General features: G+C 40.2%; 74 protein-coding genes and 2 pseudogenes (2 of these 76 only partly in view). 69 read left to right on the top strand and 7 right to left on the bottom strand.

The features are described 5' to 3' along the window. Positions 1–92: the start of a heparan-alpha-glucosaminide N-acetyltransferase gene (locus Q0E08_RS04010; protein WP_294777246.1), read on the bottom strand. The gene continues 688 nt to the left of window position 1, outside the view; the window shows 92 of its 780 coding nt (coding positions 1–92); it begins with the start codon at positions 90–92; its stop codon lies beyond the left edge, outside the window. A 112-nt stretch (positions 93–204) separates the two neighbouring features. On the opposite strand from Q0E08_RS04010, the gene Q0E08_RS04005 reads away from it, so the two are divergent. The 6 genes from Q0E08_RS04005 (at position 205) to ytvI (ending at position 5,852) form a co-directional block, all read left to right on the top strand. Then, positions 205–1,581 (top strand): glycoside hydrolase family 28 protein, encoded by a 1,377-nt coding sequence (locus Q0E08_RS04005; protein ID WP_294777244.1) that lies wholly within the window; start codon positions 205–207, stop codon positions 1,579–1,581. Positions 1,582–1,597: 16 nt separating this feature from the next. Beyond that, entirely contained in the window at positions 1,598–2,005 is a 408-nt protein-coding gene (locus Q0E08_RS04000; RefSeq protein WP_294777242.1) for a protein-export chaperone SecB, read from the top strand. Next, positions 2,005–2,190, top strand: coding sequence for a DUF6472 family protein (locus Q0E08_RS03995; protein WP_294777240.1), 186 nt, complete (start codon positions 2,005–2,007; stop codon positions 2,188–2,190). Before Q0E08_RS04000 ends, Q0E08_RS03995 begins: the two co-directional genes overlap by 1 nt. A 185-nt stretch (positions 2,191–2,375) precedes the next feature. Next, positions 2,376–2,594 (top strand): cation transporter, encoded by a 219-nt coding sequence (locus Q0E08_RS03990; RefSeq protein ID WP_294777238.1) that lies wholly within the window; start codon positions 2,376–2,378, stop codon positions 2,592–2,594. Positions 2,595–2,615: 21 nt separating this feature from the next. After that, on the top strand, positions 2,616–4,511 hold the full coding sequence (locus Q0E08_RS03985) for a heavy metal translocating P-type ATPase (RefSeq protein ID WP_294777236.1): 1,896 nt from the start codon (positions 2,616–2,618) through the stop codon (positions 4,509–4,511). 117 nt (positions 4,512–4,628) lie between these two features. Then, positions 4,629–5,852, top strand: a complete 1,224-nt coding sequence (gene ytvI / locus Q0E08_RS03980; protein WP_294777234.1) for a sporulation integral membrane protein YtvI — start codon at positions 4,629–4,631, stop codon at positions 5,850–5,852. Positions 5,853–5,914: 62 nt separating this feature from the next. Here ytvI and Q0E08_RS03975 read toward each other — a convergent pair whose 3' ends face one another. Genes Q0E08_RS03975 through Q0E08_RS03965 form a run of 3 tightly spaced genes read right to left on the bottom strand, consistent with a single transcriptional unit; the run spans position 5,915 to position 8,022 of the window. Next, positions 5,915–6,883 carry a TlpA disulfide reductase family protein gene (locus Q0E08_RS03975; protein ID WP_294777232.1) on the bottom strand — a complete coding sequence of 323 codons (969 nt, stop codon included), beginning with the start codon at positions 6,881–6,883 and terminating at the stop codon, positions 5,915–5,917. Between the two features lie 13 nt (positions 6,884–6,896). Continuing rightward, entirely contained in the window at positions 6,897–7,865 is a 969-nt protein-coding gene (locus tag Q0E08_RS03970; protein ID WP_294777230.1) for a 4Fe-4S binding protein, read from the bottom strand. After that, positions 7,858–8,022, bottom strand: coding sequence for a CD1871A family CXXC motif-containing protein (locus Q0E08_RS03965; protein ID WP_294777228.1), 165 nt, complete (start codon positions 8,020–8,022; stop codon positions 7,858–7,860). The genes Q0E08_RS03970 and Q0E08_RS03965 overlap by 8 nt, the downstream gene beginning before the upstream one ends. A 124-nt stretch (positions 8,023–8,146) precedes the next feature. Here Q0E08_RS03965 and Q0E08_RS03960 point away from each other — a divergent pair, with 124 nt between their 5' ends. The 8 genes from Q0E08_RS03960 (at position 8,147) to Q0E08_RS03925 (ending at position 15,377) form a co-directional block, all read left to right on the top strand. Next, complete coding sequence (locus Q0E08_RS03960) at positions 8,147–8,821, top strand: response regulator transcription factor (protein ID WP_294777226.1); 675 nt, start codon at positions 8,147–8,149, stop codon at positions 8,819–8,821. Then, positions 8,818–9,966, top strand: a complete 1,149-nt coding sequence (locus Q0E08_RS03955; RefSeq protein ID WP_294777224.1) for a cell wall metabolism sensor histidine kinase WalK — start codon at positions 8,818–8,820, stop codon at positions 9,964–9,966. Before Q0E08_RS03960 ends, Q0E08_RS03955 begins: the two co-directional genes overlap by 4 nt. A 170-nt stretch (positions 9,967–10,136) precedes the next feature. Then, entirely contained in the window at positions 10,137–10,565 is a 429-nt protein-coding gene (locus Q0E08_RS03950; protein WP_177664914.1) for an ACT domain-containing protein, read from the top strand. An 11-nt stretch (positions 10,566–10,576) separates the two neighbouring features. Beyond that, the gene (locus tag Q0E08_RS03945) at positions 10,577–11,794 is read left to right on the top strand and encodes a homoserine dehydrogenase (RefSeq protein ID WP_294777222.1); all 1,218 of its coding nucleotides are present in this window, start codon (positions 10,577–10,579) and stop codon (positions 11,792–11,794) included. A 55-nt stretch (positions 11,795–11,849) separates the two neighbouring features. Beyond that, positions 11,850–13,058: an aspartate kinase gene (locus Q0E08_RS03940; protein WP_294777220.1), complete on the top strand. Its 1,209-nt coding sequence runs from the start codon at positions 11,850–11,852 to the stop codon at positions 13,056–13,058. A gap of 502 nt (positions 13,059–13,560) precedes the next feature. After that, a complete protein-coding gene (locus Q0E08_RS03935) occupies positions 13,561–14,274 on the top strand; it encodes a LiaF transmembrane domain-containing protein (RefSeq protein WP_294777218.1) in 714 nt (237 codons plus the stop codon). Beyond that, positions 14,271–15,110 carry a DUF4097 family beta strand repeat-containing protein gene (locus Q0E08_RS03930; RefSeq protein WP_294777216.1) on the top strand — a complete coding sequence of 280 codons (840 nt, stop codon included), beginning with the start codon at positions 14,271–14,273 and terminating at the stop codon, positions 15,108–15,110. Before Q0E08_RS03935 ends, Q0E08_RS03930 begins: the two co-directional genes overlap by 4 nt. 15 nt (positions 15,111–15,125) lie before the next feature. Beyond that, a complete protein-coding gene (locus Q0E08_RS03925) occupies positions 15,126–15,377 on the top strand; it encodes a PspC domain-containing protein (protein WP_366775037.1) in 252 nt (83 codons plus the stop codon). 69 nt (positions 15,378–15,446) lie between these two features. Here Q0E08_RS03925 and Q0E08_RS03920 read toward each other — a convergent pair whose 3' ends face one another. The 3 genes from Q0E08_RS03920 to Q0E08_RS03910 all read right to left on the bottom strand — a co-directional run bounded on the left by Q0E08_RS03920 (position 15,447) and on the right by Q0E08_RS03910 (position 17,114). Next, complete coding sequence (locus Q0E08_RS03920) at positions 15,447–15,857, bottom strand: hypothetical protein (RefSeq protein ID WP_294777214.1); 411 nt, start codon at positions 15,855–15,857, stop codon at positions 15,447–15,449. Positions 15,858–15,979: 122 nt separating this feature from the next. Continuing rightward, a complete protein-coding gene (locus Q0E08_RS03915; protein ID WP_294777212.1) occupies positions 15,980–16,213 on the bottom strand; it encodes a hypothetical protein in 234 nt (77 codons plus the stop codon). After that, positions 16,206–17,114, bottom strand: a complete 909-nt coding sequence (locus Q0E08_RS03910) for a DUF4417 domain-containing protein (protein WP_294777210.1) — start codon at positions 17,112–17,114, stop codon at positions 16,206–16,208. The genes Q0E08_RS03915 and Q0E08_RS03910 overlap by 8 nt, the downstream gene beginning before the upstream one ends. Positions 17,115–17,410: 296 nt before the next feature. Here Q0E08_RS03910 and greA point away from each other — a divergent pair, with 296 nt between their 5' ends. The 55 genes and pseudogenes from greA to tsaD form a co-directional block, all read left to right on the top strand. Next, on the top strand, positions 17,411–17,878 hold the full coding sequence (gene greA, locus Q0E08_RS03905) for a transcription elongation factor GreA (RefSeq protein ID WP_294777208.1): 468 nt from the start codon (positions 17,411–17,413) through the stop codon (positions 17,876–17,878). 372 nt (positions 17,879–18,250) lie between these two features. Continuing rightward, positions 18,251–19,735 (top strand): lysine--tRNA ligase, encoded by a 1,485-nt coding sequence (gene lysS / locus Q0E08_RS03900; RefSeq protein ID WP_366775040.1) that lies wholly within the window; start codon positions 18,251–18,253, stop codon positions 19,733–19,735. A 61-nt stretch (positions 19,736–19,796) separates the two neighbouring features. Further along, the gene (locus Q0E08_RS03895; RefSeq protein WP_294777206.1) at positions 19,797–20,015 is read left to right on the top strand and encodes a hypothetical protein; all 219 of its coding nucleotides are present in this window, start codon (positions 19,797–19,799) and stop codon (positions 20,013–20,015) included. Between the two features lie 62 nt (positions 20,016–20,077). After that, positions 20,078–20,866 carry a hypothetical protein gene (locus Q0E08_RS03890; protein WP_294777204.1) on the top strand — a complete coding sequence of 263 codons (789 nt, stop codon included), beginning with the start codon at positions 20,078–20,080 and terminating at the stop codon, positions 20,864–20,866. 288 nt (positions 20,867–21,154) lie between these two features. After that, entirely contained in the window at positions 21,155–21,916 is a 762-nt protein-coding gene (locus tag Q0E08_RS03885) for a hypothetical protein (protein WP_294777202.1), read from the top strand. Positions 21,917–21,990: 74 nt separating this feature from the next. Further along, positions 21,991–22,107 (top strand): annotated as a pseudogene (locus Q0E08_RS03880) (competence protein TfoX); the annotation flags it as partial. A gap of 237 nt (positions 22,108–22,344) precedes the next feature. Further along, positions 22,345–23,109 (top strand): zinc ribbon domain-containing protein, encoded by a 765-nt coding sequence (locus Q0E08_RS03875; RefSeq protein WP_294777200.1) that lies wholly within the window; start codon positions 22,345–22,347, stop codon positions 23,107–23,109. A 216-nt stretch (positions 23,110–23,325) separates the two neighbouring features. Next, positions 23,326–23,646 (top strand): TfoX/Sxy family protein, encoded by a 321-nt coding sequence (locus Q0E08_RS03870; protein WP_294777198.1) that lies wholly within the window; start codon positions 23,326–23,328, stop codon positions 23,644–23,646. 77 nt (positions 23,647–23,723) lie between these two features. Continuing rightward, positions 23,724–24,149, top strand: a complete 426-nt coding sequence (locus Q0E08_RS03865; protein WP_294777196.1) for an N-acetyltransferase — start codon at positions 23,724–23,726, stop codon at positions 24,147–24,149. 35 nt (positions 24,150–24,184) lie between these two features. After that, positions 24,185–24,550 carry a fluoride efflux transporter CrcB gene (crcB, locus tag Q0E08_RS03860; RefSeq protein WP_294777194.1) on the top strand — a complete coding sequence of 122 codons (366 nt, stop codon included), beginning with the start codon at positions 24,185–24,187 and terminating at the stop codon, positions 24,548–24,550. 75 nt (positions 24,551–24,625) lie between these two features. Beyond that, positions 24,626–25,300 carry a nicotinamide riboside transporter PnuC gene (pnuC, locus tag Q0E08_RS03855; protein ID WP_294777192.1) on the top strand — a complete coding sequence of 225 codons (675 nt, stop codon included), beginning with the start codon at positions 24,626–24,628 and terminating at the stop codon, positions 25,298–25,300. 63 nt (positions 25,301–25,363) lie between these two features. After that, positions 25,364–25,981: pseudogene (locus Q0E08_RS03850) on the top strand (NUDIX hydrolase N-terminal domain-containing protein). A gap of 19 nt (positions 25,982–26,000) precedes the next feature. After that, on the top strand, positions 26,001–26,984 hold the full coding sequence (locus Q0E08_RS03845; protein WP_294777190.1) for a Gfo/Idh/MocA family protein: 984 nt from the start codon (positions 26,001–26,003) through the stop codon (positions 26,982–26,984). Further along, complete coding sequence (locus Q0E08_RS03840; protein WP_294777188.1) at positions 26,981–27,736, top strand: EFR1 family ferrodoxin; 756 nt, start codon at positions 26,981–26,983, stop codon at positions 27,734–27,736. The genes Q0E08_RS03845 and Q0E08_RS03840 overlap by 4 nt, the downstream gene beginning before the upstream one ends. Positions 27,737–27,897: 161 nt before the next feature. After that, entirely contained in the window at positions 27,898–28,197 is a 300-nt protein-coding gene (locus Q0E08_RS03835) for a hypothetical protein (protein WP_294777186.1), read from the top strand. Between the two features lie 63 nt (positions 28,198–28,260). Further along, positions 28,261–29,604: a hypothetical protein gene (locus Q0E08_RS03830; RefSeq protein ID WP_294777184.1), complete on the top strand. Its 1,344-nt coding sequence runs from the start codon at positions 28,261–28,263 to the stop codon at positions 29,602–29,604. Positions 29,605–29,957: 353 nt separating this feature from the next. Then, complete coding sequence (ilvD, locus tag Q0E08_RS03825) at positions 29,958–31,622, top strand: dihydroxy-acid dehydratase (RefSeq protein WP_177664936.1); 1,665 nt, start codon at positions 29,958–29,960, stop codon at positions 31,620–31,622. 20 nt (positions 31,623–31,642) lie between these two features. Beyond that, positions 31,643–32,296, top strand: a complete 654-nt coding sequence (locus Q0E08_RS03820; protein WP_294777181.1) for a sortase domain-bontaining protein — start codon at positions 31,643–31,645, stop codon at positions 32,294–32,296. Position 32,297: 1 nt separating this feature from the next. Further along, complete coding sequence (locus Q0E08_RS03815; protein WP_294777179.1) at positions 32,298–33,158, top strand: hypothetical protein; 861 nt, start codon at positions 32,298–32,300, stop codon at positions 33,156–33,158. 68 nt (positions 33,159–33,226) lie between these two features. Then, positions 33,227–34,069, top strand: coding sequence for an ABC transporter ATP-binding protein (locus Q0E08_RS03810; RefSeq protein WP_366775033.1), 843 nt, complete (start codon positions 33,227–33,229; stop codon positions 34,067–34,069). A 756-nt stretch (positions 34,070–34,825) separates the two neighbouring features. Beyond that, a complete protein-coding gene (rpsJ, locus tag Q0E08_RS03805; RefSeq protein ID WP_078768230.1) occupies positions 34,826–35,143 on the top strand; it encodes a 30S ribosomal protein S10 in 318 nt (105 codons plus the stop codon). Positions 35,144–35,209: 66 nt separating this feature from the next. Continuing rightward, positions 35,210–35,842, top strand: coding sequence for a 50S ribosomal protein L3 (gene rplC / locus Q0E08_RS03800; RefSeq protein WP_294777177.1), 633 nt, complete (start codon positions 35,210–35,212; stop codon positions 35,840–35,842). Between the two features lie 17 nt (positions 35,843–35,859). Next, complete coding sequence (gene rplD, locus Q0E08_RS03795; RefSeq protein ID WP_294777175.1) at positions 35,860–36,483, top strand: 50S ribosomal protein L4; 624 nt, start codon at positions 35,860–35,862, stop codon at positions 36,481–36,483. Then, a complete protein-coding gene (rplW, locus tag Q0E08_RS03790) occupies positions 36,483–36,779 on the top strand; it encodes a 50S ribosomal protein L23 (RefSeq protein WP_078768227.1) in 297 nt (98 codons plus the stop codon). The genes rplD and rplW overlap by 1 nt, the downstream gene beginning before the upstream one ends. 112 nt (positions 36,780–36,891) lie before the next feature. Then, the gene (gene rplB / locus Q0E08_RS03785; protein ID WP_294777171.1) at positions 36,892–37,725 is read left to right on the top strand and encodes a 50S ribosomal protein L2; all 834 of its coding nucleotides are present in this window, start codon (positions 36,892–36,894) and stop codon (positions 37,723–37,725) included. Between the two features lie 19 nt (positions 37,726–37,744). Continuing rightward, positions 37,745–38,017 carry a 30S ribosomal protein S19 gene (gene rpsS / locus Q0E08_RS03780; protein ID WP_290904463.1) on the top strand — a complete coding sequence of 91 codons (273 nt, stop codon included), beginning with the start codon at positions 37,745–37,747 and terminating at the stop codon, positions 38,015–38,017. 17 nt (positions 38,018–38,034) lie between these two features. Beyond that, positions 38,035–38,373, top strand: a complete 339-nt coding sequence (gene rplV / locus Q0E08_RS03775; RefSeq protein WP_178667029.1) for a 50S ribosomal protein L22 — start codon at positions 38,035–38,037, stop codon at positions 38,371–38,373. 17 nt (positions 38,374–38,390) lie between these two features. Further along, positions 38,391–39,080, top strand: a complete 690-nt coding sequence (gene rpsC / locus Q0E08_RS03770) for a 30S ribosomal protein S3 (protein WP_294777167.1) — start codon at positions 38,391–38,393, stop codon at positions 39,078–39,080. After that, positions 39,080–39,502 (top strand): 50S ribosomal protein L16, encoded by a 423-nt coding sequence (gene rplP / locus Q0E08_RS03765; protein ID WP_178666973.1) that lies wholly within the window; start codon positions 39,080–39,082, stop codon positions 39,500–39,502. Before rpsC ends, rplP begins: the two co-directional genes overlap by 1 nt. Further along, positions 39,502–39,705 (top strand): 50S ribosomal protein L29, encoded by a 204-nt coding sequence (rpmC, locus tag Q0E08_RS03760; RefSeq protein WP_078768221.1) that lies wholly within the window; start codon positions 39,502–39,504, stop codon positions 39,703–39,705. The genes rplP and rpmC overlap by 1 nt, the downstream gene beginning before the upstream one ends. Before the next feature lie 18 nt (positions 39,706–39,723). Beyond that, entirely contained in the window at positions 39,724–39,978 is a 255-nt protein-coding gene (rpsQ, locus tag Q0E08_RS03755) for a 30S ribosomal protein S17 (RefSeq protein ID WP_294777157.1), read from the top strand. Positions 39,979–40,090: 112 nt separating this feature from the next. Then, positions 40,091–40,459 carry a 50S ribosomal protein L14 gene (rplN, locus tag Q0E08_RS03750; RefSeq protein WP_078768219.1) on the top strand — a complete coding sequence of 123 codons (369 nt, stop codon included), beginning with the start codon at positions 40,091–40,093 and terminating at the stop codon, positions 40,457–40,459. A 14-nt stretch (positions 40,460–40,473) separates the two neighbouring features. Next, positions 40,474–40,779 (top strand): 50S ribosomal protein L24, encoded by a 306-nt coding sequence (rplX, locus tag Q0E08_RS03745; RefSeq protein ID WP_294777153.1) that lies wholly within the window; start codon positions 40,474–40,476, stop codon positions 40,777–40,779. Between the two features lie 19 nt (positions 40,780–40,798). Next, a complete protein-coding gene (rplE, locus tag Q0E08_RS03740) occupies positions 40,799–41,341 on the top strand; it encodes a 50S ribosomal protein L5 (protein WP_294777150.1) in 543 nt (180 codons plus the stop codon). Positions 41,342–41,353: 12 nt separating this feature from the next. After that, positions 41,354–41,539 (top strand): type Z 30S ribosomal protein S14, encoded by a 186-nt coding sequence (locus tag Q0E08_RS03735; RefSeq protein WP_078768217.1) that lies wholly within the window; start codon positions 41,354–41,356, stop codon positions 41,537–41,539. Positions 41,540–41,575: 36 nt separating this feature from the next. Then, a complete protein-coding gene (rpsH, locus tag Q0E08_RS03730; RefSeq protein WP_078768216.1) occupies positions 41,576–41,974 on the top strand; it encodes a 30S ribosomal protein S8 in 399 nt (132 codons plus the stop codon). 15 nt (positions 41,975–41,989) lie between these two features. Further along, a complete protein-coding gene (rplF, locus tag Q0E08_RS03725) occupies positions 41,990–42,532 on the top strand; it encodes a 50S ribosomal protein L6 (RefSeq protein WP_294777146.1) in 543 nt (180 codons plus the stop codon). A gap of 18 nt (positions 42,533–42,550) precedes the next feature. Then, positions 42,551–42,910: a 50S ribosomal protein L18 gene (gene rplR / locus Q0E08_RS03720; protein WP_078768214.1), complete on the top strand. Its 360-nt coding sequence runs from the start codon at positions 42,551–42,553 to the stop codon at positions 42,908–42,910. A 19-nt stretch (positions 42,911–42,929) separates the two neighbouring features. Next, positions 42,930–43,433 (top strand): 30S ribosomal protein S5, encoded by a 504-nt coding sequence (gene rpsE / locus Q0E08_RS03715; protein ID WP_078768213.1) that lies wholly within the window; start codon positions 42,930–42,932, stop codon positions 43,431–43,433. 15 nt (positions 43,434–43,448) lie between these two features. Continuing rightward, positions 43,449–43,619 carry a 50S ribosomal protein L30 gene (rpmD, locus tag Q0E08_RS03710; RefSeq protein ID WP_078768212.1) on the top strand — a complete coding sequence of 57 codons (171 nt, stop codon included), beginning with the start codon at positions 43,449–43,451 and terminating at the stop codon, positions 43,617–43,619. 14 nt (positions 43,620–43,633) lie between these two features. Next, positions 43,634–44,077 carry a 50S ribosomal protein L15 gene (gene rplO / locus Q0E08_RS03705; RefSeq protein ID WP_294777140.1) on the top strand — a complete coding sequence of 148 codons (444 nt, stop codon included), beginning with the start codon at positions 43,634–43,636 and terminating at the stop codon, positions 44,075–44,077. Then, complete coding sequence (secY, locus tag Q0E08_RS03700; RefSeq protein ID WP_294777137.1) at positions 44,078–45,430, top strand: preprotein translocase subunit SecY; 1,353 nt, start codon at positions 44,078–44,080, stop codon at positions 45,428–45,430. A gap of 17 nt (positions 45,431–45,447) precedes the next feature. Continuing rightward, positions 45,448–46,080 carry an adenylate kinase gene (locus Q0E08_RS03695; RefSeq protein WP_294777134.1) on the top strand — a complete coding sequence of 211 codons (633 nt, stop codon included), beginning with the start codon at positions 45,448–45,450 and terminating at the stop codon, positions 46,078–46,080. Position 46,081: 1 nt separating this feature from the next. Beyond that, complete coding sequence (gene map, locus Q0E08_RS03690) at positions 46,082–46,831, top strand: type I methionyl aminopeptidase (RefSeq protein ID WP_177664966.1); 750 nt, start codon at positions 46,082–46,084, stop codon at positions 46,829–46,831. Between the two features lie 92 nt (positions 46,832–46,923). Then, a complete protein-coding gene (gene infA, locus Q0E08_RS03685) occupies positions 46,924–47,142 on the top strand; it encodes a translation initiation factor IF-1 (protein WP_078768207.1) in 219 nt (72 codons plus the stop codon). Between the two features lie 19 nt (positions 47,143–47,161). Next, positions 47,162–47,275 carry a 50S ribosomal protein L36 gene (gene rpmJ, locus Q0E08_RS03680; protein ID WP_021951166.1) on the top strand — a complete coding sequence of 38 codons (114 nt, stop codon included), beginning with the start codon at positions 47,162–47,164 and terminating at the stop codon, positions 47,273–47,275. A gap of 32 nt (positions 47,276–47,307) precedes the next feature. Then, on the top strand, positions 47,308–47,676 hold the full coding sequence (gene rpsM / locus Q0E08_RS03675) for a 30S ribosomal protein S13 (RefSeq protein ID WP_177664968.1): 369 nt from the start codon (positions 47,308–47,310) through the stop codon (positions 47,674–47,676). A 19-nt stretch (positions 47,677–47,695) separates the two neighbouring features. Further along, positions 47,696–48,091 (top strand): 30S ribosomal protein S11, encoded by a 396-nt coding sequence (gene rpsK / locus Q0E08_RS03670; protein WP_078768205.1) that lies wholly within the window; start codon positions 47,696–47,698, stop codon positions 48,089–48,091. 20 nt (positions 48,092–48,111) lie between these two features. After that, on the top strand, positions 48,112–48,738 hold the full coding sequence (gene rpsD / locus Q0E08_RS03665) for a 30S ribosomal protein S4 (RefSeq protein WP_294777125.1): 627 nt from the start codon (positions 48,112–48,114) through the stop codon (positions 48,736–48,738). 64 nt (positions 48,739–48,802) lie between these two features. Beyond that, positions 48,803–49,759 (top strand): DNA-directed RNA polymerase subunit alpha, encoded by a 957-nt coding sequence (locus tag Q0E08_RS03660; protein WP_294777124.1) that lies wholly within the window; start codon positions 48,803–48,805, stop codon positions 49,757–49,759. 14 nt (positions 49,760–49,773) lie between these two features. After that, complete coding sequence (rplQ, locus tag Q0E08_RS03655) at positions 49,774–50,115, top strand: 50S ribosomal protein L17 (RefSeq protein WP_177664973.1); 342 nt, start codon at positions 49,774–49,776, stop codon at positions 50,113–50,115. Positions 50,116–50,221: 106 nt separating this feature from the next. Then, on the top strand, positions 50,222–52,813 hold the full coding sequence (polA, locus tag Q0E08_RS03650; RefSeq protein WP_294777121.1) for a DNA polymerase I: 2,592 nt from the start codon (positions 50,222–50,224) through the stop codon (positions 52,811–52,813). A gap of 52 nt (positions 52,814–52,865) precedes the next feature. Then, a complete protein-coding gene (rimI, locus tag Q0E08_RS03645) occupies positions 52,866–53,294 on the top strand; it encodes a ribosomal protein S18-alanine N-acetyltransferase (RefSeq protein ID WP_294777118.1) in 429 nt (142 codons plus the stop codon). Between the two features lie 2 nt (positions 53,295–53,296). Beyond that, positions 53,297–54,037: a nuclease-related domain-containing protein gene (locus tag Q0E08_RS03640; RefSeq protein WP_294777115.1), complete on the top strand. Its 741-nt coding sequence runs from the start codon at positions 53,297–53,299 to the stop codon at positions 54,035–54,037. 10 nt (positions 54,038–54,047) lie between these two features. Then, a protein-coding gene (tsaD, locus tag Q0E08_RS03635) for a tRNA (adenosine(37)-N6)-threonylcarbamoyltransferase complex transferase subunit TsaD (protein WP_294777113.1) crosses the window boundary here: on the top strand, positions 54,048–54,514 show its beginning. It continues 547 nt past the right edge of the window; the window shows 467 of its 1,014 coding nt (coding positions 1–467); it begins with the start codon at positions 54,048–54,050; its stop codon lies beyond the right edge, outside the window.

Raw genomic sequence — 54,514 nt, 5'->3', positions numbered from 1 at the left:
ACATCCAAAAAGAAGTGATGCACTATCATTGCCAAAATCGCAAATCCACGCAGTTCGTCAAGGATTTCTATTCTTTTTTTGTTTGTTTTCATAATTTTCTCCATAGAATTATTAAGTATATAATATATCATTTAAAAAATATTGTAAATATAAATTTTATATGTTATTATAAGTTAGATATTAAAAAACGAGGTACTTCTTTTTATGAAGATTTATAATGTTATGCAATACGGTGCCAAGGGTGACGGTACAACAAACGATGCCTTTGCCATTCAGCACGCCATTGATGATTGCACAAAAAACGGCGGCGGTCAGGTTGTTTTGCCGTCGGGCAAAGTGTTTTACAGCGACTCAATCAAGCTCAAGGCAAATGTTGACTTGCATATCCAAAAGGGTGCAAGGCTGAAGGCTACAAGCAATATTGACGGATATATCCGTCCCAACAAATTGATTAACGACCCTAAAACCGCACTTATCGGCAATCCGGTAACGGGTAAGCCGAGCTTTGTGTTTATTTATGCTTATGAGGCGGATAATTGTACAATAAGCGGTGAGGGCACTGTTGACGCAAACGGTCACGCTTTTGTTCAACGCAAGGATAAGTACTATGTAACGGGTGATTTTTACCCTCGTCCTACCGTTATTTATGTTGAAAAAAGCAATCATATTACATTTAAGGAGTTTACGGTTGTCGATGCTCCGTTTTGGACTCTTCATCCTGCCGGATGCGATGATGTGCTTATTGACAGAATTCGTATTCTCAACGATTTGGATGTTGCAAATTCCGACGGTATCGATCCCGACCATTGCAGTAATGTAAGAATTTTGGGCTGTCATGTAACCTGTGCGGATGACTGTATTTGCCTCAAGGCAAGCAAGGGCAATGCCGAATACGGTCCGTGTGAAAATATTATTATTGACGGCTGTACTTTGGTTTCAACCTCTGCCGCAATCAAAATCGGTACTGAGGGTGTCGGCGATTTTAAAAATGTAATTGTGTCAAATTGCATTATCTCCAAATCAAACAGAGGTCTTTCAATTCAAATCCGTGACGGCGGCTGCGTTGAAAATGTTACATATTCAAATATAATTATCGAAACACGCAGATTTTGCCCGGATTGGTGGGGAACAGCTGAACCTGTTGTTATCACCACATTTAACCGCGACGAAAATACAAAGAGCGGCACAATCAAAAATATTCGCTTTTTCAATGTTACCGCAAAGGGTGAAAACGGTGTTCTCATCCACGGCAATGCAGAAAACATCATTGAAGATATTACATTTGAAAATTGCAAAATCACTCTTACAAAAACATCAAAATGGGACTGCGGACTTTATGATTTGCGTCCTTGCCTTGATTGGGGCGTTGAAAAGTACGACAATTCCGCATTTTTTATCAGATATGCCAAAAATGTGCTTATCGAGAAAACGCAAACTGCGTGGGGTAATCTTTGCGACAGTTACAAGCACGCAATAGATGCCGAAAATGTAGAAAATCTTGAACTTGTAAGATTCAGCGGCAAGGCTGTTTCTCCGCTTGTTGAAGATGTTAAACTCAGTAATGTAAAATCAGTAAAATAACAGGAGGTAAAATGTTATGATAAATATGAGAGGATACAAGGTTAATTCGCTTGAATTCACCAATAATGTAGAAAACGGTACACAACTTAAACTTCAAAATCAGGTTAAATATAATGTTAATTATATGGATGCGGAAAAAAGATGCGTGGGTATGCTTCACTTCAGAGTAGAGGATGCCGACAATCAGCCTTTTGAAATCGAACTTGAATTGGTTGCAGAATTTTCTTTTGAAGATGAGGACCAAAAGCCTGATATTCATGTAGGTTCTTTTGACCAAATTTTCCCGTTTGTTCGTCAAATAATCAACACAACAACATCAATGTCGGGTATGCCGGGCCTTGTTATTCCTACAATGAAGCTCAACAGAGATTCTGTTGAAGTAGGCAAGCCGCCTAAAAAAGATGATGAAGGAATGCTTAACTGATGGCTGATTTGTGTGATACTTGCTGGTACAATGTTTATGATGAAGAAGCCGATATAAATATGTGCGACCTTCAGCTTGACCAAGACGAATACGGTGAGCTTCTTATTCGTGAGCGTCAGGGTAAGCCGTGTAAATATTACCGTAAGGATGTCGGAGAATACGGCATTGTAAGAAAACAGAATTAAAAAATTATCCTCTTTGTTTGCAATTTGAACAGAGAGGATTTTCATTTAAAGATATAATTTTTGGATTTTGTTTTTATTTTTATATTTTCTATTGACATTGACATATAATATGGTATAATACAGTTGAACATATGAATAGTTGTTCATATGTTGAACAATTAAATATAAAAAATGAGGGTATAACAATGAAAAAGACATACAAGATTGATGTGGATTGTGCAAACTGTGCCAACAAAATGGAGGATGCCGCAAATAAAGTGGACGGTGTTGCGGCTGCAACCGTAAATTTTATGATGCTTAAAATGATTGTTGATTTTGAAGAAGGTGCAGATGAAAAGAAAACCATGAAGCAGGTGCTTAAGGCTTGCAGAAAGGTTGAAGATGATTGCGATATTTTCTTCTGAATTTAGTTGGGAAGTGGTTTTATGAGCAGAAAACAAAAAAAGATGCTTGTTCGTATTATTGTGACGGCTGTACTGTTTGCAGGTTTGTTTGTGTTCGAAAAATTTGTTCCGATTACAAGCAGAATTCTGCGTCTTGCCGTTTATATGGTGCCGTATTTTGTGATTTCCTATGACATTCTTAAAAAGGCATTTAAGGGCATAATTAAGGGTCAGGTGTTTGATGAAAACTTCCTTATGGCTGTTGCATCCGTCGGTGCCGTTGCCATAGCGGTGTATGGAAACGGCTCGTATAACGAGGCTGTTGCCGTTATGCTTTTTTATCAAATCGGCGAGTTGTTCCAAAGCTATGCCGTAGGCAAAAGCAGACGAAGTATATCCGAACTTATGGATATTCGTCCGGATTATGCAAATATCGAGGTTGACGGCAAAATAGAACAGGTTGACCCTGATGAAGTTGAGGTTGGCTCAATAATTGTTGTGTCGGCAGGCGAAAAGGTGCCTATTGACGGCGTAATCGTTGAAGGTTCAACAACGCTTGATACAGCGGCACTTACAGGCGAAAGCGTGCCGAGAAGTGTAAAAGAAAGCGATGAGGTCATCAGCGGTTGTATCAACCTTACGGGTACTGTCAGAATTCGCACAACAAAGCCGTTCGGTGAGTCAACGGTGTCAAAAATTCTTGACCTTGTTGAAAATTCGTCATCAAAAAAATCAAAAAGCGAGCAGTTTATTTCAAAGTTCGCAAGAATCTATACTCCGGCGGTTTGCGGCGGTGCACTTGCACTTGCGATTTTGCCTCCTGTTGTCAGCCTGATTATCGGCAAGGATGCTATGTGGCTCACATGGATTTACCGTGCTCTTACATTTCTTGTTATCAGCTGCCCTTGTGCACTTGTTATTTCTATTCCGCTTTCATTCTTTGCGGGTATCGGCGGTGCTTCAAAGGAGGGCGTGCTTGTAAAAGGCTCAAACTATCTTGAAACTCTTTCAAAAACAAAAATAGTTGTGTTTGACAAAACGGGCACAATGACAAAGGGCAATTTTGAAGTGACGGAAATTGCTCCGGTCGGTGTTGAAAACAACGAACTTCTCAGACTTGCGGCATATGCCGAAAGTTATTCATCTCACCCTATCAGCAAATCGATAAAATCGGCTTACGGTAAAGAAATCGACAACGCAAAAATTTCTGATGTAAACGAAATCAGCGGTAACGGTGTTCTTGCGGTTGCAGACGGCAAAAAGATTGCAGTGGGCAACAGCAAGCTTATGGATAAATTAGGTGTGGAATATACCGCTTGCTCAAAGGTCGGCACGGTTGTTTATGTTGCGGTTGACGGCAAATATTGCGGATATATCCTTATTTCCGATGCACTCAAGCCGACATCTGTTGCGGCTGTAAAGGCTATGAAGAATTGCGGGGTCAGAAAAACCGTTATGCTCACAGGCGACTCAAAAAAAGTTGCCGATGCAGTAGCAAAAGAACTCGGTGCAGACGAGGTATACAGCGAACTTCTTCCGGCTGATAAGGTTAGTCAGGTTGAGCGACTTCTTACAGATAAAGGCGAAAAGGAAAAACTTGCCTTTGTAGGTGACGGCATTAATGATGCTCCGGTTCTTTCAAGAGCCGATATAGGTATCGCTATGGGTGCACTCGGTTCCGATGCCGCTATTGAGGCTGCCGATATTGTTCTTATGGACGATGACCCGATGAAGATTTCAAAGGCAATCAAAATTTCGTCAAAGTGCCTCAGAATTGTAAACGAAAACATTTATTTTGCACTTGGTGTTAAGGCGTTGTGCCTTATCTTCGGTGCAGTCGGAATTGCCAATATGTGGGTGGCTATTTTCGCCGATGTAGGTGTTATGGTGATTGCTGTACTCAATGCAATTCGAGCACTTTCAGTCAAAAAACTTTGATACTTTTTTAAGGATGCGTTTGGTTATAAACACATCCTTAATTTTTTTAAAAAAGTCTTGAATGAAACGGATTTTGGGGTTATGATATAAATATACTGTTTGAAAGGAATTTTAACTATGAACAGCCATGTTGAACAAAGACGGGCGTTTTTGATTGATTTTGCATATGTTGCACTTATTTTGGCACTTATATATGTTTTTTTCAAGTTTTTGTTTTGGATAACCGCACCGTTTTTGCTGTCGTTTTTCTTTGCGGTTTTGCTTCAAAAACCGCTTCGTTATCTTGATAAAAAAACAAACAAAAAGGCGCATGCCTTTTGGTCGATATTTTTGGTTGTTGTTTCAACCGCAGTGGTTATCGTTCCTTTGGTGTTTATTTTGACGGCTGTGTTTGGCAAAATTTCTGATTTTATCAACTATATTTCCGAGCAGTTAAGCGATATTTCTTCGTTTTTATCAACCGTTGAAAATTGGATTTTGAATACTCTCCAATTTTTACCTAAGGGGATTTATCATTCCGTGTCCGAAACGATTACAAGTTGGTTTGACAAACTCCAGCCTAATGCGGCAGCGGGTGCGGCTTCTTCGGCAGGACTTCTTTCAAACCTTGATTTGGGCAGTATTACAAGCAAACTTTCATCCGGTGTGTCAAATGTATATTCGATTGTAAAAGGTGTTCCTTCAATCCTTATCGGTGTTGTTATCGGCATTGTTGCTTGGATACTTTTCACAAAAGATTACGATTATATTGTAAGATTTATACAAAGACAGCTTCCTGACGGCAAAAAGAATGTACTTGTTGAGTTTAAGCAAGTATTCTCAAAAACAATTTTCACAATGTTTAAGGCTTACGGCATAATTATGTGCATAACTTTCAGCGAATTGTTCCTCGGATTTTCAATTCTTTCACTTATGGGAATTATGAAAAACAGCTACTTTGCGGTTATCGCACTTGCAATCGCCGTGTTTGATATTTTACCTGTTGCGGGATCGGGCGGTATTCTTATTCCGTGGGCATTGTTCTCGCTTATTTACGGCAATTATAAGCAGGCTGTCGGACTTATCGTGTTGTATGTTATTATTACCGTAATCCGTCAGTATATCGAGCCGAAAATTGTCGGCACTTCGCTTGGCGTTCATCCTATTGTAACGCTTATGGGTCTTTACTTTGGACTTAAACTTTTCGGATTTATCGGTATGTTCCTTGTGCCGCTCACCGTTATGACGCTTAAAGCGTTTAATGATGCCGGCAGAATTAATATTTGGAAATCCTCACCCGAAAAGGAAACCGAGCCTCCAAAAAAAGAAAAGAAAAAGAGATTAAAATCAAAAAGTAAATAATGAATAAAAATAACCTCTCCCATTGAATTCGGGAGAGGTTATTCTTTTACTGTGTTGTTTTATTATTTAACCTGTAAAGCCTGATCAATGAGCTTTTCAAGTGTCTTTTTTTGTTTATTCTCGGTTATGGCACCTACAATCGGCTCGCCTACAATGTTGCCGTTCTTGTCAACAACATATGTTGTAGGGAATGAGAAAATATTTGATGTGAATTTGCCTGCGTCGCTGTTTGAATCAAACCAAATATTCTTGTAGGTTATGCCTTTTTTTGAAAGGATGTCCTTTGCTTCGGAAATTGCGGTTTTGTCGCCGTCAAGTGTGAATGTGTTGATGCCGACAACTTGACCGCCTTTTTTGGCAAGTTCCTTGTTGAGCTTTTCCAATTCCGGAAGTTCACCTACACAAGGCTTGCAAGTGCTGAACCAGTAGTTAACAACTGTTACATTGCTGTTTGCGAAAAGGTCGCTGCTCTTTACATCGTTGCCGTCAAGGTCTTTGCCGTCAAATGACGGAAAGCTTGTTGCGTCACCGCTGTCTGAAACAACGCCTGCGCTGTTTGCCGGCACGCTGTCGCCGTTTGAAGGTGCGTTTGCACATTCGGGATATTTTTGTTCCAAGATTGTGAGTTTGCCCTCAATTTCCTTGATTTGTTCTGCACCGGCTACAAGTTTTTTGTATTCTTCATCTGTGAACTGGTCTTTTGCACTCTCAATTGTTGTGAGGAGAAAATCGCCGTAGTTTGTTCCGTCCTCAATCATTTTACTGTTTTTGTTTGACGCCAAAAATACTTTGTTCCAAAGCTCTGTGTCCGTTGACAAAATTTCGTTTTCTTTTTCCATAAGTTGATTGTAAAGTTTTGATGCTTCATCGGCACTGTCCGGCTCTGTTGCCATCAAGGTTGAAATGCTTGAATCTGTTGATTGTTCTTCGCCGTTGTTGTCCTTTGATGTTGAGCAAGCAATAAGACTGACTGCCAACACAGAAACTAATAATACTACTGTTAAGATTTTTGAAAGTTTTGAAAACTTCATAGTTTTTCCTCCGTTATAATTCCTCATTTGTTTCATTTTTGTTTGTTTTGTTTTCGATTTTTGCGTTTTCGTCTACTGTTTTTCCAAGCAAGTCAAAGCCGTATTGAAAGCTGACTGCTTCGGTAGGACAGGCACTTATGCACTTTCCGCATCGGATACATTCGGTGCTGTTAGGTGTTTTTGTAACATCAACATCCATTTTGCACACCTTTGCACATTTTCCGCACGAAACGCATTTGTGCTCGTCTACCTTCATCCCAAACAGCGAAACTTTGTTGAACAATGCGTAGAACGCACCGAGCGGGCAGAGCCATTTGCAAAACGGTCTGTAAAACAGCACGCTTAAAACGACTACCGAAATCAATACAACAAGTTTCCACGAAAACAGTTTTCCCAATGCCGAGCGGATACCCTCGTTTACTGCCGACAGCGGCAACGCACCCTCAAGCACACCTTGCGGACATATGTATTTGCAGAAATACGGGTCGCCCATCCCCAAATCATTTACTATGAGCACCGGTAATAAAACAACTGCCAACAGCAGCACTGCATATTTGATATATGTCAGCGGTTTGAGCTTTTTTGTTGAGAGCTTTTTTGTCGGAATTTTGTGCAGTAAATCCTGCAACCAACCAAACGGGCACAAAAATCCACAGATGAAGCGTCCGAGCAAAACTCCCAGCAGAATGAGAAATCCTGTTATATAATAGGAAAACTTATATTTTGACGAGCCGACTACCGCCTGAAACGAGCCGATTGGGCAAGCACCCGATGCGGCAGGACAGGAATAGCAGTTCAGACCCGGCACACAAACGGCTTTGCCTTTGCCTTGATAAATTTCGCCTTTGACAAAATTCGGCAGATGAATGTTTGTAAGCAATGTTGCTCCTGCCTGAATCCATCCGCGAAACTTGGCTAATCGGTTAGATGCCGAATGTTTTTTCTTGTTAAGGTTTTTATTCTTTGTTTTCTTTTTATCCAATTCCTACACACTCCAAACACAACTTGATTGCCTTGCTCAGCACAGTTTCAACTTCGCCACGCATCGCTCCGAAACCTAACATAACCGCTCCGGAAGCAAGCAACACAACCTGTGATAAAGCCTTTTTAACTCTTGTCAATTCAATCACTCCTTTCATTTTACGGTGTCATTGTAGCATATCGGATATAAATTTTTCGTTAAGAACAGAAATTTAACACGGATTTTATGTTTTTGTGCTATAATTATAAATATAAATACATTTTAAAGCAAGGAGAGTTTTTATGCACATTTTAGTTGTTGAGGACGAAAAAACATTGTGCGAAACAATCGCCCGCAGCTTAAAGCGTCTTGCATACAGCGTTGATTGTTGCTATGATGGATTAACCGCAATGCAAATGCTTGCCGATGATAATTTTGATCTTGTTGTGCTTGATTTGAATTTGCCCGGTGCCGATGGTATGACCGTTTTGAGAACACTCAGAAAAACCGACCGTGACACAAAGGTGCTGATTTTGTCTGCCCGCAGTGAGGTGTCCGACAAGGTTGACGGTTTGGATGCAGGGGCAAACGATTATTTGGCAAAGCCGTTTCATTTGGAAGAACTTGCCGCAAGAATTCGCAGTCTTACTCTCAGGCAGTTCACACAAAATAATGTTGTGCTGAATTGCGGTGATGTTTCGTTTGATACAAAGTCACGCAAGGCTATTGTAGGTGGTGAACCTTTGCCGCTCACACGCAAGGAAACAGGCATACTTGAATATCTTATGGTCAACAGAGGTCGCCCCATAAGTCAGGAAGAACTCATTGAGCATGTGTGGGACAACAGCGTTGATAATTTCAGCAATTCAATAAGGGTACATATTTCCGCTTTAAGAAAAAAACTTCGCACGGCTCTCGGATATGACCCGATTCGCAATCGCATCGGCGAAGGATATACAATGGAGGAGAAAGAATGAAAAAATTATCTCTTCAATGGCGAATTACTTTGATGACCGCAATACTTATCGGTATAACCTGCGTGTCGATGAATTTACTTATAGGTTATTCGGGCACGCATTATATGGATTCAATCGGTACGGATATATCTGCTAACAGCGACACCGATAAAGGCGAGCAGGAATATTTTGACCCAGAAAGTTCGGAACTCGGACAAGATGTTACCATTATAATTAACGGAGCACAGGAGTCGTTTGTTAATACAAATTGGTGCATTACGGCTGTTGTAACATTGCTTGGCGGCGTGCTTGCATATTTTGTCAGCGGCAGAGCGTTGAAACCGTTACACACTTTTGCGTCAAGGGTTGAAAATGTTCAGCCGAATAACTTGCCGGATATGAAAATAACCGATGATGTACCTACCGAATTTAAACAATTCAGCACTTCGTTTAATCAAATGCTTGACCGCCTTAATGAGGGCTTTACGGCACAACGGCAGTTTACGGGAAATGCCGCACACGAATTGCGTACCCCTCTTGCATTGCTTCAGGCACAGCTCGAACTGTTTTCTGTTGAACATCCCGATTTGGATGCGGAAAGTGCCGACTTCCTCAAATTGTTGCAGGAGCAGACAGAGCGAATGTCGCAGGTTACAAAGACCTTGCTTGAAATGAGCGATCTTCGAACCGTGCCTTGCAATGACAGCATTGAACTTGCACCTATGATTGAGGAAATTCTTGCCGACCTTTCTCCTGTTGCCGAGAAAAAGGGCGTCACCCTTGAATGTGACGGCAACGGCACTATGGTGGGCAGTGACACCTTGATTTACCGTTTAATATTTAATCTTACCGAAAATGCAATCAGATATAACCGACCTGACGGAAAAGTGCGTGTTTCTGTTTCGCAGGAGGATGACAATCTTGTTTTGAGGGTTGCCGACACAGGTTGCGGAATACCCGATAAGTATAAAGAAAGCATTTTTCAGCCGTTCTTCCGTGTGGACAAATCCCGCAGCAGAGAAAACGGCGGTGTCGGTCTCGGACTTTCGTTGGTTTGGGAAATTGCCGATATTCACGGCGGCAAAGTTCAGGCAGAGGAAAGCACGGAAAACGGAACCGTTATGGCGGTTACTTTTCCGTTGAATAAAGAAAACAAGGATGATTAGTCCTAAACAGAATAATATGTATGAAAAAGTGGTTTGGATTTAATATTTGAACCGCTTTTTTATTAATTTTTCACAAATTGGAAAATAATCCTTGATTATATCATTGTTTTATGCTAATATATGTAAAGTGTTTTTCACAGTAATACAACTGTCCACAGGTGGTGTACACTATGGGAAAAGTTAATTATTTACTTGTTGATATGTCCGTACTGCCTGAGGTATATGTAAAGGTGATTGAGGCAAAGGGCTATTTGCAGTCGGGTGAAGCGGCAAATGCTTCGCAGGCGGCAAAAATGGCAGGAATATCCCGCTCGGCATACTATAAATATAAGGATAAAATATTTGAGTACAGCGAGCAGGGCGACGATGTCACAACAATCAATGCCAAACTTCAGGACAATGCCGGAGTGCTCGGCTCGGTTATGAATGAGCTTTATTTGGCAGGGGCAAACATTTTGGCGGTTAATCAGAGCATACCTGTAAATAATATTGCAGATGTGTCAATTACCGTAAGTTTTGCTCAGTCGGGGCATATGACAGATGAAGTTTTAGAAAAAATAAAATCAGTCGGCGGAGTTAAATCTGCCGAATCGGTATAGGAGGATAAAATATGAAAGTTGCAGTTATGGGCTACGGAACAGTAGGCTCAGGTGTAGTAGAAGTTATCGAAACTCATGAAAAAAGTATTAAAAACCGCACAGCAGGCGAAATGCTTGAAGTAAGTCATATTCTTGATTTGCGTGATTTTCCGGATGATCCTCATGCGGATTTGTTTACAAAGGATTTCAACGATATTCTCAACGACCCTGAAACAAAGGTTGTTGCCGAAACAATGGGCGGGGTTAATCCTGCATTTGATTTTACAATGAAGCTCCTTGAAGCAGGCAAAAGCGTTGTTACTTCAAACAAGGAACTTGTTGCTCAAAAGGGTCTTGAACTTCTTGAAGCAGCCGAAAAGCACGGCGTTAACTATTTGTTCGAGGCAAGCGTTGGCGGCGGTATTCCTATTATCAGACCTATGGCACAGTGCCTTGCAGCTAACAATATTGAGGGAGTTGCAGGTATTCTCAATGGCACAACAAACTTTATTCTTACAAAGATGATTGAGGACGGTATGACCTTCGAGGACGCTCTCAAACTTGCACAGGATAACGGCTTTGCCGAAAAAGACCCAACAGCAGATATTGAGGGCTTTGACGCATGCCGCAAGGTTTGCATTCTCGCTTCTCTTGCATTTGGCAAGCATGTATATCCAAATCAGGTAAGAGCAGAGGGCATCACAAAGATTACTCTTGAAGATGTTGAGTATATTTCATCGGCTCACGGTGTAATTAAGCTCCTCGGTCAAATCAAGAAGATTGATGACGAAAAGATTGCCGCATTTGTAAGTCCTGCCGTTGTATTCCACGGCTCACAGCTTGCAAGCGTAAACGGTGTATTCAATGCGATTCTTGTTCGCGGCGATGCAGTAGGCGATGTATGTTTCTACGGCGCAGGTGCAGGTAAACTTCCTACCGCATCGGCTGTTGTTGCAGATATGGTTGATTGCGCCGTTCATGTTAACAGAAGAAAGAACTTCGGCTGGGGTCCGGGTTCGGAAGATTATGTTGTTGATGAAAAGTCTGTTCTTGAAATGCCGTTCTATGTAAGAGCAAAGGCAACCGAGAGCGAGGCTGTTGCATTGTTCCACAATGTCAAGTTCCTTTCAAGAAAAGGTCAGCCGTCAGATGAAGTTGCTTTCATCACCGATTCTATGACCGAAAATGCTCTTGATAAGAAGCTTGAAGGCGTAAATGTTATCAACAAGATTAAGGTAACGAATTATTAATTTGTAATTATTTGCGGAGTTATTCCGCTGTTCAGTATATTTTAGGAGGAACATTATGGCACTTATTGTCCAGAAGTTCGGCGGCTCATCGGTAGCAAATGCCGAGCGTGTAATGAATGTTGCAAAAATTGTAACGGATACTTATAAGGCAGGCAACGAGGTTGTTGTGGTTGTTTCCGCTCAGGGCGATACAACAGACGACCTTATTGCAAAAGCACAGGAAATCAATCCAAAGGCAAAAAACAGAGAAATTGACCAGCTCCTTGCAGCAGGCGAGCAAATTTCAATTTCACTTCTTGCAATGGCTATTGAGTCACTCGGATTTCCGGTTATCAGCCTCTTGGGTTGGCAGGCAGGATTTAATACAAATTCGGTATACGGTTCTGCAAGAATTAAAAATATTAAGCCAAACAGATTGCAGGCAGAACTTGCAAGGCACAATATCGTTGTAGTTGCAGGCTTCCAAGGTATTAACAGATATGATGACCTTACCACTCTCGGCAGAGGCGGTTCGGATACATCCGCTGTTGCCATTGCGGCTGCACTTCATGCAGATAAATGTCAAATCTTTACCGATGTTGAGGGTGTTTACACAGCAGACCCGAGAAAGGTTGAAAATGCCCGTAAACTCAAGGAAATTACTTATGACGAAATGCTTGAGCTTGCAACATTGGGTGCACAGGTTCTCAACAACCGTTCGGTAGAAATGGCAAAAAAATATTCCGTAGAACTCGAAGTTCTTTCATCACTTAACCCGATTCCGGGTACCATTGTTAAGGAGGTAGCAAAAATGGAAAAAATGTTAATCAGAGGCGTAACAAAGGATAAGGATGTTGCACTTGTATCGGTTTTGGGTGTTAAGGACAATCCGGGCGTTGCGTTCAATATCTTCTCAAAGCTTTCACAAAAAAATATCAATGTAGATATTATTCTTCAGTCATTCGGCAGAGATAACACAAAGGATATCGTATTCACAGTAAGCAAGGACAACGGCCCTGTTGCTGTTAAACTTCTTGAAGAATCTTCACATCTTCAGGAAGCAAAAATTGTTTGCGACACAAATGTTGCCAAGGTTTCAATCGTAGGCGCAGGTATGGAATCTCATCCGGGTACCGCAACAAAGATGTTCGAGGCTCTTTATGAAAGAGATATCAACATCCGTATGATTTCAACATCCGAAATCAAGATTTCCGTTATCATTGATGCAGATGATGCAGACAGAGCTGTATCGGCGGTTCACAACGCATTCATTCCAAACGACTGATTTAAGTTAATAGAAATTATTACGGCTTCTCAAAATGAGGGAAGCCGTTTAGTCTGCCGATAAAGCTCCTGAAACACGCCAAAATATAATCAACCGAATTATGCCTCCCATTTTTTAAAAGGGGAGGTGGCAACACGAAGTGTTGACGGTGGGGTTTTAAAAACGCCGTAGGTATTGAACCTACGGCGTTTTGGCGTTTTCCGTTTTTTGCTCGGGGGCGGTACCTATGTACAGCTCCCACTCGCAAGAAAACGAAATTCAGAACCTTTCTCAACAGCCTGCATTGTGCCATAAATACTTTTTGATACACTCGCATTTTTTTCTTTGTCAAATCATTTGCTTTGTTTTGTGAACCGCCGTTTACAATGTGAATAAATTGTAATAAAGAGGTCACAATTCCGTAATATAAAAACTTTATATTAACTATTAGCCGATATGGTTGTATTTTATGTACAGATGTGCTATTGTGTAATAAAGAAACTATGAAAAGGAAGGGATAGTTATGAAAAAAACAAAGGGCATAATTTGGGGCGTGTTTATTATCGCACTCGGCATTTTGTGGGGACTTAAAGAAGCGAATGTTATTGTGCTTTCAAATCTTTATTTTGACGGTTGGTGGACTTTGTTTATCATCATTCCGTCGGTTATCGGTCTTATCACAGAAAAGAATAAAAAGGGCAGCTTGATTTGCCTTGCGGTCGGATTGGCTTTGTTTGCAAATGAATATTTTGATCTTTGGAAATATAAAAAATATTTGCTTCCGCTCATCATTGTTATTATCGGTGCAAGCGTGATTGTGGGCAATATTTTTGACAAAAAAACGGATTATCCGCAGGTTGACGGACAGGGTGCACAAAGCCCTGATACATACGGCGAACCTGTTTATATTCCGCAGGGAAATCAGGAATATTATGCTTCGTTTACAAGCGAAGATTATCGTTTTGATAACGGATTTGCAGGCGGCAAGTTCAGTGCAACTTTCGGCGGAATAAAACTTGATATTCGCAACGCCGACATAGTTCATAACTGTGTTATTAACACCAACGCAACCTTTGGCGGAGTTGAAATTTATGTTCCGCAGGATGTAAGAGTTGTGGTAAAATCCAACAGCGTTTTCGGCGGAACTTCGGATAAGAGTAACAAAAATCTTCCGCCTGATGCAAAAACCGTTTTTGTTAATACAACAAATCTGTTCGGAGGTACCGATATAAAATGAAAAATAACAACTCATTAGGCAAAGTTGTTTACATAATCGGTAAAATCTTTGCAATAGTATTGATTGTTTCAATTATCACTGCGGTTGTTCAAGGTGTTTTTTCGATTTTTTCGGGCGGCGGAGTGCTTAATTTCGGCGGTCATAAAGAGGACGAAAGTTCTTATTTTTCGCAGGAATATATTGACGAACTTGACGGATATTGCCTTGTTGCCGAATTGAAAGCAACGAATGTAACGGTTAATTCCGGTGACAAATTCGAGTACAAAACCAACAACAAATATGTTACCGTTAAGCAGGAAAACGGCAAAATTATTATTAAGGAAACAAAAATCGCAAAAAATAAAAAAAGCGGCAAACTCGAGCTTACAATACCTAAGGACAAAACCTTTTCAACCGTTGATTTTTCAAGCGGTGCCGGCAATGTTACAATTAACGGACTGAGCACAAACGAACTTGATTTTGAACTCGGTGCGGGTGATGTCACCGTTAATGACCTTGTTGTAACCGACAGTGCCGAGATTGATTGCGGCGTCGGTAATTTCAATGTTAACGGCGGAAGTATCAAGGATTTGGAACTCAACAGCGGAGTGGGCAATGTAAGTTTTTCAACTGCTCTTTTCGGTGATTGTGAAATTAACAGCGGTATCGGCGAGATTGATTTTAATGTTCTCGGTCCGGCAGATGATTATTCGGTTTCTGCCGGCAAAATGGCAGGAGAGGTATATGTTGACGGCAAAAAAGTATCGGGTGATACAACTGTCGGCAACGGTCAAAACGAAATAGAAATTAACGGCGGTTTGGGCAAGGTGAGCGTTTTCTTTGCTCAAAACCAATAAAAGGAGAATAAAATTATGAGTAAAAAATTATATAAGTCAACAACCGACAGAAAACTCTGCGGCGTTTGTGCAGGCATTGCAAATTATCTTAACATTGACCCGACGGTAGTAAGACTTTTGTGGGCACTTATTACATTCCTCGGCGGTGCAGGTGTTATTGCGTATATTGTGTGTGCTCTCGTCATTCCCGATGAGCCGTATAATAACAATTATCAAGACCCGTATTATGCACCGACCGATGATTCGGGCAATAACCAAAATAATTAATAAGAAAAGAGGTTATCTCAAATTAATGAGATAACCTCTTTTTGACAGCTTGCGTTTTTTTAGGAACAACTATTCATTTGATACAAGATATATGTCAAAATCTTTTCTTTTGCCTTCAACAACAACCCGTTCAACCTCTTCATCCCAAAACGGCAACAGATAATTGTTATATCTTTTCTCGATTTTACTCTTTTCTGTTGGATTACTTTTCATAAATTGTTCATAGTTTTTTATAATAAAAACATATTTATCATTGGGTAAAAAATCATCATCGGTCATAAAATCATATTCACTGTGATTATCTTTTTTCCATCCTTCGGGTAAATCGCTGAAGCCGAATGCTTGCCAAAGCCTATCAAAATATTCTTCGTATGTTGTTATGCCGCTTCCGTCCATAACAATATATTTTGTGTCGCTGTGCTTGTAAAGAATTTTCTTTTCTTCAAATTCTTTTGCAGTCATTTTGTACAATTTGTTCATATCATTTTATCTCTGCAATTCATTTGATATAAGATAGATGTCAAAATCTTTTCTTTTGCTTTTGATAACAGTAATTTTTGTGCATGTATCAGCAAACTTTTGTTGTTAGCTTTACAATTTATTTAGTATATCAAATCAGTTACACTTTTCCAAATATTTGACAATGGGGTATTGTCAATTTTTGCGTTGATCATAAATTCGTCAACGGTATCAAAATATTTTGGCTCTTTATAGTATTCACAGAATGATATTTTGCCTTTGTTGGTTTCGGTAATTGAGTATGATTTTCCTTTGTAAGAGAATTCTATATCATATCCTGTTTCAATTAATTTTTTTAATTCGTTATAATTAGTCATCAACTTTACTCCTTTTTGGTTTATTTGGGTTGCTCCAATCCCATTTATGTTCATGTGGCACTTTGGGGTGTTCTTTTGGATTTCCATGATCAGTATAGTCTATATCTTTTTGTGCACGCCCGTTTTTATCATAATAACGATCTCTTATCTTTTTCCCATTATGATAAAGTGTTTTTTTAGAATTTGGTTTTGATTTAGAAGGCAGTTTGTTTGTTGACTCCGGATTGCCCGAACTTTGACCGTCAGCGGAACCACCGCCCTTTGTACATGTTCCGGTGATATAGCCATAAAAGGTCTTGATATATAAGTTTTTATTTGCATTTCGCAAATTATTTGTTTCTGCATAATCAATTTCGATTATATCGCCTTTCATTTCATCAAAAGGCTTACCGTAACAAATAATTTTGCTTGGCTTTATGCGGCTCAGCATTTCATTATAGCCGAGCATAAAATGTGCTTTTTCTTTTTTTACCCCGATTGTTGAAACTGCAACTGCACAACCTTTTTCAATTCCGTCAAAACAAAAATTAAAACTTGTTAGATCACCCCACCGAACGGTTGGGATAACATTTATACCCTGCTCTTGCAGATAAGCACCGACCCATCTGTTTTTGAATGTGCTGAAAAGCTGCAAAGCAATCGGCATTTCAACAAACATACTGAAATCGGGTGAAAGAACAGCATTAAATTGTTTCAGTGTTTCAATTTTCTTTTCGGGATTGTTATATATGCTTTCAAATCTGTAATCGTCAAGAAAGAAATGTACTGTGCTTTTGTAATCATTACTTTGATTAATTTTATCATAACCGATTAGGCTCGCATCTTCAAGACCGATTTCTTGTTTTTTTATAAGCGGAAGCTTAAACATCCCAACGCTTTTGAATTGATTTCTGAGAAACATTGCGTCGTTTCTGAATTCGTAACTTGTAATAGAAATTCCTCCTTTTTTATTTGGTAATTTCCATATTAGTGAACGAAATCAGCCGTTGCAACCATAGGTACATTTAATCGGTCATAATGTATGCGCTATATAGTGTAAATATTGAACAGAATAGGATAAATTTTTTAAAAATTAATTTTTATTACTTTAAATAAATTCGCCGTCAAATTTTTGTTGTTGACATTGTGCACAATATAATATATAATTATTTAGTTAAAAAGTATATTTTTATAAATTTTATTTAAGGAGTTATCAATATGGCAGCAAAAACATTTACAATGACTGCGGCAGGTAAGGCAGAACTTGAGGCAGAGCTTGAACAACTTAAAACCGAAGGCAGAGTTGACATTGCAGAAAAACTTAAAGTTGCCCGCTCATACGGTGACCTTAGTGAAAATAGTGAATATGATGAAGCAAAATCGGAACAGGCAAAGATTGAAGCAAGAATTCAGGAACTTGAATATCAGCTTGAAAATGCCGTTATCGTTGACTCATCGGCAGGCGACAAGGTTTCTATGGGTTCAAAGGTAACCGTTCTTCGCAAAACAGACAATCAGGAATTTGTTTACGAAATCGTAGGCTTCTCACAGAGCAATCCGTCGGCAGGCAAAATCTCCGATGAAAGCCCGGTAGGCAAGGCACTTCTCGGTGCAAGCGCAGGCGAAACAGTTGTTGTTGAAGCTCCTATCGGCAACTTGGAATTTGAAATCAAATCAATCGACTAATTGAAATAAGAGGTAAAAACTATGGCAGGAAAGTTTGAAATCACCAAGCACGGTGACAGCGCTTTCACATTTGAATTTATAGTAGACGAAAAGGTTATGGGCACTTCTCCCGAGTTCGACAAGGAAGATGCCTGTAAGCGTGGCGTCAAGGCAGTAAAGAAGAATTCTCGTATGAAGGTTCAAAACGCTATTGTCGGTGACGAGGAAAAGACAAACCCTAAGTATTTGGTAGAGGCTGACGGAGACAAGGTTAAGTATACTTTGTTTTTGCAAACAGGTGCTGTTGCACTTGAGGGCAGTGCCGACAGCGAAGCCGAGGCTTTGGAAAATATCGAAAAAATCGGCAACAATGCAAATGCCGCACAGATGACAATGGCAGAAGTTGTCCTCAGCGAAAACGAGCAAAAGCAAATCCGAATTGACAAGCTCACTGCTCTTCAAAACGCAGGCAACGACCCGTTTGAAATCACAATCGCAACCCAAACACATCACTCAAACGAAATCGTTGAGAATTTTGACGAGCTTGAGGAAAAAGATGTTACCATCGCCGGCAGAATTATGACTTGGCGTGATATGGGCAAGGCAAACTTTATTGATATTCAAGACAGAAACGGCAGAATTCAGGCTTATGTAAGAATGAACGATGTCGGCGAGGAAGTGTTCAAGGAATTCAAAACTTGGGATATCGGCGACATTGTTGAAATTAAGGGCTTTGTTTTCAAAACAAGAACAGGCGAAATTTCTGTTCACGCAAAGGAACTCAGACTTCTTTCAAAGTCGCTCCTTCCGCTTCCTGAAAAGTTCCACGGTCTTACCGACACAGACACAAGATACCGCAGAAGATACCTTGATATGATTATGAATCCTGATGTAAAGGATACTTTCATCAAGCGTTCAAAGATTATTTCTTCAATCCGTTCATATCTTGACAACCTCGGCTTTATTGAGGTAGAAACACCTATCCTCAACACTATTCCGGGCGGTGCGGCTGCAAGACCGTTCATCACTCACCACAACACTCTTGATATGGATATGTATCTCCGTATCGCAACAGAGCTTTATCTCAAGCGTCTTATCGTTGGCGGTATGGAAAGAGTATATGAAATCGGCAGAAACTTCCGTAACGAGGGTATGGATGTTCGTCATAATCCTGAATTTACCTGCATTGAACTTTATCAGGCATTCACCGATTATCACGGTATGATGGACATTGCAGAGGCTCTCATCCGCAACGCTGCAAACGAGGTTTGCGACAGCCTCCACATTGTGTTTAACGGCACAGAAATTGACCTTGAAAGTCCGTTCAGACGCCTTACAATGGTTGACGCAGTTAAGGAATACAGCGGTGTTGACTTTGCTTCATTTATGAGCGATGACGAAAAAGCCATTGCCATCGCAAAGGAAAAGGATATTGAAATTGCACCGGGCAAGGCAACTTGGGGCGATATTCTCAATTCATTCTTCGAGGAATTTGTTGAGGAAAATCTCACACAGCCAACATTCATTATGGATTATCCTGTTGAAGTCAGCCCGCTTACAAAGAGAAAGCCTGATTGTCCGGTACTTACCGAGAGATTTGAGCTTTTCATTCTCGGCGGTGAATACGGCAACGCTTACAGCGAGCTTAATGACCCAATCGACCAGATGAAGCGTTTTGAGGCTCAAATGAAGCTCCGTGAAGCAGGCGACGACGAAGCAAATATGATTGATAACGACTTCGTTATGGCTCTTGAATACGGTATGCCACCTACGGGCGGTCTCGGTATCGGCATTGACAGACTTGTTATGCTCCTCACCGACAGCTATTCAATCCGTGATGTTCTCTTGTTCCCGACAATGAAACCAATCAACGAATAATTTTATATCTGTAATCAATGGGCAATTCCGATCGGAGTTGCCCATTGTAAGAGGTGATAGATTGGGAAAATATTATGAGAGTATAACAGGAACTATACTATGTACAGAGGCACCGAAAGAAAATGAGTACAATATTGAGATGAATAAAGAATATGATGTTGTGGACGGTGTAATTCAAAATGTAGTTCAGCCATATCCTTTTGGCGATATAAAAGATATTAATTATTTTTATAAAGATAAAGGTATTAAATTTAAAGTAACAGAAGTTATAGATATGTGAAAGGAGGATAAAAAAATATGGGGGCGTTTTGCTTTTTATTTGTAATTATTGCGGTCGTCTTTATGATTTGTGAAGAATTCTTTTCAGATTTTAAGTATAGCAGTTTTCTTTTTAAAGAACGAAGAGAACGAGAAAAGAAAATAAAACGGTTTGAAGATTTACCTGAAGAAGAACAACAAAAAATTCGAGACTTTGAGTTTAGAGAAAGAGCAAGAGAGACTCCTGTACCAAATAGATATAGAAGTATTGATGACCCAGTTATTAAAGCGGAAGATTTTGTAAATAAGATAACTAAAAAGAGATTAATAAGTGATTTAGAGAATTTTAAATCTCAATTTATGGATTTACCTTTTTTTGGTTTAGCAGTAATACATTGCCCTTATAGTAGCTCTATCTATTTAAAAGATAAGGACATTGAAACTCGTTTAAGAGAATATATTGGTTCAGTAAATTATAAAAGTTATGAGTTTGAAATATTTCCTCAAAACCCTCTTCGAGACCATTTTGATATATGGTGTGAATTAGAAGTAAAAGAGTTATGTGATAAACATAACAAAAAGTACGATTATGATTTGTTTGATATAGATGAATTTCATAAAAAATCAAAATGTGGTTATTTGACTATTCATTTAATAAGAAAACAAGAATCCGGGTGTTATTGCTGGGATGAGATAGATGATGAGGAATCTAAAAAACAATACTTAGATACATACTCTAAATTGTTCTTATATTTTGAACAATTTAGAAAAGAAGTTTTAAGTAAATTTACGGATAAACTATTAAGCTATTATTACAAAGATAGACTTAAATATATACCGGAGATTGATACTTTTACTTATTTTGACACTTAATTATAATTCATTTTTACACAAACCCACTAACTTACAGTGGGTTTATTTGTGTATATTCCACAAATATATAAATAACTAAACTTTTTTTTATAAAATCTATTGACATTATACGCCTTTGTGTTATTAAAAGTTTCAAAAAGTTAGAGCGAAAAGACTGATAGGTAATAGAGATAAAAGTGGTAGTGTTTATAATACATTGATGAAAATAAATTTATTTCTATAGCATTTAAAAGCAATATAATGAAAGTATAGCTAACTTGGATATAATAAAGAGTTGAGGTGCTTTGAATGAATAAAATAATCTGCTTATTAAAATTTGGAGAAAAAGAGCATATGGAAGGACTGACCCGTGGAGAAATGTATTTTTCTAATGCTTTAAATTTCAGACAAATAGAAGAAAAGGAATTGATTAAAGGTCAAGGCGATAAATTAGAGGGTGGTTCTTTAATACAAGCTCAAGACGTGACGATGATAGATAATGAATCAAATGATATTGTATTTTCAGGATTTAGAGGAAGTTTTCATGTACATTATGAACCAGCAAATTTATTTCCTGTATATTGTTTATTTGCTTGTTATAAAAAAGATTGTACATTGTATGATGATGGAACGCTTGAGTTTCATTTTTCGGAAGAAATCAAAGATAATATAAAGCAACATTTTCCAAAGGCAGATTCAGTAGCAATAATAAAAAATCCTGATGAATTTATAGCCAATGTAAAAGCAACTATTGGAACAAAAAGTGTATCTGGTTTGGTTAATTATTTTAATTTGTATGGTCTTGATTCGGCAGAAGGAAAAGCTAATGACCTTCAGTACATTAAGTATCTGACACAAGATATTCCGCCTCAAAAAGTTGAGGGAGGATTGAAATGTAGTTTTTCGGAAAAATATGTGTATCGTTCTTTATTGTGTAAAGATGTATTTTTTAAAAACGAGCAAGAGTATCGATTTATTCTTCCAAATGATAAAATTAGCAAAGGAACAATTTATTCTATAAAACCTGAACAAATCATTTCTGTTGTTGATTTGAAAGAATTTTTCGGGTAAAGGAATGAAAGGATTATAATGACAGAACTAAACTTAAAACAGATTACAGACAAATTAAATAGTGAGTTTGCAATGATGGGGCAAAGAAAATGTTGCTTGTAGAAGATGTTGATAGTAAGGAATTTTTGACAGGCTTGTTTCATGCAATGTATGATGAATTGCCGACACCTAAGCTTAAAAAGAAAAAGTAGACAGATAACCCGACCGGAAAAACAAATAAAGAATTTATTAGAACTATATATGAAATAGAGAAAATATATTGAAATTAAAGAAAGTCTTAGTTAAACAAAGTTTTGGCTTATCAGCCCTTTGTTTGATAGAGAAGAAATCCTTTTCTCAAAGGACTTTTTGTTTGCATAAAAGCAACAACGTGTTGCTTGTGTAAGAACCGTTGATATATTATAATGAACTTAAAGGCGGTGAATGTTATGGAAACAAAGAATATTATTTTTAATTTAAGAACAAAGGCAGGTCTTTCTCAAGATGAACTTGCTCAAAATGTGTTTGTCACAAGACAGGCGGTTTCTCGCTGGGAAAACGGTGATACCGTTCCTAATACCGAAACATTAAAACTTCTTTCAAAGCTGTTTGATGTGTCAATTAATACGCTTCTCGGCTCGCCGAGAAAAATGATTTGCCAATGTTGCGGTATGCCGTTGGAAGATGAAATTATCAGCAGAGAAAAAGACGGATTTTTGAATGAGAATTATTGCAAGTGGTGTTATGCCGACGGTGAGTATATGTACAGCGATATGGATGACTTGATTGAAGTATGTGTGAAAAATATGGCTAATGATGAGCTTTCGGCAGATGATGTGCGTTCTTATTTGCACCAAATGCTTCCAACTCTCGATTATTGGAAACGCTACGAAGAACTCGGTGATGACGGTGCTTTTGATGAATTCAAATCTGCCTTGATTGATGAAATTAATGCTCTTAATATTGACGGTATGCCGAAGTTGACAAAACTAAATGCACTTGTGGGAAGTTATGTTAATTTGGAATACAGGCTTCCAAACGGCAAATCGGTGAAGTTTTTGGATGACAATGCAACTTATCTCGGCAATCAGCTTGAATGTGAATTCGGAGGCGACAGGTGTTTTGGGGTTCTTGCCAATATGGATTTTATTTTGATTTCGACTTACGAAGAAAACGGAACAAATCCCGAACTTGTTTTGTATAAGAAAAGGTAAAATGTTTAGGCGAACACAGTTCTCCGCAAATTGATGTATGCGGGTATGTGTCCGCCTTTTATTTGACTTAATTTATATATGTGATTATAATGTTATCAAGTTCTGTCAAAAAGCCGGATTTAGGCAGGTGCCCGAAAGTGAGTTGCCTGTTACATTCAGTCATTCTTATAAAGATTGTGATTTTTGGTTGGGCTTAGATTAATTAGGAGTCGGTTTATGGCGTCAAGTAAAGAATATCTGGAGTTTATATTGGAACAACTGTCGGATTTGGACGATGTTACTTATCGTGCTATGATGGGTGAATTTATAATTTATTATCGTGGAAAAATTGTCGGTGGTATTTATGATGACCGATTGCTTGTAAAACCTGTTAAATCAGCAATTATGTATATGCCCGAAACAGTTTATGAATTGCCGTATAACGGTGCAAAAGAAATGCTTTTTGTGGATAATGTCGACAACAGAGAGTTTTTAACAGGACTTTTCAACGCAATGTATGACGAACTCCCGACACCTAAAAAGAAAAAAACTTGTTGATGTAAGTTTATTGATGTTTTGGTATGCTGATTTTAAAATAAGCAAAAAACAATTTGAATTCCCAGGAGAGTTGTTTTATGATTAGAAAATTACAAAAAGCAGATTTAAACAGGGTTGCTGATATTTGGTTGGACACAAACATAAAGGCGCATTCTTTTGTTCCTGCTCAATATTGGAAAAATAATTTTGAAACAGTGAAAGAAATGCTGTTGCAGGCTGAAGTCTATGTTTATGAAGAGGGTCGGAATATACAAGGCTTTATAGGACTGAACAGCGAATTTATTGAGGGCATTTTTGTTTCTTCCGAAAATCAATCGCAGGGCATAGGCGGTTTGCTGTTGAATTATATAAAGAATAAGAAACCAAAAGTGTCTTTATATGTGTATCAGAAAAACACTCGTGCAATATCATTTTATCAAAGAGAAGGCTTTGAAATTAGGTGCGAAGCATTAGACGAAACTACCGGAGAAAAAGAATTTGTAATGATGTGGCAATCAAAATAATAATTTGACCTTTGTTAATAATTAAGGAGACTGAAATGAATTTCTTGTTTGTAGCACTTGGCGGCGCGCTTGGTGCGGTTTTACGCTATGCCATAAGTTTGATACCCGTTAAAACGGATTTTCCGATTTTGACCTTTGTCACAAACATTGTCGGTGCGGTTGCTATCGGCTTTATTGTCGGCATTGTCAGCGAAAAAGAAAACACATCTCCAAACACTGTACTGTTTTGGAAAACCGGTGTTTGCGGAGGTTTCACAACATTTTCAACCTTTTCGCTTGAGGCTGTCACCTTGTTTGAAAACAAAATGTATTGCTTCGGCGGATTGTATGTTGTGTTGAGCGTGGCTTTTTGTTTGCTCGGTGTGTTTTGCGGAAAACGGCTTGCAAGTATTGTTGCATAGCGGAATATTTTTATATCGATATAATCTTTCCGTTGTACACAATAAGTAATGTTTTATGAGGAAAATATATAATATATGAGTAATCCGTTTAAAAGTTTTAAGAAAAAAGAGTGGGTGCTGTGGATTGTGTCACTCGTGTTGGTAATAATGTCAAATCTCTTGTCGGGGGATGTTGATGTTCTTACACTGTCGGCGACATGCGTGGGTGTAACCTCGCTTGTGTTTGCGGCAATAGGCAATGTGTGGGCACCGATTCTTATGATTGTGTTCAGTGTATTTTACGGCATTATATCTTGGAAGTTCAGGTATTGGGGAGAGGTGATAACCTATCTCGGTATGACGATGCCTATGGCGATTTGGTCAACGATAACCTGGATTAAAAACCCTGCCAAAAACGGAAAAGAGGTTGCAATTCAAAAACTTACAAAAAAGCATTTTTTGTTGGTTGCCCTCTCCACCGTGATTGTTACGGCGGTGTTTTATTTGATTTTGGCAAAACTCAACACGCCAAATATTGTGTTCAGCACCATATCAATCACAACAAGTTTTATTGCGGCGGCACTGACTATGCTTCGTTCGTCATATTACGCCGTAGGTTATGCGGCAAACGATATTGTGCTTATTGTTTTGTGGGTGCTTGCGTCAATTAAAAATCCAGAATACATACCCGTTGTTATGAATTTTGCAATTTTCTTTTTCAACGATATGTACGGCTTTGTCAGTTGGAAGAAAAGAGAAAAAATTTGTTGATATAAATTTCTTGATGTTTTCGAGAGCTTTTTTTATAATGAAATATATTAAGGCGGTGAAGAAGTGAACGATAAATGGTTTGATTTTGCAATGCGTATTCAGTCTATTGCACAGGCGGGTTTGCAATACGGCAAGGATAAGTTTGACAAAGAACGATACGAGGAACTTCGCAGAATATCGGCAGAAATGTTATCAGTTAAAACAGATGTTTCCGTTGAAAAAATAACGGATTTGTTTTGCAATGAAAGTGGCTATCAAACCCCTAAGATTGACACGAGGGCGGCGGTGTTTGTTGACGGCAAAATCCTTATGGTGCACTAAAACAATGGCACTTGGTCGCTCCCGGGCGGCTGGTGTGATGTTGATCAATCCGTTGCTTCAAATACCGAAAAGGAAGTACGGGAAGAAACAGGATTTATCGTTTCCTCTCAAAAAATAATTGCCGTTCAGGATTGGAGACTCCATAATGTGACAAACTTTGCCTACGGTGTTGTTAAAGTGTTTGTTCTTTGCAAATACGAAGGTGGGAGCTTTGAAGAAAATATTGAAACCACCGAAATCGGATTTTTTGACCGTGACAATATTCCCGACAATCTTGCCGTGGAAAAAACAACAAAAGAACAGATTTTGATGTGCTTTGATTCGTATGAAAATATAAATTCACCTACACTTTTTGATTGATTAACGGAGGAATGTCAAAATGAAAAACATTAATTGGGCGGTTCTCGGCACGGGAGTTATAGCAAACGAAATGGCTGTTGCTTTGCGGAAAAACGGCAAAAGCATTTATGCGGTCGGCAACAGAACTCACGAAAAGGCTGTGGCGTTTGCCGAAAAATACGGCATCGGCAAGGTGTACGATGATTTTAACGATATGTTCACCGACCCGAATGTTGATGTTGTTTACATCACCACTCCGCACAACACTCATATTGAATTTATGAAAAAGGCAATAGCAAACGGCAAGCATATTCTTGTTGAAAAGTCTGTTACGCTTAATTCTTCGGAGCTTGACGAAGCGTTGACTCTTGCAGAAGAAAAGGGCGTTATCGTTGCCGAGGCTATGACGATTTATCATATGCCGATTTACAAAAAACTTAATGAAATTCTTGCGTCGGGTAAACTCGGACGGGTTAATCTTATTACAACAAATTTCGGCAGCTTTAAGGATTATAATATGAAAAACCGATTTTTTAATCGTTCTCTTGCCGGCGGTGCAATGCTTGATATCGGCGTTTATTCGCTTTCGTTTATCCGTTGGTTTTTCGCCTCAAAGCCGAACAGCGTTTTGTCACAAATGAAAAAAGCACCGACCGGTGTTGATGAGCAGGCAAGTATGCTCCTTACAAACAAAGATGGTCAAATGGCAACCGTTATGCTTTCGCTTCATTCAAAACAGCCTAAGCGTGGTATGGTGTCCTGCGAAAAGGGATATATTGAAATTATGGAATATCCGAGAGCGTGGGAAGCAACAATTACTTATGCCGAAAGCGGCGAAACCGAAACGGTATCGGCAGGTAAGCACGAGGACGCTCTTGCCTATGAGCTTGAAGATATGGAAAAGGCAATTTTGGGCGAGGTAAACGATATGCACCTTGATTACACCAAGGATGTAATGGATATTATGGCCGATTTCAGAAGAAACTTTGACCTTACTTATCCCGAGGAGGAAAACAAGCAATGATTTTATGTTTTTCAGGCACGGGCAACAGCCGATATGTCGCCGAATTCATTGCCGACAAGCTCGGTGATACCGTTATTGATTTGAATGAAAAAATAAAGCACGGCGACCATTCTCCAATCGCTGTAAACGGCAGGTTGGTTATTGCCACACCTACCTATGCGTGGAGAATTCCCCGTGTTGTTACCGAATGGATTGAAAAAACCGATATAACCGCCACCGATGGCGTTTGGTTTGTTATGACCTGCGGCGGTGAAGTCGGCAATGCCGAAAAATTCAACAAGCTCCTTTGCACTCAAAAGGGCTTTGATTACAATGGCACCGCTCAAATTGTCATGCCTGAAAATTACATTGCAATGTTTGATGCACCGCAGGTTGATGAGGCAAAGCAGATTGTGTCAAATTCAATCCGTGATATTGAAAAAACAGCGGAGCAAATTAAGAACGAAAAGCCGTTTAAGACTTTGAAAACTTCGTTAATTGACAAGTTGTACAGCGGAATTGTAAACGATGCGTTTTATCCTTTGTTTGTAAAATCAAAGGCTTTTTATGCAACCGATGATTGCATAGGTTGCGGCAAGTGCGTCAAACTTTGCCCGCTCAACAATGTTAAACTCGTTGACGGCAAGCCTGTGTGGGGAAACAATTGCACTCATTGTATGGCGTGCATTTGCTATTGCCCAAAGGAAGCAATAGAATACGGACGCAAAAGCCAAGGCAAGCCACGCTATCATATAGAAAAAATAGTAAAATAATTGTATTAACAAAGCTCAAGATTTTCTTGGGCTTTTTATCATAATAAAATGTAAATACTTTGTCCAAAAAATATTTACATTGGTAATATTTTCTTTTTATCTGATTTATGAATTCGAAAAAATTGTTTGATATTATGGTATCAAAGGAAAGGAGTGTTTTTATGAAAAAGTCTATCGTAAATTTTATCATCGGCGTATTGGTTGGTGCAATTATGGCAACTGCGGGAATTTATGCATACATTGAACTTTCGCAGAATAATAATGAACCGTCATCGTCAATGGGGCAACCGCCACAGATGCAAGGCGGCGACTCACAACCGTCACAATCACAGGGGGATAATAATTCACAACAGCCTCCCGAAAAACCTGACGGCGACAATTCAAATGCCGATAACGGTAATGCGGGAGCGGAACATTCTCAAAGCAGCGGCGGAGGTAATTCCTTAACGAATAATGCTTAACACAAATAGATATTTTGCGGTTTATACAGTACATAAATTTTGACAATATTATAGGAGGCTAATATGACACGGAAAGAAAAAATAATAAGTTTGGTTATCATACTTACTTTGATTATAACAGAGTGCGGATTGGCGTATGTCACGGTTGAAGCTGTTAACGAGAAAAACACACCGAGTGCAATGCAGGGTCAGCCGCCACAGCAATCATCGGGTAATACGGAATACTCGGCACAAACGGAAATTACGGATGACACAACAATAAGCAACGAATCGTACAGTTCAAAAACGGCTGACGAAAACGCTTTGCTTGTAAGCGGAGCGGAGGCAACGCTTGACAACATCACAGTTACGAAAACGGGCGATTCGGACGGCGGAGATAATACGAGTTTTTACGGTACGAATTCAGGCGTTATAGCAAAAGACGGTGCAAAATTGACTATAAAAAATTCAACCGTCACAACAAATGCAACAGGTGCAAACGGTGTGTTTTCCTACGGCGGAAGTGCAACAACCGATAACACATCAAGTGATTCAACCGAGGTTAACATCAGCAATTCAACCATTGTCACCAAAAAAGATAATTCGGGCGGAATTATGACAACGGGCGGCGGAATTATGAATGCAACTGATTTGACCGTTAAAACATACGGAACATCAAGTGCCGCAATCAGAAGCGACAGAGGCGGAGGCACGGTGAATGTTAACGGCGGAACTTATACAACAAACGGTCAAGGCTCGCCAAGCGTTTATTCAACCGCTGATATTTCGGTTAAAAATGCAAAACTTGTATCGAATGTTTCAGAGGGTGTTGTTATTGAGGGCAAAAACAGCGTAAATTTGGAAAATTGCGAACTTAACGATAACAATACAAAACTTAACGGACAGTCAACAACATATAAAAATATATTCTTGTATCAATCTATGTCGGGTGACGCAGACACGGGCACAGCTTCGTTTACTGCGAAAAATTGCAAAATCACAACTCAAAAGGGCGACACTTTGTATGTAACAAACACAGCGGCAGAAATAAATCTTGAAAACAATACTATAAGCAACACGGATTCAAGCGGATACTTTTTGCGGGTTCAAAAGGATTCGTGGGGAAACAGCGGTTCAAACGGCGGTGCGGTTGAATTGAATATGAAAAACCAAAAAGCAAAAGGTAATGTGTGCGTCGATTCTATTTCAACATTGACAATGAGTTTGTCGGGCGGAAGCTATTACGAGGGTACACTGAATTCCGAAAACTCGGCAAAAGAATTTTCGCTGAAACTTGATTCATCATCAAAAATCAAATTGACAGGCGACAGCTATGTCAGCACGCTTGATGATGAGGACACCACTTACAGCAATATTGATTTCAACGGCTACACACTGTATGTCGGCTCAAACGCATTAAAAGGCTAATCAGACTGTCGATAAAGCTCCTGAAACACGCCAAATATAATCAATCGAATTATGCCTCCTATTGACGCAATAGAATGTGGCAACATAAAGTGTACTTTATTATATCTGATAAGGCTCAAGGATTTTCCCTTGGGCTTTATTGCTTTTCAGACAAAATCTGCACGCCTTGACGAAAAGTAAAATTCTTGTATAATTAAGACATAACGCTGCCGTAAATCATTTTTTAAACGGCTTGTTAAACCTTAAAATCATATAAATATAAAAATATATTGAAATTAATCCTTATAAATAATATAATATAAATAATAAGCATTTATAATTTATTCTATAACAAATAACAAAGAGGTATAAAAATGAGATCAGATTTAATTAAAGAGGGCCCTTCAAGAGCCCCTCACCGTTCTCTGTTGCGAGCTCTCGGTATTGATGAACTCGAAATGAAAAGACCGTTTGTAGCTGTTGTTAACTCAAAGAGTGATTATATTCCGGGTCATATGCACCTTGACAAAATCGCAGAGCAGGTTAAGGCAGGTATTCGTAACGCAGGCGGTGTTCCGTTTGAATTCAACACAATCGGTGTTTGCGACGGTATTGCAATGAATCACAAGGGTATGAAGTATTCACTTTGCTCTCGTGAACTTATTGCGGACAGCATTGAGGTTATGCTCACGGCTCACCCTCTTGATGCTATTGTATTTATTCCTAACTGTGACAAAATTGTTCCGGGTATGCTCCTTGCGGCTTGCAGACTCAATCTTCCTTGTATCTTTATTAACGGCGGTCCGATGCTTCCGGGTAAGAGTACCGAAACAAAGAACCCTATCGGTCTTTCCGAGCAGTTTGAATATGTAGGTGCAAATGCAGTAGGCAAGATGTCACTTGAAAATCTTGAGCAAACCGCATTTACGGCTTGCCCTACCTGTGGCTCTTGTTCGGGTATGTACACGGCAAATTCTATGAACTGCCTTACAGAATCAATCGGTATGTCACTTCCGGGTTCGGGTACAATTCCGGCTGTTTATTCCGCTCGTCTTCGTCTTGCAAAGATGGCAGGCGAAAGAGTTATGGATCTTCTTAAAGATGACATTAAACCGTCGGATATTATTACAGAAAAAGCAATTCAAAACGCTATGCGTACCGATATGGCTATCGGTTGCTCAACAAATACAATTCTTCACCTTACGGCTATTGCTCACGCAGCAGGTCACGATATTAATTTGTCAGATCTCAACGAAATGGGCAACACCACTCCGCAAATTTGCAAGCTTAATCCGGCATCATCCGTATTTATTACAGACCTTAACGATGTGGGCGGTATGCAGGCTGTTATTAAGGAACTTGCTTCGGGCGGACTTATCAACACAGATTGCCTTACCGTAAGCGGTACGGTTGCTCAAAGAATTGCAAACGCTCCCGATGCAGACGGAGTTGTTATCCGTAAGCTTGATGATCCGTTTTCAAAGGACGGCGGTATTGCTGTTCTTAAAGGCAACCTTGCTGAAGAGGGTGCCGTTGTAAAGAAGGGTGCTGTCGCTCCTGAAATGATGCAACACAAAGGCCCTGCAAAGTGCTATAACTCCGAGGAAGAGGCTATTGCCGCTATCACAGGCGGTAAGGTTGTTGCCGGTGATGTTGTTGTTATCAGATACGAAGGCCCTAAGGGCGGCCCGGGTATGAGAGAAATGCTTTCTCCTACTTCCGCAATTATCGGTATGGGTCTCGGCTCACAGGTTGCACTTTTGACCGACGGCCGTTTTTCGGGCGCTACAAGAGGTGCTTCAATCGGACATGTAAGCCCTGAAGCTGCGGTAGGCGGTACTATTGCACTTGTTGAAGACGGCGATGAAATTGAAATTGACATTCCTGCAAGAGTTCTTCGTGTAAATGTATCGGATGAAGTTTTGGCAGAAAGAAAGAAAAATTGGACTGCTCCTAAGCAGAATTTAACAGGGTATCTCAAGAGATATGCACAGCATGTAACTTCAGGTTCACGCGGTGCTGTATATGAAGACGATTAAGGTTTAGGTGATTACCTTTTATGAAAAAAGCCAAGGCACAAAAAGAGAAAAGATCTGTTCGTGTAAAGCGACCTAAAGGCTCGGTCTATCCGTATGTGTACAGATGTGTGTCGTTTGTTTTGATTTCGCTGTTTGTCTTTGCTCCGCTTATGATTATAGGTCTTGACAAGGCAAAAAACACTGTTGCCGATGCTCAAACTTATCTTACAATCGGGTATAATGACATAAGCGTTGACGATTTGCCTAACGACAAAACGGGCAAGGATTTTATCGATTCGATTAAAATCGGCTCATTGCTCGGCACCGTTACCTGCGAAAGAATAGGCCTTAATGAAAAAATATACTACGGCGACAATCGTGTTACTATGCGAAACGGAGTGGGCTTGAGCAATAAGTCGTATCTTTTCGGTATGGGTGGTGCGTCGAAAGTCGCAGGCTATGCCTCATCTTCTTTTAAAACATTATATAATGCAAAAAACGGAGATGTGATTGTTGTCGATTCCAATTTGGGAACATACAACTATAAAGTGTATAAAACTTCGTTGTCAGAAAAAACGGAAAAAACAAACGGCGATGTTCTTGTGCTTGCCACATCAAAATCCGGCGATGCGTTTGCTTCATTTTCAAATGAAAAGTTTTATGTTTATGCCAAATTGACCGAGGAGGTAAATTAGTATGAAAACAGATTTTGCCTCTCGCCGCAAAGCAAGAACGCTTTTGTCTTTTGTCCTTTACTTGTGCATAGTTATGTGTGCTTTGTGCTTTGAATTTATGTTTGTCACCGCAAATCCGAAAACCTTTGTTTACGAATTTACAAACAGCACTTATGTTGAAAATTTGCGTTGCGATATTGCACAATATACAAAAGATTTGTGTGCCGTAAACTCAATTTCGGATGATTTTGTTGACAATTTAATTACTTATGATAATATATATAAGATTGAAAATGCTTATATATCGACTGAATTTGTTTCTACACAGGAATTTTCGCAGGACGCATACGGCGGTTTGCTTGACCAATTAAAAGAAAATGTTGCAACAAGCGTTGCCAATGTTGTTAAGTCCGAAAATTTAACCGTAGAAAAAACCGTTAAGAATACGGCGATTGACGAATTTGCCGATGATGTTGCGGATTATGCCGGTAAGGTAATACAGTTTGGTTATGCAAGGCAGGTTAAGGATTTTTGCGATTTGTCAAAAACCGTGTGCAGTATTCTTATTGCCGTGTGCAGTGCAATAGGCATAGGCATAATTATTTCTTTGTTCAAGCAAACTTCAAGGAAATATCGTGCCACGAGAAACATAGCTTATTCTTTGCTTGCATCGGTTGTTATGAACTTGATTGTACTTGCTGCCGTTGCCATAATTAAAGCAACACGACAGCTTGTAATTTATCCGACATATCTTGTTGATGTTTTTATAAGATGGCTTAATGATTCTATGTGTGCTTTGGCAACAGGAAGCTTTGTGCTTGCCGTATTGTTTGCCGTGTTTGCGTGCGTTACATGGAAAATGAAGCGTGACAGTAAGCAGTAATTATATTATATATAAAACTATATTATAGGTTTTGCTGTAACCTTGCAGTAAGAAAAAGAGGTTGAAATATGGAAAAAGAAATAGAAAATGTTATTTTTGACGAAACACTTCCCGAACAGGAAGAACATAAAATGGCCGAGGAAGAACTTGAAGAGCGTCCTGTTGTTATTGATGTAAGCCATGTTGATATGGAATTCATCCTTAACAAGCAAAAAGTTGACAATCTCAAGGAGTTTGTTATTCGTAAGATCAAAGGTAATATTGAGGTTGCCAAGTTTAAAGCTCTTGATGATATAACATTTCAGGTAAGAAAAGGCGAACGACTTGCAATTATGGGTCTTAACGGTGCGGGCAAGAGTACGCTCCTTAAGGCTATTGTAGGTGTGTACAAGCCTACCGCAGGTAAAGTCACCAAGGTCGGCGTTATGGCTCCTCTTATCGAACTCGGTGCTGGTTTTGACCCGGAATATACCGGTAAGGAAAACATTTATCTTTACGGTGCTATTCTCGGTTACAGCAGAGAGTTCCTTGATACAAAGATTCAGGATATTATTGATTTTTCCGAGCTCGGTGATTTCATCAATGTTCCGCTTAAAAATTACTCCTCGGGTATGAAATCCCGTTTGGGCTTTTCCATTGCAACCGCCGTTGAGCCGGATATTCTTATTCTTGACGAAGTTTTGTCGGTAGGTGACGCAAAGTTCAGACGCAAGAGCCTTGCAAAAGTTCAGTCAATGTTTGACAATGGCGTAACCGTACTCTTTGTATCTCACAGTATCGATCAGGTACTTGCAATTTGCGACCGTGCAATCCTTCTTCAAAAGGGTAAAATCATTGCAGAGGGCACAGCTGAAGAGGTTGCCGTTGTTTATGAAGAAAAAACAGGCAGAGGACCTAAAAACAAGATTTGATTAAGACGGCAGAGTAGACTGTCGATAAAGTTCCTGAACCACGCCAAAAATGTTTCAGCGAAACTTTGTAAGTGATAGGCTTATTTATCCCGAAATATTATCGTTTTAATAATACAGTCTAAAGAAAAGCACCGCAAACATCGAGTTTGCGGTGCTTTTGGCGTTTTTCGTTTTTTGCTCACAAGCGGTACCATCGTACAGCAAAGTTCGCAAGAAAACGAAATTCAGAACCTTTCTCAACAGCCTACAGTGTTGTATACCGTCTTTTCTATATATAGTGTAGGTACGCTTTTTAAACACTATATATAGAAGCAAATTTCTCTTGTGCAAAACTAACAAACTTTAAAATTAAAATTTGTAAAAACAGCCGAAATTTATTCAAAAAAATTTTAAAAAAAGCCTTGACATAGCACTCTCTATATATTATAATAGTCGCACGTGTGGTGAACTGCGTATATTGAAGTTATATATTATATATAGCGTATGCGGCTTGACTGCACAACATGATATGCGATGATGTCGGAGGTTGCGCTGAACCCGGCGGTAATTTCGACGGAGTATGTCCGAGTTTTAAACACGGGCGAAACTATCTAATGCTAAACTACGACAGGTAACTTGCGAATGCCTGCGTGTGTAGGCTCTTTCTGCGCCCGGATGAATAGTTCATTCGGCTTTTAAAAATGAAGGAGAAGAAACACACGGCTTCGTGGTTAAGGATTGGAGCTCGCACCACTAAATTTCAATGGAGGAATTAAAATGGCAGCAAGTAAAGTCAAGATTAGAATCAGACTTAAGGGCTATGATCACAGCATTGTTGATCAGGCTGCAGAAAAGATTGTTGAAACTGCAAAGAGAACAGGCGCTCAGGTTAGCGGTCCTATCCCTCTTCCGACAGAAATCGAAAAGGTAACAATCCTTCGTGCTACTCATAAGTACAAGGACAGCCGTGAGCAGTTTGAACAAAGAACACACAAAAGACTCATTGACATCCTCAGACCTTCAAACAAAACAATTGAAGCTCTTCAGGGTCTTGAGCTCCCAGCCGGCGTAGATTTGGAAATCAAAACAAAGTAATTCAAATCAAAAACGGTTGAGGTCATGTTGGGGGTACCCAACCAATAACCAAAGGAGGAAATACAAATGAAGAAAGGTCTTATCGGTAAGAAAATCGGCATGACTCAGATCTTCGACGAAGCAGGCAATGCAATTCCTGTAACAGTAGTTGAAGCAGGTCCATGCGTAATTACCCAAAAGAAGACAATGGAGAACGATGGCTACGAAGCTGTACAAGTTGGTTTCGGCGATGTAAAAGTTGCAAGAGTCAACAAGCCAATGAAGGGTCACTTCGACAAAGCAAATGTTGCTCCAAAGAAAACACTCAAAGAATTCCGTCTTGATGACATCTCGGCAATGAACGTAGGCGATATCCTTAAAGCAGACGTTTTCGCAGCAGGCGATGTAGTAGATGTTAAGGGAACAAGCAAGGGTCACGGAACAGCCGGCGCAATCAAGCGTTGGAACTTCTCAAGACTCCGTATGAGCCACGGTACAGGTCCTAACCACCGTCACGCAGGTTCACTCGGTGCTTGTTCAAGCCCTTCAAGAGTATTCAAGGGCAAGAAGATGGCAGGTCACTACGGTCACGAAGCAGTAACAGTTCAAAACCTCAAGGTTGTTAAGGTTGATGCAGAATCAAACCTTATCGCAATCAAGGGTGCAATCCCTGGTCCAAAGGGCGGAATCGTTGTTATTGCCGACGCAGTAAAAGCTTAACGAAAGGAGAGGTATAAATGGCACAGGTTCAGGTTTATAACCAAGAAGGAAGAAAGACTTCCAAGTTAGAGCTTGCAGATTCAGTTTTCGGTATCGAGCCAAATGCTGACGCAATGCACTTAGCAGTAGTTAGCTATCTTGCTAACCAAAGACAAGGAACACAGTCAACTCTCACTCGTTCAGAAGTAAGCGGTGGCGGTGCAAAGCCTTGGAGACAAAAGGGCACAGGCCGTGCTCGTCAGGGTTCAACAAGATCTCCACAGTGGACACACGGTGGTATCGCTCTCGGCCCTAAGCCAAGAAAGTACAAGGTTGAACTTAACAAGAAAGTAAAGAGACTTGCTATGAAGTCAGCTTTGTCAGCAAAAGTTGCAGACGAAGAAATGATGGTAGTAAATAAGATTGAGCTTGAAGGCATCAAGACAAAGGCTATTGTTGAAATGCTTACAAAGCTTAAGACTGCAAAGAAGACACTTATCGTTACAGACAGCGTTGATGAAGTTATCTACAAGAGCGCTCGTAACATTGAAGGCGTTAAGGTTGCTACAGTAAACACTCTTTGTGTATACGACATTCTTAATTGCGATTCATTTGTTGTTCTTAAGGACGCAGCAAAGAAAATTGAGGAGGTATACGCATAATGAAAGCAGCACAGGATATTATCCTTAAGCCAATCATCACTGAAAACTCAATGATGGGCATTATGGAAAAGAAATATACCTTCAAGGTAGCAAAGACAGCAAACAAGATTGAAATTGCTAAGGCAGTTGAAGAAGTTTTCCCTGGCACAAAGGTTGCTAAGGTAAACACAATGAACGTTCGCGGTCGTAAGCGTAGACAAGGCTACAATGTAGGCTACACTCCATCTTGGAAAAAGGCTATCGTAACCTTGACAGAAGATTCAAAAGAAATCGAATTCTTCAGTGATATGATGTAATCACAATATAATAAGTAATATATACCTATTATATAAGCAACAGAAACAAATGAATGATGAGGTATGAAAGGTGCCATCCTTTCGCAAAGTTATTCATGGTAAGGAGATTATAATGGCAGTTAGAAATTATAAGCCGACTACACCTTCAAGAAGAAATATGTCGGTTATTGATTATTCTTCTCTCTCAAAAGTTGCTCCTGAGAAATCACTTCTTGAACCAATGAACAAGAAGTCAGGTCGTAACTCATACGGAAGAATCACTGTTCGTCATCGTGGCGGCGGTAACAGAAGAAAGTATCGTGTAATTGACTTCAAGAGAAACAAGTTTGATGTTCCTGCTGAAGTTAAGAGCATCGAATACGATCCAAACAGATCAGCTCATATTGCTCTTATTCAATATGAGGACGGTGTAAAGAGCTACATCACAGCTCCTGAAGGTCTTAAGGTAGGTGCAACAGTAGTTGCAGGTACCGATGTAGATATCGTAGTTGGTAACGCTCTTCCACTTGAAAATATGCCTGTTGGTACAATCGTACACAACGTAGAGCTTTATCCTGGCAACGGTGCTCAGCTTGCTCGTTCGGCAGGTAACAGCGCACAGCTTATGGCTCTTGAAGGCCCTTATGCACTTCTCAGACTTCCTTCGGGCGAGTTGAGAAATGTTCCAAAGCAATGTATCGCAACAGTTGGTGTTGTAGGCAACTCAGACCACGCTAATGTTAAAATCGGTAAAGCCGGTCGTAAGCGTAACATGGGTTGGAGACCAACAGTTCGTGGTTCTGTAATGAACCCTAACGATCACCCTCACGGTGGTGGTGAAGGTAAGTCCCCTATCGGTCGTCCGGGTCCATGTACTCCATGGGGTAAACCTGCTCTCGGTTACAAGACTCGTAACAAGAAGAAGGCTTCTAATAAGATGATCGTTCGTCGCAGAAACAGCAAGTAAGAAGAAAGGAGAAGATTAAATGAGTAGAAGTACTAAAAAAGGCGCATTCGTTGAAGAAAGTCTTTACAAGAAGGTAGAAGCTCTTAACGAAAAAGGCGACAAGCAAGTTATTAAGACTTGGTCAAGAAGTTCAACAATCTTCCCTGAATTCGTAGGTCACACATTTGCTGTACACGACGGAAGAAAGCATGTTCCTGTATATGTTACAGAGGATATGGTTGGACACAAGCTCGGTGAATTTGCACCGACAAGAACATTCAGAGGCCATGCAGGCACTAAGACAGGTAAGTAATTGAAAGGAGATTTATGATGGAAGCAAAAGCAAAAGCAACTTATGTTCGTATGTCTCCGAGAAAGGTTCAGATCGTTCTCGATCTTATCAGAAACCAACCTGCAGACAAGGCTATGGCTATTCTTAAGTTTACACCAAAAGCTGCAACAGAGCCTGTATCAAAGGTTCTCAAGTCAGCAATGGCAAACGCTGAGAATAACTACAATATGGACGTAACAAGATTGTATGTAAGCGAAGCACATGTTGCTCCGGGCCCGATTCTTAAGAGAATTCAGCCAAGAGCTCAAGGCAGAGCATACAGAATTAACAAAAGAACATCACACATTACCCTTGTACTCAAGGAAATGGAAGACTAAGCGAGGAGGAAAGTTAAATGGGACAGAAATGTAATCCAACCGGTTTAAGAATCGGCGTTATCAAAGACTGGGACTCTCGCTGGTATGCAAAGAAAGGCGAATTCGGCGACATTCTTGTTGAAGATTATAATCTTCGTCAGTATTTGTTGAAGTCACTTTACAGCGCAGGTGTTCCAAAGGTAGAAATCGAAAGAGATACTAAGAGAGTAAGAATCAACATTCACTGTGCAAAGCCGGGCATGGTTATCGGTAAGCAGGGTGCAGAGATTGAAAAGCTCAAGGCAACTTGTGCAAAGAAGCTCGGTAAGGATCCTTCAGAAGTATTCATCAACATTATCGAGATTAAGCAACCTGACCTCAACGCTACATTGGTAGCACAGTCAATTGCTCAACAGCTCGAACGCAGAGTTGCATTCAGAAGAGCAGTTAAGGGTGCAATCAGAAACACAATGAGACTTGGCGCTCGCGGTATCAAGGTTATGGTTTCAGGCAGAATCGGCGGTGCCGAAATCGCAAGATCTGAAACTTATAAGGAGGGTACAATTCCTCTACAAACAATCCGTGCAGACATCGACTACGGCACAGCAGAAGCTGCTACAACATACGGCAGACTCGGTGTTAAAGTATGGATCTATCAGGGCGAAGTTCTCAGAGAATCTCGCAATAAGAGAAGAAGAACAAATCGCAAGGAAGGGGGAAATAAATAATGCTCTTACCTAAGCGTGTAAAACACAGAAAGCAACACAGAGGTCGTATGACAGGTGTGGCTACAAGAGGAAACAAGGTATCATACGGTGAGTACGGTCTTGCAACAACAGAACCTGCATGGATCACAGCAGCTCAAATCGAAGCAGCCCGTATCGCTATGACCCGTTACACAAAGCGTGGTGGTAAAGTTTGGATTAAGATTTTCCCAGACAAGCCAATCACAGCAAGACCTGCCGATACTCGTATGGGTAAAGGTAAAGGTAATGTTGACTACTGGGTAGCAGTAGTTAAGCCGGGAAAGGTTATGTTTGAACTTGCAGGCGTTAGCGAGGAAGTTGCTCGTGAAGCTATGCGTCTTGCAGCAAACAAACTTCCTGTAAAATGCAAGTTTGTTAAAAAAGAAGAGGGAGGAGAGCAGTAATGAAAGCATCAGAAATCAGAGAACTTTCTGCAGAGCAGAGAGCAAAGAAGCTCGTTGAGCTTAAAGAAGAACTTTTCAATCTTCATTTCCAGCAGGCTATCAATCAGCTCGAAAACCCTATGAGAATTAAAGCAGTCAAGAAAGATATCGCTCGTATCAAGACAGTTGAAAGAGCTATCGAACTTGAAAATGCTAATTCCTGATAAGGAGGTAACTGATTAATGGAAAGAAACCTCAGAAAGACAATGATCGGTGTTGTTACATCGGATAAGATGGACAAGACAGTAGTTGTAACTATCAAAGACAGAGTTAAGCACCCTCTTTACAATAAGATTGTTGATAAGTCTGTTAAGTATAAGGCACACGACGAGAACAACGAATGCGGTGTTGGCGACAAGGTTCAGATTATGGAATGCCGTCCAATGAGCAAGGATAAGAATTGGCGTGTAGTTGAAATCATCGAGAAGGCTAAGTAATCGTTACGATTTACAGCTTTTAAGAATATTAAAAAGTCTATTAATTTAGTCAAAAAAATAATAACTGCAACTTAGCAAAGTGTTATTTTGCAGTACGAAGGAGGTAAACACTGTGATACAACAAGAAAGTCGTTTGAAGGTTGCCGACAACACAGGCGCTAAGGAAATCCTTTGCATCCGTGTACTTGGCGGTTCAGGCAGAAGATACGCCAACATTGGTGATGTCATCGTAGCATCTGTTAAAAAGGCTGCTCCGGGTGGTATCGTTAAGAAGGGCGAAGTTGTTAAAGCAGTCATCGTTCGTACAACTAAAGGTGTACGTCGTGATGATGGTCAGTATATTCGTTTTGACGAAAATGCTGCCGTAATTATTAAGGAGGATAAAACTCCTAAAGGCACCCGTATTTTTGGCCCCGTAGCAAGAGAGCTTCGTGAAAAAGATTACATGAAGATTCTTTCTCTCGCTCCGGAAGTACTTTAATGGAGGTGCTCAGTATGAAGAAAATGTTTGTAAAGACCGGAGATACCGTTCAGGTACTTTCAGGTAAGTCAAAAGGCGTTCAGGGCGAAGTTATCGCTGTAAGTCCTGCTGAAGGCAAGGTTATCGTTAAAAAGGTTAACATTGTTACAAAGCACATCAAGCCATCAAGAGTTGGCGAGACAGGCGGACTTGTAGAAGTTGAATCAGCTCTCTACGCATCAAAAGTTCAATTAGTTTGCCCTAAGTGTAACGAAGCTACAAGAGTAGGCCACAAAAAGGGCGGCATCCGCGTTTGCAAGAAGTGCGGAAACGAGTTTTAAGAAAGGGAGGACATAACAAATGGCAGCAAGACTTAAAGAAGTATATAATTCTGAAGTTGCTCCTGCATTGATGAAGAAGTTCGAATACGATTCTGTTATGCAAATCCCAAAGCTTGACAAGATTGTACTCAATGTTGGATGCGGCGAAGCTCGTGAAAATTCAAAGGTAGTTGATTCTATCATTAATGACCTCACACAAATCGCAGGTCAAAAGCCTATCGTATGTAAGGCTAAAAAGTCGGTAGCTAACTTTAAGCTCCGTGAAGGTATGCCAATCGGCGTAAAAGTAACTCTCAGAGGCGACAGAATGTATGAATTCCTCGACAGATTTTTCAATCTCTCACTTCCAAGAGTTCGTGACTTCAGAGGTATCAATCCAAACTCATTTGACGGCCGTGGCAACTATGCTATGGGTATCAAGGAGCAGTTGATTTTCCCTGAAATCGATTACGACAAGATTGACAAGGTTCGTGGTATGGACATTATTATGGTTACCACAGCAAACACAGACGAAGAAGCAAGAGAGCTCCTCAAACTTATGGGCGCTCCGTTTGCAGAGTAAGGAGGGATTATCGTGGCAAAGACATCAATGAAAGTTAAGCAGCAAAAGCCTGCAAAGTATTCAACAAGAGAATACAACAGATGCAAGATCTGCGGTAGACCTCATGCTTACCTTCGTAAGTACGGTATATGCCGTATTTGCTTCAGAGAACTTGCTCACAAGGGTGAGATTCCCGGAGTTAAGAAATCATCTTGGTAAATCGAGAATTGCTAAATTTATAAGGAGGAAATATCAATGCATATTACAGACCCAATCGCTGATATGCTTACAAGAATTCGTAACGCGAACTCAGCAAAACACGAAACAGTAGATATTCCTGCATCAAATATGAAGAAGGCAATCGCTCAGATTCTTCTTGATGAAGGCTATATCGCATCATATAAAGTAATCGAAGACGAAAAGCAAGGTGTTATCCGTGTAACACTCAAGTACGGCGAAAACAAATCACAGGTTATCACCGGCTTGCGCAGAGTTTCAAAGCCGGGCCTTAGAATCTACTCAAATGTAGAGGATATGCCAAAGGTAATGAAGGGACTCGGTATTGCAATCGTTTCAACATCAAAAGGTATTATGACAGACAGAGAAGCTCGCAAGCAAAACGTTGGCGGCGAAGTATTAGCATTTGTTTGGTAAGGAGGTGCAGTTAGGATGTCACGTATCGGTTTAAAGCCAATCGTAATTCCTGCCGGCGTTGAAGTATCAGTAAACGCAGAAAACACTGTAACCGTTAAGGGACCAAACGGTACTCTTACTCAGGATGTTAACAAGGACATCACAGTTACAATCGAAGGCAGCGAGATTACATTACAAAGACCATCAGACGATAAGGAACACAGAGCTATGCACGGTTTGTACAGAGCACTTATCGCAAATATGGTATCAGGTGTAACAGAAGGCTTCAAGAAGAACCTTGAAGTAAACGGTGTTGGTTACAGAGTATCAGCTTCAGGCAATACTCTTACAATGAACCTCGGCTTCTCACACCAGGTTATTATGGAAGCTCCTGAAGGAGTTAAGGTAGAATGCCCTAATGCAAACGCTATCGTAATCAGCGGTGCAGATAAGCAGGCAGTCGGTCAGTTCGCAGCTCAGGTTCGCGAAAAGAGACCACCGGAGCCATATAAGGGCAAGGGCATTAAATATGCTGAAGAGCATATTCGCCGTAAAGAAGGTAAAGCAGGTAAGAAATAAAGGAAGGAGTGAATTACAATGGTTTCAAGACAAGATTCTAACATCGCAAGAAAGAAGCGTCACGTTCGTGTACGCGGTAAGATCAGCGGTACTGCTGAGTGTCCAAGACTTAACGTATATCGCTCCCTTGCAAACATCTATGTTCAACTTATCGATGATGTAGCAGGCGTAACACTTGCTCAGGCATCAACAGTTGAAAAAGACTTTGCACAATACGGCGGTAACGTTGAAGCAGCTAAGGCTGTAGGTAAAAAATTAGCAGAAAGAGCCACAGAGAAGGGCATTAAGGAATGTGTATTCGATCGTGGCGGTTACGTATATCACGGTCGTGTAGCTGCTGTTGCAGAAGGCGCTCGTGAAGGCGGACTTGAGTTCTAAGGAAGGGAGATTAATTATTATGAACAATAAAATTGATGTATCTTCAATGGAACTTGAAGAAAGAGTAGTTACTATCAATCGTGTATCAAAGACTGTAAAGGGCGGTAGAATTTTTAAGTTCGCAGCTCTCGTAGTAGTTGGTGACGGTAACGGACTTGTAGGCTTCGGTATCGGTAAGTCAGGCGAAGTTCCTGATGCAATCCGTAAGGGTATCGAAGATGCAAAGAAGAATGTAATTAAGGTTTCACTCAGAGGAACAACTATTCCTCACGAAATCAAAGGTAAGTTTGGCGCAGGCGAGGTTCTCCTTATGCCGGCTCCAAAGGGTACCGGAGTTATCGCAGGTGGCCCTGTTCGTGCAGTTGTTGAAACAGTTGGTATCAAGGACATTCGTACAAAGGCTATCCGTTCAAACAATCCTTGCAATGTTGTAAGAGCTACAATCAATGGTCTCAGCCAGCTCAGAACTGCTGAGGAAGTTGCAGCCGTTCGTGGCAAGAGCGTTAAGGAAATAGTAGGTTAAGGAGGAATTTGATTTATGAAAATCAAGCTTACAAAGAGCTTAATTGGTTGCAAGAAAGATCAAATTGCTACCGCTCACTCACTTGGTCTACGCAAGATCGGTAACGTTACAGAACAACCTGATAACGCACAAACACAAGGTAAAATCAAGAAGATTTCCCACCTTGTAACAATCGTAGAAGAATAAGGGGAGGTGCTCTAATGAAATTACATGAACTTTCTCCTGCAGAGGGCTCAAAGAAGGCTGTTAAGAGAATCGGCCGTGGCGCAGGTTCAGGCCAGGGCAAGACAGCCGGTAAGGGTCACAAAGGTCAAAAGGCACGTTCAGGTTACAGCAGAAGACCGGGCTTTGAAGGCGGTCAGATGCCACTCCAAAGACGTGTTCCTAAAAGAGGTTTTAATAACATCTTTGCAACAGAATACGCTACAGTAAATGTTTCAGACCTTGAAAAGAGATTTGAAGCAGGCGCAACTGTTGATGCAGAAAGCCTTGTAGCAAGCGGTCTTATCAAAAAGACTCTTGACGGAATCAAGGTTCTCGGTAAGGGCGAAATCACAAAGTCTTTGACTGTAAAGGTTGACGCAATTAGCGAATCTGCAAAAGCAAAAATTGAAGCAGCTGGTGGCACGGTGGAGGTGCAGTAAATGATTAAAACCATCATTAATGCATTTAAAATTCCGGAAATCAGAAAAAAACTTCTGTTTACTGCTTTTATCATTCTTATTTTCAGAATCGGTTCGGTTATTCCTGTACCGTTCGTAAATATCGTTGATGAAATCGATGTTGGTAAAGGCAACACAATTATGACTTACTTGAGTTTGATGACAGGTAGTGCTTTCACATACGGAACTATCTTTGCTATGTCAATCACTCCGTACATCAACTCATCAATCATTATTCAACTTTTGGCTGTAGCCATTCCTGCTTTGGAAAATCTCCAAAAGGAAGGCGAAGAAGGCAGAAAGAAAATTACTGCAATCACAAGATTTTTGACAGTCGCTCTCGGCTTGCTTCAATCTCTTGCATATTTCTTCTATCTTCGTGCAAACAGCTTGCTTGCAGCTGATGCAAGCGGTGTTGCATATACAGGCTTTGACGCTGTATTCCAGGCAGTTGTTATTATTGCCGTTCTTACAGCAGGCACAGCAGTTATTATGTGGCTCGGTGAACAAATTTCAATTCAAGGTATAGGTAACGGTATTTCCATTATCCTTTTTGCCGGAATTGCTTCCCGTTTCCCGACAATTATCAAGCAGTTGTTCCAATACATCTCAACAGGCAGAACCGTATATAAAGTTCTTGTTCCTGTAGTATGCGTAATCTTTGTTTTGATGATTGCATACATCGTATTGCTCGACAATGCTGAAAGAAGACTTCCTATTCAGTACGCTAAGCGTGTTGTAGGCAGAAAGATGTACGGCGGTCAAAACACACATATGCCTATCAAGGTTAATATGTCAGGCGTACTTCCAATCATCTTTGCATCATCAATACTTTCTCTTCCGGGTACTGTTCAAATGTTCCTTTCAAGCAGTAAGTATGAAGGCACTTTCTGGGAAAAGTTCTTTAACGCTTTCCAGAGTGATTCATGGTGGTATGCAGGAATGTACTTCATTTTGATTATTTTCTTTGCTTATTTCTACAGTACAATTCAGTACAACCCAATTGAAATGGCAAATAATCTTCGTAAGAACAACGGTGTTATCCCGGGTATTCGTCCGGGTAGACCTACATCAGACTACATTTTGAGAATCATTTCAAGACTTACACTTATCGGTGCCTTGATGATTTCTGTAGTTGCGTTGTTCCCAATCATTTATTCTCTTGTTTGCGATGCTGCAATCAAGCCGCTTTCGGGTGCTTCAGACAGCACAGGCGGTATGTCAATCACAATGGGTGGTACATCACTTATCATCTTGGTTGGTGTAGCTCTTGAAACAGTTCGTCAATTAGAGTCACAAATGGTTATGCGTCATTATAAAGGCTTCCTTGATTAATCGAAAGGATTTATGATATGAAACTTATTCTTTTAGGAGCTCCGGGTGCCGGCAAAGGTACTCAGGCAGAAAAGATTTGTGAAAAGTTAAATATTCCTGCAATTTCAACGGGTAACATTCTCCGTGCCGCTGTTAAGGACGGCACAGAGATGGGCCTTAAGGCAAAAAGTTATATGGATGCCGGCCAGCTCGTTCCTGATGAAGTTGTTATCGGAATTATCAAGGATCGTCTTAATGACGATGATTGTAAAAACGGATTTATTCTCGATGGATTTCCTCGTACAATTCCGCAGGCTCAGGCTTTGCTTGACAGCGGTGTAGATATTGATAAGGTTATTGATATCGAAGTACCTGATGAAGCCATCACAAAGAGAATGTCCGGACGCCGCGTTTGCTCAAAATGTGCAAATTCTTACCATATTGAGTACAAAAAACCAAAGGTAGACGGAATTTGCGATGCTTGCGGCGGAGAATTGATTCAGCGTAAAGACGATGCTCCTCAGACTGTTCTTGACCGTCTTGTAGAATATCACAAGATGACAGAACCGCTTAAGGGATTTTATGAGAATCTCGGTAAGCTCAAGGTTGTTGAAGGTCAGGAAGATGTAGCTGATACAACAAAGCTCGTTTTTGATGCATTGGAGGATTAACATGATAGTGCTAAAAAGCAGTCGTGAACTCGAGCTTATGAAAGAAGCTTGTATAATTTCGGCTCAGGCATTACAGGTGGCAGGTGAGGCCGTTAAACCCGGTGTCACAACATGGGAGATTGATAAAATCGCTTATGATTTTATCAAGAAATGCGGGGCTACCCCTAATTTCCTGAACTATGGCGGATATCCTGCTACCGCATGTATATCTATAAATGATGAAGTAATCCACGGTATCCCAAGTAAAGACAGAGTTATAAAAGATGGCGACATCGTTTCTATCGACTTGGGTGCTGCAAAGCACGGATATAACGGCGACAATGCTGCTACTTTTATCTGCGGGACTTGCTCTCCCGAGGTAAAGCGGCTGGTGGACACAACCAGAGAATCTCTGTATAAGGGAATTGAGGCTGCTGTTCCGGGCAACAGAATCGGCGATATCGGTCACGCAGTGCAATCATATTGTGAAGAGCGTGGATACGGTGTAGTTCGTGACTTTGTCGGTCACGGCGTAGGCACAAAACTTCATGAAGAACCAAGCGTACCGAACTTCGGACACGCAGGTCGTGGTATCCGACTATCACCCGGAATGACATTGGCAATTGAACCGATGATAAATCTGGGAACCTATAAGGTTAAACAGCTCTCCGACGGATGGACTGTAAAAACCTGTGACGGCAAACCGGCGGCTCACTTTGAGCATACCATTGCCATTACATCAAACGGTCCGGTAATCTTAACAAGGGCTTAACGATAGGCGAGTTGAATTGCAGGCGAATACGCCGTAATGTGATTCCAGATAGAAACAACATCATACTAATAATTAATTAGCGAGGTAAAATGATGTCTAAGTCAGATATGATAGAAGTTGAAGGTACTGTGGTTGAATTGTTACCTAACACAACTTTCAAGGTAGCGTTACAAAACGACCACATTATTACAGCCCATATCAGCGGAAAGCTCAGAATGAACAACATTCGCATCCTTCCCGGTGATAAGGTAACAATGGAAATGTCACCGTACGACTTAACAAAGGGTCGTATCATTTGGCGTTCAAAGTAAATTTAAGGAGGATATTCAAATGAAAGTTAGACCTTCTGTAAAGAAAATTTGCGATAAATGCAAAGTTATCAAGCGCAATGGAAAAGTAATGGTTATCTGTGAAAATCCAAAGCACAAACAGCGTCAGGGCTAATCCTGAACTAATAATCGGAGGTAAACTGTAGTATGGCACGTATTTCAGGTGTTGACTTACCTAATGACAAGAGAGTTGAAATCGGTCTTACCTATATTTACGGTATAGGCAAAACAACCTCAGACAAGATCATCGAAGCAACAGGCGTTAATCCAGACACACGTTGCAGAGATTTAACAGAAGAAGATGTAAAGAAGCTTAGCGATTACATCACTCATAACCTTGATGTTGAAGGTGACTTGAGAAGAAAAGTTGCGTTCGATATTAAGAGACTTAAAGAAATCGGTTGCTACCGCGGAACTCGCCACATCAAGGGTCTTCCTGTAAGAGGACAGACTTCTAAGAACAATGCGAGAACACGCAAGGGTCCAAAGAGAACCGTAGCAAACAAGAAGAAGTAAAGTAGGAGGAATATTCAGTATGGCTACTAAAAAGACAGCTTCACCGCGTAAAAGACGCGAGAAGAAGAATATTGAGCGTGGTGTTGCTCATATTCAGTCAACCTTCAACAATACTATCGTAACAATCAGTGATACACAGGGCAACGCAGTTTCATGGGCATCAGCCGGTGAAATGGGTTTCCGTGGTTCAAAGAAATCAACTCCGTTTGCAGCTCAAACAGCAGCAGAAACAGCTGCTAAGATTGCAACAGAGCATGGTATGAAAACTGTTGAAGTTTATGTTAAGGGTCCGGGTGCAGGTCGTGAAGCAGCAATCAGAGCACTTCAGTCAGCAGGCCTCGATGTAAGTCTTATTAAAGATGTTACTCCTATCCCACATAACGGATGTCGTCCGCCAAAGAGACGTCGTGTATAATTTATTGGAGGTTACTTGATATGGCAAGATATACAGGACCTGCTTGTAAGCTTTGCCGTCGTGAAGGAAAAAAGCTTTTCCTCAAGGGCGACAGATGTTATACAGGCAAATGTGCATTGGAGCGTCGCTCATATGCACCGGGCCAACATGGTCAAAATCGTAAAAAGACTTCAGAATATGGTTTGCAGCTTCGTGCAAAGCAGTCTGCTCGTAGATATTATGGCGTAAGCGAAGGTCAGTTCCATAAGTATTTCCTTATGGCTGAGCGTAAAGAAGGCGTTACAGGTACAAACCTTCTTCAACTCTGCGAAAGCCGTCTTGACAATATCGTATATACAGCCGGTTTTGCAAGCTCAAGAGCTCAGGCTCGTCAGCTCGTAAATCATGCTCACTTCACCGTTAACGGTGCAAAGGTAGACATTCCGTCATACCTTGTAAAAGCCGGTGACGTAATTGCTGTTAAGGACACAAGCAAGTCAACAGATGAGTTTAAGGCTCTTGTTGAATCAAATGCTTCTCGCACAATTCCTAAGTGGATTGATGCAGACGCTCAGGCTATGACAGCAAAGGTTGTTGCTCTCCCTGAAAGAGAAGAAATCGCAACACCTGTTGAAGAGCACTTAATCGTTGAGTTCTACTCTAAATAATAAGCTGATTATATTGGTTTGTTATTTAGCGAAAACAAAGCTATATATTTTAGGAGGCTTTTAGATGATTGAAATTGATAAGCCTAATATCGAAATAGTAGATTTATCTACTCAGGGAAGCAGAAGCGTAGGCAGATTTGTTGTTGAACCTCTTGAAAGAGGCTTCGGCACAACTCTCGGAAACTCGATGAGAAGAGTTCTTCTCTCATCGCTTCCGGGTTACGCTATTACTTCTGTAAAGATTGACGGTGTACAACACGAATTTTCAACTATTCCTCATGTAAAAGAGGATGTAACTGAAATTGTTCTTAACCTCAAAAATGTAATTCTTAAGATTCATGACGAAGATCCTAAAACCCTTTATATTAACGCAAAGGGTGAGGGTGAAATCACTGCTGCCGATATTGAACACGACGACAGTGTTGAAATCTTGAATCCGGAACTTCATCTTGCTTATCTTGATGAAGGTGCTGATGTTGTTATGGAACTCACAGCGGATAACGGTAGAGGATATGTTCCTTGCGACAGAAACAAGCAAATTATGGAACTCCCAATCGGCACTATTGCCATTGACTCTATCTACACACCTGTATTAAAGGTTAATTACACAGTAGAAAATACTCGTGTAGGACAACAAACTGATTTTGACAAACTTATCCTTGATGTTGAAACTGACGGAACTATCCCTGCAGATGAAGCCGTTTCGCTTGCTGCAAAGATTCTTAATGAACATCTTAACCTTTTTGTTGACCTTTCTGAAGAAATGGGCAACGCAGAAATCATGGTTGAAAAAGACGATGACGGAAAAGAAAAGGTTCTTGAGATGACTATTGAAGAACTTGATCTTTCTGTTCGTTCATTCAACTGCTTGAAGAGAGCGGGAATCAACACAGTAGGGGATTTGATTGGCAAATCTGAAGACGATATGATGAAAGTCAGAAACCTTGGTCGTAAGTCACTTGACGAAGTAATCGGTAAGCTTGCTTCTCTTGGTTTCAAACTTAGCAAGGAAGAAGACTAAAGGAGGGAATTTCAATGCCAGGTAGCAGAAAACTCGGTCGTCCTACCGACCACAGACAGGCTATGCTTAGAGGATTGGTTACTTATCTTCTTGAAAACGGCAGAATTGAAACAACCGTTACTAGAGCTAAAGAAGTTCGTGCTATGGCCGACAGAATGATTACTCTCGGCAAGGAGAACACACTTCACTCAAGAAGACAGGCTCTTGCTTATGTTACTAAGGAAGATGTTGTTAAAAAGCTTTTTGATGAAATTGCTCCAAAGTATGAAGATAAAAACGGTGGTTACACTCGTATAATTAAAACAGGTCCTCGCAGAGGCGATGCCGCAGAAATGTGCATTATTGAACTTGTTTAATTAAAAAGCATACAGCACTCAAGTATTGATTTACTTGGGTGCTTTTTCTTGTATTAAAGCCTTGTTTGTGGTATAATAATATGAATTAATTTATTGAGGTATTGTTATGACTTTATTGGTTCTTGACGGCAACAGTATAATAAATCGTGCGTTTTACGGCATAAAACTTTTGACTACAAAAAACGGCGATTATACCAATGCAATATACGGATTTTTAAATATGATGCTTCGCTTTGAGGATATGTGCAAGCCCGATGCGGTTTCAGTTGCTTTTGATTTGCACGCACCGACTTTTAGGCATAAAATGTATGATGAATACAAAGCCGGCAGACACGCTATGCCCGATGAACTTCGCTCTCAAATGCCTGTGCTTAAGAATATTTTGCACCTCTTAGGCATTAAAACCGTAGAATGTGAGGGCTGGGAAGCCGATGATATTCTCGGAACATTTGCAAGAGTTTGCAGAGAAAACGGCGACGCTTGCTATCTTGCAACAGGCGACAGAGACAGCTTGCAACTTGCTCATGACGGCGTTAAGGTGCTCCTTGCAAGAACAAAAAGCACCGATATTATGGATGAAAAGGCAATATTTGAAGAATACGGCGTTCAACCTATTGACCTTATTCAGGTAAAGGCTTTGCAGGGCGACAGCTCCGATAATATTCCGGGCGTTCAGGGCGTAGGTCCAAAGACTGCACTTGACCTTATTTCTCGTTTTAAGACTGTTGATAATATTTATGAGAATATTGATACCATTGATATTAAAGAGGGCGTTCGCAACAAACTTAAAAATGATAAAGAAAATGCCTATCTTTCATTAAAACTCGGTGAGATTGTAACCGATGCACCGATTAATACCGATATTAGCGAATACAAACTTAATGACGGTGACAAAAAAGCCGCTGCAGCTGAATTTGCAAGACTTGAACTTTTCAGCCTTATGGATAAATTCAACCTCAACGCAAACGATGCGGTTGTTGCAACTGCCGAAGAGGAAGTTGTACCTCGTGAACTTGAAAGATTAACTTGCGTTGACGCCGATTATTTGCTTGAAAAAATCGGCAACAATGATGCTTATTATTATCCTGAAATTGTAGACAATTCGGTGACTGATTTGTATTTTGCATTTGGCGACCAAATTATCGTTATGCCGAGCGAAACTCCCGAGTTCAAGTATTTTGTTCGCAATTTTTTTGAAAATGAAAATTGCGAAAAGTACACCTATAATTCAAAATATTCTCACCGCCTTGCAAAAGAATTAGGCGTTGAGTGTAAAAATGTCTGCGGCGACCTTATGCTTTCGGCATATCTTCTCAAACCGTCAGATAACAATTATTCAATCGACCATCTTTGCATGGAGTACGGCGTTGCTGCTCCGGAATATAAAAACTCTCTCGGCGGCAGTGATGAAAGAGTGGTTAATGCTTCGGTTCTTATGCCGCTTTTTGAAAAGACAAATTCGCTTCTTGAAGAAGCAAATCAAACAGAACTTCTCAATACAATCGAACTTCCTCTTGCACGGGTTCTTGCAAAAATGGAAATCGAGGGCTTTGCTGTTGATAAGCAGGGCATTGAGGATTTCGGCAAAAGGCTGTCAACACGAATTGATGAACTTACAGAGATGATTTACGGCTTTGTCGGTCACGAATTCAATATCAATTCACCAAAGCAGTTGGGAGTTGCACTTTTTGAAGATTTAGGCTTGCCGTGTAAGAAAAAGACAAAGAGCGGCTATTCAACAAATGCAGAAGTTCTTGAGGGCTTGCGTAACGAAAATCCGGTTATCAACTGCATTTTGGAATACAGAACACTTACAAAATTGAAGTCAACTTATTGCGAAGGCTTGCTAAAGGCTATTCAATCAGACGGCAGAATTCACACTTCGTTTAATCAGGTGGAAACTCGAACAGGCAGAATTTCGTCACTTGAACCGAATTTGCAAAACATTCCTATTCGCACCGAACTCGGCAGAGAAATGCGAAAATTTTTCATTGCCAAAGACGGTGATGTGCTTGTTGATGCCGATTACAGCCAGATTGAACTTCGCGTTCTTGCCGACCTTGCAAACGATGAAAATATGATTAACGCTTTCAACAGCGGTGCGGATATTCATACTTCAACCGCCGCTCAGGTGTTTAATATGCCCGAGGAGTTTGTTACAAAGCAAATGCGTTCATCTGCAAAGGCTGTCAATTTCGGTATCGTTTATGGCATCGGTGCGTTCAGCCTTGCAAAAGATATCGGTGTTTCACGCAAGGAGGCACAGGAATATATCGACAATTACCTTGCAACTTACAGCGGAGTAAACAAGTATATGACCCATGTGATTGACCTTGCAAAAGAAAAAGGCTACAGCGAAACTTTGTTTAAGCGTCGCAGATATTTGCCTGAACTCAACGCAACCAACCATATGGTTAAGGCGGCAGGCGAGCGAATCGCAAGAAATATGCCTATTCAGGGCACAGCAGCCGATATTATCAAAATCGCAATGATTAAGGTTGATAAGAGACTTGACGATGAAAAACTTGACGCTCGCCTGATTTTGCAGGTGCACGATGAACTTATTGTTGAAACAAGCGAAGCCGATTCAAAAAAGGTGCTTGAAATCGTAACCGAGGAAATGGAAAATGCTTGTCAAATGAAAGTTAAACTCCGTGCAGACGGTGCAATCGGCAAGGATTGGTACACCGCACATTAAATTACCAAATAAAAACGATTGTAGGGGAGAATATCATTCTCCCGAAATAATTATGAATATAGAAAAGTTTGAAGAAAAGCACCTTGACGGTGTTGAAAAAACAGAAAAAACCTGCTTCGCACATCCGTGGAGCAGGGAGGATTTAAAAAATCAAATCGGTCTTGATACATCACATTTTCTTGTTGCAACGGTTGACGGAAATGTTGCGGGATATATGGGACTTCAGATTTTCGGCGGTGAGGGGTATGTAACAAATGTTGCCGTTCTGCCCGAATATCGCAAGCAGGGCATCGCCGAAGCGTTGGTAAGGGAACAGATGAAAAACAATATGTCGTTCATCACCCTTGAGGTTAGAGAGAGCAATCTCCCGGCAATATCGCTTTACACAAAATGCGGATTTAAAAATGTCGGCATCCGCCCTAATTTTTACACCGACCCTACGGAAAATGCAATAATAATGACGCATAAATTTGAGGAATAGTTATGGACTTTTTATATACTGAAATCAGTCTGTTTATAAGATTAGGTTTAATTTTTCTTGTCGTATTTTTCGCTGTATATTTGCTTCCTAAATATATTTTATATTTTACTTCTACTTACCGTAAAGACACCAAAAAATCAGCATTCAAAGTATTAAATGATGTTGGTGCTCAAGGTGAATACAGAATATACAAATGTTTGCGAAAATACGAAAAGCAGGGTGCTCGCTTTTTGTTCAATACATATTTGCCAAAAGGGGAAAGCGGAGAAACAACAGAAATCGATGTAATTATGATTTGCTATCAGGGAATATTTGTTTTTGAAAGTAAAAATTATAGCGGTTGGATTTTCGGTAATGAAAAATATAAAACTTGGACTCAAACTTTACCGCAAGGTAAAGGTAAAAAAGCAAAGAAAGAAAAGTTTTTAAATCCCATAATGCAAAATAAACTTCATATCGAATGTTTGCAGGAAGTGCTTGGCGATGATTTAGAAAATGTTCCGATCTTTTCTGTAGTCGTTTTTTCAAACAGATGTGAATTAAAAAAGTTAGAACTCAGTTCAAATGAAGCAGTGGTTATAAAAAGAGAAAAATTACCGTTGCTTGTTAAAAAGTATTGTAAAGTTAAATCTTTTTTAACATATGAAAAAATTGAAGAATTATATAAAACATTGTATCCACTTACCCAATTTAGTAATGAGGTTAAGAAAAAACATATTGAGGATATACAAAAACATTTATGAGGATAAATAAATGAAAATTTTAGGAATAGAAAGTTCTTGCGACGAAACTGCCGCTTCGGTGGTTGAAGACGGACGCAAGGTGTTGTCAAATATAATAGCAACCTCTTTGGAGGAGCATAAACTGTACGGCGGCGTTGTGCCGGAAATCGCATCTCGCCGACACGCCGAGAGTATCAGCGGCGTTGTTGAAGAAGCCCTGTCACAGGCAGGTTGCACTATGGATGACATTGATGCAATAGCTGTTACTTATGCCCCGGGTCTTATCGGTTCACTTCTTGTAGGGGTTAATTTTGCAAAAGGTCTTGCAACCGCCACAGGTACACCGCTTGTTCCGGTTCATCATTTAAGAGGACATATTGCATCAAATTACATTTCAAGCGACATTGAGCCGCCGTTTTTGTGCCTTGTTGTCAGCGGAGGTCACAGCCATATAGTTGCCGTAAAATCCTATACCGATTTTGAAGTTATCGGCAAAAC

It is taken from the genome of uncultured Eubacterium sp. (assembly GCF_934561735.1).
In the GTDB taxonomy this organism is placed as follows: Bacteria; Bacillota; Clostridia; order Oscillospirales; family Acutalibacteraceae; genus Eubacterium_R.
The sequence above is the reverse complement of the archived record's forward strand: the minus strand, read 5'-3'. Positions and strand labels throughout refer to the sequence as shown.

Coding starts and splice junctions, on each gene's coding strand:
- Q0E08_RS04005 (WP_294777244.1), top strand. CDS start 205: ATGAAGATTTATAATGTTATGCAATACGGTGCCAAGGGTGACGGTACA.
- Q0E08_RS04000 (WP_294777242.1), top strand. CDS start 1,598: ATGATAAATATGAGAGGATACAAGGTTAATTCGCTTGAATTCACCAAT.
- Q0E08_RS03995 (WP_294777240.1), top strand. CDS start 2,005: ATGGCTGATTTGTGTGATACTTGCTGGTACAATGTTTATGATGAAGAA.
- Q0E08_RS03990 (WP_294777238.1), top strand. CDS start 2,376: ATGAAAAAGACATACAAGATTGATGTGGATTGTGCAAACTGTGCCAAC.
- Q0E08_RS03985 (WP_294777236.1), top strand. CDS start 2,616: ATGAGCAGAAAACAAAAAAAGATGCTTGTTCGTATTATTGTGACGGCT.
- ytvI (WP_294777234.1), top strand. CDS start 4,629: ATGAACAGCCATGTTGAACAAAGACGGGCGTTTTTGATTGATTTTGCA.
- Q0E08_RS03975 (WP_294777232.1), bottom strand. CDS start 6,883: ATGAAGTTTTCAAAACTTTCAAAAATCTTAACAGTAGTATTATTAGTT.
- Q0E08_RS03965 (WP_294777228.1), bottom strand. CDS start 8,022: ATGAAAGGAGTGATTGAATTGACAAGAGTTAAAAAGGCTTTATCACAG.
- Q0E08_RS03960 (WP_294777226.1), top strand. CDS start 8,147: ATGCACATTTTAGTTGTTGAGGACGAAAAAACATTGTGCGAAACAATC.
- Q0E08_RS03955 (WP_294777224.1), top strand. CDS start 8,818: ATGAAAAAATTATCTCTTCAATGGCGAATTACTTTGATGACCGCAATA.
- Q0E08_RS03950 (WP_177664914.1), top strand. CDS start 10,137: ATGGGAAAAGTTAATTATTTACTTGTTGATATGTCCGTACTGCCTGAG.
- Q0E08_RS03945 (WP_294777222.1), top strand. CDS start 10,577: ATGAAAGTTGCAGTTATGGGCTACGGAACAGTAGGCTCAGGTGTAGTA.
- Q0E08_RS03940 (WP_294777220.1), top strand. CDS start 11,850: ATGGCACTTATTGTCCAGAAGTTCGGCGGCTCATCGGTAGCAAATGCC.
- Q0E08_RS03935 (WP_294777218.1), top strand. CDS start 13,561: ATGAAAAAAACAAAGGGCATAATTTGGGGCGTGTTTATTATCGCACTC.
- Q0E08_RS03930 (WP_294777216.1), top strand. CDS start 14,271: ATGAAAAATAACAACTCATTAGGCAAAGTTGTTTACATAATCGGTAAA.
- Q0E08_RS03925 (WP_366775037.1), top strand. CDS start 15,126: ATGAGTAAAAAATTATATAAGTCAACAACCGACAGAAAACTCTGCGGC.
- Q0E08_RS03920 (WP_294777214.1), bottom strand. CDS start 15,857: ATGAACAAATTGTACAAAATGACTGCAAAAGAATTTGAAGAAAAGAAA.
- Q0E08_RS03915 (WP_294777212.1), bottom strand. CDS start 16,213: ATGACTAATTATAACGAATTAAAAAAATTAATTGAAACAGGATATGAT.
- Q0E08_RS03910 (WP_294777210.1), bottom strand. CDS start 17,114: ATGTTTCTCAGAAATCAATTCAAAAGCGTTGGGATGTTTAAGCTTCCG.
- greA (WP_294777208.1), top strand. CDS start 17,411: ATGGCAGCAAAAACATTTACAATGACTGCGGCAGGTAAGGCAGAACTT.
- lysS (WP_366775040.1), top strand. CDS start 18,251: ATGGCAGAAGTTGTCCTCAGCGAAAACGAGCAAAAGCAAATCCGAATT.
- Q0E08_RS03890 (WP_294777204.1), top strand. CDS start 20,078: ATGATTTGTGAAGAATTCTTTTCAGATTTTAAGTATAGCAGTTTTCTT.
- Q0E08_RS03885 (WP_294777202.1), top strand. CDS start 21,155: ATGAATAAAATAATCTGCTTATTAAAATTTGGAGAAAAAGAGCATATG.
- Q0E08_RS03875 (WP_294777200.1), top strand. CDS start 22,345: ATGGAAACAAAGAATATTATTTTTAATTTAAGAACAAAGGCAGGTCTT.
- Q0E08_RS03870 (WP_294777198.1), top strand. CDS start 23,326: ATGGCGTCAAGTAAAGAATATCTGGAGTTTATATTGGAACAACTGTCG.
- Q0E08_RS03865 (WP_294777196.1), top strand. CDS start 23,724: ATGATTAGAAAATTACAAAAAGCAGATTTAAACAGGGTTGCTGATATT.
- crcB (WP_294777194.1), top strand. CDS start 24,185: ATGAATTTCTTGTTTGTAGCACTTGGCGGCGCGCTTGGTGCGGTTTTA.
- pnuC (WP_294777192.1), top strand. CDS start 24,626: ATGAGTAATCCGTTTAAAAGTTTTAAGAAAAAAGAGTGGGTGCTGTGG.
- Q0E08_RS03845 (WP_294777190.1), top strand. CDS start 26,001: ATGAAAAACATTAATTGGGCGGTTCTCGGCACGGGAGTTATAGCAAAC.
- Q0E08_RS03840 (WP_294777188.1), top strand. CDS start 26,981: ATGATTTTATGTTTTTCAGGCACGGGCAACAGCCGATATGTCGCCGAA.
- Q0E08_RS03835 (WP_294777186.1), top strand. CDS start 27,898: ATGAAAAAGTCTATCGTAAATTTTATCATCGGCGTATTGGTTGGTGCA.
- Q0E08_RS03830 (WP_294777184.1), top strand. CDS start 28,261: ATGACACGGAAAGAAAAAATAATAAGTTTGGTTATCATACTTACTTTG.
- ilvD (WP_177664936.1), top strand. CDS start 29,958: ATGAGATCAGATTTAATTAAAGAGGGCCCTTCAAGAGCCCCTCACCGT.
- Q0E08_RS03820 (WP_294777181.1), top strand. CDS start 31,643: ATGAAAAAAGCCAAGGCACAAAAAGAGAAAAGATCTGTTCGTGTAAAG.
- Q0E08_RS03815 (WP_294777179.1), top strand. CDS start 32,298: ATGAAAACAGATTTTGCCTCTCGCCGCAAAGCAAGAACGCTTTTGTCT.
- Q0E08_RS03810 (WP_366775033.1), top strand. CDS start 33,227: ATGGAAAAAGAAATAGAAAATGTTATTTTTGACGAAACACTTCCCGAA.
- rpsJ (WP_078768230.1), top strand. CDS start 34,826: ATGGCAGCAAGTAAAGTCAAGATTAGAATCAGACTTAAGGGCTATGAT.
- rplC (WP_294777177.1), top strand. CDS start 35,210: ATGAAGAAAGGTCTTATCGGTAAGAAAATCGGCATGACTCAGATCTTC.
- rplD (WP_294777175.1), top strand. CDS start 35,860: ATGGCACAGGTTCAGGTTTATAACCAAGAAGGAAGAAAGACTTCCAAG.
- rplW (WP_078768227.1), top strand. CDS start 36,483: ATGAAAGCAGCACAGGATATTATCCTTAAGCCAATCATCACTGAAAAC.
- rplB (WP_294777171.1), top strand. CDS start 36,892: ATGGCAGTTAGAAATTATAAGCCGACTACACCTTCAAGAAGAAATATG.
- rpsS (WP_290904463.1), top strand. CDS start 37,745: ATGAGTAGAAGTACTAAAAAAGGCGCATTCGTTGAAGAAAGTCTTTAC.
- rplV (WP_178667029.1), top strand. CDS start 38,035: ATGGAAGCAAAAGCAAAAGCAACTTATGTTCGTATGTCTCCGAGAAAG.
- rpsC (WP_294777167.1), top strand. CDS start 38,391: ATGGGACAGAAATGTAATCCAACCGGTTTAAGAATCGGCGTTATCAAA.
- rplP (WP_178666973.1), top strand. CDS start 39,080: ATGCTCTTACCTAAGCGTGTAAAACACAGAAAGCAACACAGAGGTCGT.
- rpmC (WP_078768221.1), top strand. CDS start 39,502: ATGAAAGCATCAGAAATCAGAGAACTTTCTGCAGAGCAGAGAGCAAAG.
- rpsQ (WP_294777157.1), top strand. CDS start 39,724: ATGGAAAGAAACCTCAGAAAGACAATGATCGGTGTTGTTACATCGGAT.
- rplX (WP_294777153.1), top strand. CDS start 40,474: ATGAAGAAAATGTTTGTAAAGACCGGAGATACCGTTCAGGTACTTTCA.
- rplE (WP_294777150.1), top strand. CDS start 40,799: ATGGCAGCAAGACTTAAAGAAGTATATAATTCTGAAGTTGCTCCTGCA.
- rpsH (WP_078768216.1), top strand. CDS start 41,576: ATGCATATTACAGACCCAATCGCTGATATGCTTACAAGAATTCGTAAC.
- rplF (WP_294777146.1), top strand. CDS start 41,990: ATGTCACGTATCGGTTTAAAGCCAATCGTAATTCCTGCCGGCGTTGAA.
- rplR (WP_078768214.1), top strand. CDS start 42,551: ATGGTTTCAAGACAAGATTCTAACATCGCAAGAAAGAAGCGTCACGTT.
- rpsE (WP_078768213.1), top strand. CDS start 42,930: ATGAACAATAAAATTGATGTATCTTCAATGGAACTTGAAGAAAGAGTA.
- rpmD (WP_078768212.1), top strand. CDS start 43,449: ATGAAAATCAAGCTTACAAAGAGCTTAATTGGTTGCAAGAAAGATCAA.
- rplO (WP_294777140.1), top strand. CDS start 43,634: ATGAAATTACATGAACTTTCTCCTGCAGAGGGCTCAAAGAAGGCTGTT.
- secY (WP_294777137.1), top strand. CDS start 44,078: ATGATTAAAACCATCATTAATGCATTTAAAATTCCGGAAATCAGAAAA.
- Q0E08_RS03695 (WP_294777134.1), top strand. CDS start 45,448: ATGAAACTTATTCTTTTAGGAGCTCCGGGTGCCGGCAAAGGTACTCAG.
- map (WP_177664966.1), top strand. CDS start 46,082: ATGATAGTGCTAAAAAGCAGTCGTGAACTCGAGCTTATGAAAGAAGCT.
- infA (WP_078768207.1), top strand. CDS start 46,924: ATGTCTAAGTCAGATATGATAGAAGTTGAAGGTACTGTGGTTGAATTG.
- rpmJ (WP_021951166.1), top strand. CDS start 47,162: ATGAAAGTTAGACCTTCTGTAAAGAAAATTTGCGATAAATGCAAAGTT.
- rpsM (WP_177664968.1), top strand. CDS start 47,308: ATGGCACGTATTTCAGGTGTTGACTTACCTAATGACAAGAGAGTTGAA.
- rpsK (WP_078768205.1), top strand. CDS start 47,696: ATGGCTACTAAAAAGACAGCTTCACCGCGTAAAAGACGCGAGAAGAAG.
- rpsD (WP_294777125.1), top strand. CDS start 48,112: ATGGCAAGATATACAGGACCTGCTTGTAAGCTTTGCCGTCGTGAAGGA.
- Q0E08_RS03660 (WP_294777124.1), top strand. CDS start 48,803: ATGATTGAAATTGATAAGCCTAATATCGAAATAGTAGATTTATCTACT.
- rplQ (WP_177664973.1), top strand. CDS start 49,774: ATGCCAGGTAGCAGAAAACTCGGTCGTCCTACCGACCACAGACAGGCT.
- polA (WP_294777121.1), top strand. CDS start 50,222: ATGACTTTATTGGTTCTTGACGGCAACAGTATAATAAATCGTGCGTTT.
- rimI (WP_294777118.1), top strand. CDS start 52,866: ATGAATATAGAAAAGTTTGAAGAAAAGCACCTTGACGGTGTTGAAAAA.
- Q0E08_RS03640 (WP_294777115.1), top strand. CDS start 53,297: ATGGACTTTTTATATACTGAAATCAGTCTGTTTATAAGATTAGGTTTA.